The organism is Serratia sp. NA_13 (genome assembly GCF_052691735.1).
On the sequence record NZ_JBQZFV010000010.1, the window covers coordinates 113,215 to 170,885 of the forward strand.

At 55.2% G+C, this 57,671-nt stretch carries 46 protein-coding genes and 3 tRNA genes (2 of these 49 only partly in view); 34 read left to right on the top strand and 15 right to left on the bottom strand.

Annotation, left to right across the window (positions count from 1 at the left end):
- The 4 genes from recC to recD all read left to right on the top strand — a co-directional run.
- On the top strand, positions 1 to 2,301 hold the 3' portion of the coding sequence (gene recC, locus ACUTSU_RS15070; protein WP_445654347.1) for an exodeoxyribonuclease V subunit gamma. The gene continues 1,071 nt to the left of window position 1, outside the view; the window shows 2,301 of its 3,372 coding nt (coding positions 1,072-3,372); its start codon lies off the left edge, out of view; it ends in the stop codon at positions 2,299 to 2,301.
- Positions 2,302 to 2,677: 376 nt separating this feature from the next.
- Positions 2,678 to 5,566 carry a pitrilysin gene (ptrA, locus tag ACUTSU_RS15075; RefSeq protein WP_445654362.1) on the top strand — a complete coding sequence of 963 codons (2,889 nt, stop codon included), beginning with the start codon at positions 2,678 to 2,680 and terminating at the stop codon, positions 5,564 to 5,566.
- Positions 5,563 to 9,114, top strand: a complete 3,552-nt coding sequence (recB, locus tag ACUTSU_RS15080; protein ID WP_445654348.1) for an exodeoxyribonuclease V subunit beta — start codon at positions 5,563 to 5,565, stop codon at positions 9,112 to 9,114. The genes ptrA and recB overlap by 4 nt, the downstream gene beginning before the upstream one ends.
- The gene (gene recD, locus ACUTSU_RS15085) at positions 9,111 to 10,976 is read left to right on the top strand and encodes an exodeoxyribonuclease V subunit alpha (RefSeq protein WP_445654349.1); all 1,866 of its coding nucleotides are present in this window, start codon (positions 9,111 to 9,113) and stop codon (positions 10,974 to 10,976) included. Before recB ends, recD begins: the two co-directional genes overlap by 4 nt.
- A gap of 42 nt (positions 10,977 to 11,018) precedes the next feature.
- Here the strand turns inward: recD and argA are convergent, their stop codons facing one another.
- The gene (gene argA / locus ACUTSU_RS15090; RefSeq protein WP_261094123.1) at positions 11,019 to 12,344 is read right to left on the bottom strand and encodes an amino-acid N-acetyltransferase; all 1,326 of its coding nucleotides are present in this window, start codon (positions 12,342 to 12,344) and stop codon (positions 11,019 to 11,021) included.
- Between the two features lie 239 nt (positions 12,345 to 12,583).
- On the opposite strand from argA, the gene amiC reads away from it, so the two are divergent.
- Positions 12,584 to 13,837 (top strand): N-acetylmuramoyl-L-alanine amidase AmiC, encoded by a 1,254-nt coding sequence (gene amiC, locus ACUTSU_RS15095; RefSeq protein WP_445651916.1) that lies wholly within the window; start codon positions 12,584 to 12,586, stop codon positions 13,835 to 13,837.
- Positions 13,838 to 13,937: 100 nt separating this feature from the next.
- On the opposite strand, the gene ACUTSU_RS15100 is transcribed toward amiC, so the two are convergent.
- The 3 genes from ACUTSU_RS15100 to ACUTSU_RS15110 all read right to left on the bottom strand — a co-directional run bounded on the left by ACUTSU_RS15100 (position 13,938) and on the right by ACUTSU_RS15110 (position 14,298).
- Positions 13,938 to 14,014, bottom strand: a tRNA-Met gene (locus ACUTSU_RS15100).
- Between the two features lie 64 nt (positions 14,015 to 14,078).
- Positions 14,079 to 14,155, bottom strand: a tRNA-Met gene (locus tag ACUTSU_RS15105).
- Between the two features lie 66 nt (positions 14,156 to 14,221).
- Positions 14,222 to 14,298: transfer RNA gene (locus tag ACUTSU_RS15110), tRNA-Met, on the bottom strand.
- A gap of 213 nt (positions 14,299 to 14,511) precedes the next feature.
- Between ACUTSU_RS15110 and mltA the strand changes: the two genes are divergently transcribed.
- Together mltA and tcdA are read left to right on the top strand one after the other, a co-directional pair.
- A complete protein-coding gene (gene mltA / locus ACUTSU_RS15115; RefSeq protein ID WP_445651915.1) occupies positions 14,512 to 15,654 on the top strand; it encodes a murein transglycosylase A in 1,143 nt (380 codons plus the stop codon).
- 87 nt (positions 15,655 to 15,741) lie between these two features.
- Complete coding sequence (gene tcdA / locus ACUTSU_RS15120; protein ID WP_261094121.1) at positions 15,742 to 16,548, top strand: tRNA cyclic N6-threonylcarbamoyladenosine(37) synthase TcdA; 807 nt, start codon at positions 15,742 to 15,744, stop codon at positions 16,546 to 16,548.
- Here the strand turns inward: tcdA and csdE are convergent.
- Both csdE and csdA read right to left on the bottom strand, forming a co-directional pair.
- Positions 16,539 to 16,973 (bottom strand): cysteine desulfurase sulfur acceptor subunit CsdE, encoded by a 435-nt coding sequence (gene csdE / locus ACUTSU_RS15125; RefSeq protein ID WP_261094120.1) that lies wholly within the window; start codon positions 16,971 to 16,973, stop codon positions 16,539 to 16,541. The genes tcdA and csdE overlap by 10 nt on opposite strands.
- 18 nt (positions 16,974 to 16,991) lie before the next feature.
- A complete protein-coding gene (gene csdA, locus ACUTSU_RS15130) occupies positions 16,992 to 18,197 on the bottom strand; it encodes a cysteine desulfurase CsdA (protein WP_445652024.1) in 1,206 nt (401 codons plus the stop codon).
- A gap of 194 nt (positions 18,198 to 18,391) precedes the next feature.
- Here csdA and ACUTSU_RS15135 point away from each other — a divergent pair, with 194 nt between their 5' ends.
- From ACUTSU_RS15135 to rlmM, 4 genes are all read left to right on the top strand, one after another.
- Entirely contained in the window at positions 18,392 to 18,616 is a 225-nt protein-coding gene (locus tag ACUTSU_RS15135) for a YgdI/YgdR family lipoprotein (protein WP_261110381.1), read from the top strand.
- 381 nt (positions 18,617 to 18,997) lie between these two features.
- Positions 18,998 to 19,915, top strand: a complete 918-nt coding sequence (locus tag ACUTSU_RS15140) for a transcriptional regulator GcvA (protein WP_445651914.1) — start codon at positions 18,998 to 19,000, stop codon at positions 19,913 to 19,915.
- A 52-nt stretch (positions 19,916 to 19,967) separates the two neighbouring features.
- Positions 19,968 to 20,363, top strand: coding sequence for a DUF423 domain-containing protein (locus ACUTSU_RS15145; RefSeq protein WP_445651913.1), 396 nt, complete (start codon positions 19,968 to 19,970; stop codon positions 20,361 to 20,363).
- Positions 20,356 to 21,459, top strand: coding sequence for a 23S rRNA (cytidine(2498)-2'-O)-methyltransferase RlmM (rlmM, locus tag ACUTSU_RS15150; protein ID WP_445651912.1), 1,104 nt, complete (start codon positions 20,356 to 20,358; stop codon positions 21,457 to 21,459). The genes ACUTSU_RS15145 and rlmM overlap by 8 nt, the downstream gene beginning before the upstream one ends.
- Positions 21,460 to 21,489: 30 nt before the next feature.
- Here the strand turns inward: rlmM and xni are convergent, their stop codons facing one another.
- The 3 genes from xni to queF form a co-directional block, all read right to left on the bottom strand.
- Positions 21,490 to 22,245 (bottom strand): flap endonuclease Xni, encoded by a 756-nt coding sequence (xni, locus tag ACUTSU_RS15155; protein WP_445651911.1) that lies wholly within the window; start codon positions 22,243 to 22,245, stop codon positions 21,490 to 21,492.
- Between the two features lie 156 nt (positions 22,246 to 22,401).
- Entirely contained in the window at positions 22,402 to 23,766 is a 1,365-nt protein-coding gene (gene ppnN / locus ACUTSU_RS15160) for a nucleotide 5'-monophosphate nucleosidase PpnN (protein ID WP_012146504.1), read from the bottom strand.
- A 375-nt stretch (positions 23,767 to 24,141) separates the two neighbouring features.
- Positions 24,142 to 24,936, bottom strand: a complete 795-nt coding sequence (gene queF / locus ACUTSU_RS15165; protein ID WP_445654350.1) for an NADPH-dependent 7-cyano-7-deazaguanine reductase QueF — start codon at positions 24,934 to 24,936, stop codon at positions 24,142 to 24,144.
- A 63-nt stretch (positions 24,937 to 24,999) separates the two neighbouring features.
- Here queF and syd point away from each other — a divergent pair, with 63 nt between their 5' ends.
- Positions 25,000 to 25,551, top strand: a complete 552-nt coding sequence (gene syd / locus ACUTSU_RS15170) for a SecY-interacting protein (RefSeq protein WP_445651910.1) — start codon at positions 25,000 to 25,002, stop codon at positions 25,549 to 25,551.
- A 619-nt stretch (positions 25,552 to 26,170) separates the two neighbouring features.
- On the opposite strand, the gene ACUTSU_RS15175 is transcribed toward syd, so the two are convergent.
- A complete protein-coding gene (locus tag ACUTSU_RS15175) occupies positions 26,171 to 27,409 on the bottom strand; it encodes an MFS transporter (RefSeq protein WP_445651909.1) in 1,239 nt (412 codons plus the stop codon).
- Between the two features lie 183 nt (positions 27,410 to 27,592).
- Here ACUTSU_RS15175 and ACUTSU_RS15180 point away from each other — a divergent pair, with 183 nt between their 5' ends.
- Genes ACUTSU_RS15180 through ACUTSU_RS15190 form a run of 3 tightly spaced genes read left to right on the top strand, consistent with a single transcriptional unit; the run spans position 27,593 to position 29,176 of the window.
- The gene (locus ACUTSU_RS15180; RefSeq protein ID WP_445651908.1) at positions 27,593 to 27,922 is read left to right on the top strand and encodes a YqcC family protein; all 330 of its coding nucleotides are present in this window, start codon (positions 27,593 to 27,595) and stop codon (positions 27,920 to 27,922) included.
- On the top strand, positions 27,922 to 28,692 hold the full coding sequence (truC, locus tag ACUTSU_RS15185; RefSeq protein ID WP_445651907.1) for a tRNA pseudouridine(65) synthase TruC: 771 nt from the start codon (positions 27,922 to 27,924) through the stop codon (positions 28,690 to 28,692). The genes ACUTSU_RS15180 and truC overlap by 1 nt, the downstream gene beginning before the upstream one ends.
- A gap of 34 nt (positions 28,693 to 28,726) precedes the next feature.
- A complete protein-coding gene (locus ACUTSU_RS15190; RefSeq protein WP_445651906.1) occupies positions 28,727 to 29,176 on the top strand; it encodes a flavodoxin in 450 nt (149 codons plus the stop codon).
- Between the two features lie 99 nt (positions 29,177 to 29,275).
- Here ACUTSU_RS15190 and ACUTSU_RS15195 read toward each other — a convergent pair whose 3' ends face one another.
- From ACUTSU_RS15195 to map, 4 genes are all read right to left on the bottom strand, one after another.
- A complete protein-coding gene (locus ACUTSU_RS15195) occupies positions 29,276 to 29,665 on the bottom strand; it encodes a DUF3461 family protein (RefSeq protein WP_006318690.1) in 390 nt (129 codons plus the stop codon).
- A 254-nt stretch (positions 29,666 to 29,919) separates the two neighbouring features.
- Positions 29,920 to 30,744, bottom strand: coding sequence for a 2,3,4,5-tetrahydropyridine-2,6-dicarboxylate N-succinyltransferase (gene dapD / locus ACUTSU_RS15200; protein ID WP_261110357.1), 825 nt, complete (start codon positions 30,742 to 30,744; stop codon positions 29,920 to 29,922).
- Between the two features lie 43 nt (positions 30,745 to 30,787).
- Entirely contained in the window at positions 30,788 to 33,466 is a 2,679-nt protein-coding gene (glnD, locus tag ACUTSU_RS15205; protein ID WP_445654351.1) for a bifunctional uridylyltransferase/uridylyl-removing protein GlnD, read from the bottom strand.
- Positions 33,467 to 33,540: 74 nt separating this feature from the next.
- Positions 33,541 to 34,335, bottom strand: a complete 795-nt coding sequence (gene map, locus ACUTSU_RS15210; RefSeq protein ID WP_012146495.1) for a type I methionyl aminopeptidase — start codon at positions 34,333 to 34,335, stop codon at positions 33,541 to 33,543.
- 357 nt (positions 34,336 to 34,692) lie between these two features.
- Between map and rpsB the strand changes: the two genes are divergently transcribed.
- From rpsB to ACUTSU_RS15300, 18 genes are all read left to right on the top strand, one after another.
- Positions 34,693 to 35,418 carry a 30S ribosomal protein S2 gene (gene rpsB, locus ACUTSU_RS15215; RefSeq protein WP_020828365.1) on the top strand — a complete coding sequence of 242 codons (726 nt, stop codon included), beginning with the start codon at positions 34,693 to 34,695 and terminating at the stop codon, positions 35,416 to 35,418.
- Between the two features lie 128 nt (positions 35,419 to 35,546).
- Positions 35,547 to 36,398, top strand: a complete 852-nt coding sequence (tsf, locus tag ACUTSU_RS15220; protein ID WP_012146493.1) for a translation elongation factor Ts — start codon at positions 35,547 to 35,549, stop codon at positions 36,396 to 36,398.
- Between the two features lie 148 nt (positions 36,399 to 36,546).
- Positions 36,547 to 37,272, top strand: coding sequence for a UMP kinase (gene pyrH, locus ACUTSU_RS15225; protein WP_004952223.1), 726 nt, complete (start codon positions 36,547 to 36,549; stop codon positions 37,270 to 37,272).
- Between the two features lie 123 nt (positions 37,273 to 37,395).
- The gene (gene frr, locus ACUTSU_RS15230) at positions 37,396 to 37,953 is read left to right on the top strand and encodes a ribosome recycling factor (protein WP_445651903.1); all 558 of its coding nucleotides are present in this window, start codon (positions 37,396 to 37,398) and stop codon (positions 37,951 to 37,953) included.
- 156 nt (positions 37,954 to 38,109) lie between these two features.
- Positions 38,110 to 39,306, top strand: a complete 1,197-nt coding sequence (ispC, locus tag ACUTSU_RS15235; protein WP_445654352.1) for a 1-deoxy-D-xylulose-5-phosphate reductoisomerase — start codon at positions 38,110 to 38,112, stop codon at positions 39,304 to 39,306.
- A gap of 278 nt (positions 39,307 to 39,584) precedes the next feature.
- Entirely contained in the window at positions 39,585 to 40,343 is a 759-nt protein-coding gene (gene ispU / locus ACUTSU_RS15240) for a (2E,6E)-farnesyl-diphosphate-specific ditrans,polycis-undecaprenyl-diphosphate synthase (RefSeq protein WP_445654353.1), read from the top strand.
- A gap of 9 nt (positions 40,344 to 40,352) precedes the next feature.
- Positions 40,353 to 41,201, top strand: a complete 849-nt coding sequence (gene cdsA / locus ACUTSU_RS15245; protein ID WP_445654354.1) for a phosphatidate cytidylyltransferase — start codon at positions 40,353 to 40,355, stop codon at positions 41,199 to 41,201.
- A 28-nt stretch (positions 41,202 to 41,229) separates the two neighbouring features.
- Positions 41,230 to 42,585, top strand: a complete 1,356-nt coding sequence (gene rseP, locus ACUTSU_RS15250) for a sigma E protease regulator RseP (protein ID WP_445654355.1) — start codon at positions 41,230 to 41,232, stop codon at positions 42,583 to 42,585.
- A 35-nt stretch (positions 42,586 to 42,620) separates the two neighbouring features.
- Positions 42,621 to 45,044, top strand: a complete 2,424-nt coding sequence (bamA, locus tag ACUTSU_RS15255) for an outer membrane protein assembly factor BamA (protein WP_445654356.1) — start codon at positions 42,621 to 42,623, stop codon at positions 45,042 to 45,044.
- A gap of 159 nt (positions 45,045 to 45,203) precedes the next feature.
- The gene (gene skp, locus ACUTSU_RS15260; protein WP_020828357.1) at positions 45,204 to 45,701 is read left to right on the top strand and encodes a molecular chaperone Skp; all 498 of its coding nucleotides are present in this window, start codon (positions 45,204 to 45,206) and stop codon (positions 45,699 to 45,701) included.
- 4 nt (positions 45,702 to 45,705) lie between these two features.
- Positions 45,706 to 46,728 carry a UDP-3-O-(3-hydroxymyristoyl)glucosamine N-acyltransferase gene (gene lpxD / locus ACUTSU_RS15265; protein WP_445651897.1) on the top strand — a complete coding sequence of 341 codons (1,023 nt, stop codon included), beginning with the start codon at positions 45,706 to 45,708 and terminating at the stop codon, positions 46,726 to 46,728.
- Between the two features lie 161 nt (positions 46,729 to 46,889).
- Complete coding sequence (gene fabZ, locus ACUTSU_RS15270; protein WP_006327526.1) at positions 46,890 to 47,345, top strand: 3-hydroxyacyl-ACP dehydratase FabZ; 456 nt, start codon at positions 46,890 to 46,892, stop codon at positions 47,343 to 47,345.
- Between the two features lie 3 nt (positions 47,346 to 47,348).
- Positions 47,349 to 48,137, top strand: coding sequence for an acyl-ACP--UDP-N-acetylglucosamine O-acyltransferase (lpxA, locus tag ACUTSU_RS15275; protein WP_445651896.1), 789 nt, complete (start codon positions 47,349 to 47,351; stop codon positions 48,135 to 48,137).
- Positions 48,138 to 48,140: 3 nt separating this feature from the next.
- Positions 48,141 to 49,289, top strand: coding sequence for a lipid-A-disaccharide synthase (lpxB, locus tag ACUTSU_RS15280; RefSeq protein WP_445651895.1), 1,149 nt, complete (start codon positions 48,141 to 48,143; stop codon positions 49,287 to 49,289).
- A complete protein-coding gene (rnhB, locus tag ACUTSU_RS15285; protein ID WP_012146481.1) occupies positions 49,286 to 49,879 on the top strand; it encodes a ribonuclease HII in 594 nt (197 codons plus the stop codon). The genes lpxB and rnhB overlap by 4 nt, the downstream gene beginning before the upstream one ends.
- A gap of 83 nt (positions 49,880 to 49,962) precedes the next feature.
- Positions 49,963 to 53,451 carry a DNA polymerase III subunit alpha gene (gene dnaE, locus ACUTSU_RS15290; RefSeq protein ID WP_445651894.1) on the top strand — a complete coding sequence of 1,163 codons (3,489 nt, stop codon included), beginning with the start codon at positions 49,963 to 49,965 and terminating at the stop codon, positions 53,449 to 53,451.
- Between the two features lie 12 nt (positions 53,452 to 53,463).
- A complete protein-coding gene (gene accA / locus ACUTSU_RS15295) occupies positions 53,464 to 54,423 on the top strand; it encodes an acetyl-CoA carboxylase carboxyl transferase subunit alpha (RefSeq protein WP_445651893.1) in 960 nt (319 codons plus the stop codon).
- 257 nt (positions 54,424 to 54,680) lie between these two features.
- Complete coding sequence (locus ACUTSU_RS15300) at positions 54,681 to 56,825, top strand: lysine decarboxylase LdcC (protein WP_445654357.1); 2,145 nt, start codon at positions 54,681 to 54,683, stop codon at positions 56,823 to 56,825.
- Here the strand turns inward: ACUTSU_RS15300 and ACUTSU_RS15305 are convergent.
- A complete protein-coding gene (locus ACUTSU_RS15305) occupies positions 56,822 to 57,367 on the bottom strand; it encodes a MarR family winged helix-turn-helix transcriptional regulator (RefSeq protein WP_445651891.1) in 546 nt (181 codons plus the stop codon). The two genes, ACUTSU_RS15300 and ACUTSU_RS15305, sit on opposite strands and share 4 nt — an antisense overlap.
- 150 nt (positions 57,368 to 57,517) lie before the next feature.
- On the opposite strand from ACUTSU_RS15305, the gene ACUTSU_RS15310 reads away from it, so the two are divergent.
- Positions 57,518 to 57,671, top strand: partial view of a glutaredoxin family protein gene (locus ACUTSU_RS15310; RefSeq protein WP_445651890.1) — the 5' portion only. Its footprint extends 71 nt past the window's final position; only the first 154 of its 225 coding nucleotides appear in the window; it begins with the start codon at positions 57,518 to 57,520; the stop codon falls past the right edge of the window.

Genomic DNA, 57,671 nt, shown 5'->3' on the forward strand with positions numbered 1-57,671 from the left:
CTGGAGAGGAGCGACACCAAACGTCGACTGGATCCGGCCGACAGGTCTATCAGCCTGCACGCCTGCCACAGCCCGCAGCGTGAGGTGGAAGTGCTGCATGACCAACTGTTGAGCATGCTGGCGGACGATCCTGAGCTGACGCCGCGTGACATCATCGTGATGGTGGCGGATATCGACAGCTACACCCCTTATATTCAGGCGGTATTCGGTAACGCCTCACCCGAACGCTATCTGCCGTTTGCCATTTCTGACCGAAAAGCCAGCCAGGCGCACCCGGTGCTACAGGCGTTTATTTCGTTATTGGATCTGCCGCAGAGCCGCTTTACCTCAGAACAGGTACTGGCTTTGCTGGAGGTGCCGGCACTGGCGGCGCGTTTCTCCATTCGGGAGGAAGGATTGCGCCTGTTGCGCCATTGGGTTGGTGAGTCTGGTGTGCGCTGGGGGCTGGATGACGACAACGTGCGTGAATTGGATCTGCCGGCGACCGGCCAGCATACCTGGCAATTTGGCATTACACGCATGCTGCTGGGTTACGCGATGGACAGCAATGCCGGTGATTGGCAGGGCGTTTTACCCTATGACGAGTCGAGCGGACTGGTGGCAGAACTGGCCGGGCAACTGGCGGAGCTGCTGGCGGCGCTGAGTCGTTGGCGGCAACGGCTGGGGCAGGCGCGTTCTTTGCCAGAGTGGCAGCCACTGTGTCGCCAACTGCTTGAGACCTTCTTTGAGCAGGACGGCGAAACGGAAGTGGTGTTGGCACTGATAGAGCGGGAGTGGAACAAGCTGTTTGAGTTCGGGCTGGCGGCGCGCTATCCCGATGAGGTCCCGCTGTCTATCCTGCGGGACGAGTTGGCGGCACGCCTCGATCAGGAACGCATCAGCCAGCGTTTCCTGGCCGGGCAAATTAACTTCTGTACGCTGATGCCTATGCGTTCTATCCCATTCAAAGTGGTTTGCCTGCTGGGCATGAACGACGGGGTTTATCCGCGCACTCTGCCGCCGTTAGGCTTTGATCTGATGGCGCAACAGGTCAAACGCGGTGACCGCAGCCGCCGAGATGATGACCGTTACCTGTTCCTGGAAGCGATTTTGTCGGCGCAGCAACGGCTGTACATCAGCTTTATTGGCCGCTCCATTCAGGATAACAGCGAGCGTTATCCCTCGGTGCTGGTGACTGAACTACTGGAGTATCTGGAGCAAAGTTATTGCCTGCCGGGCGATGAACATCTGGACGCTGATGGTAGCGCACGTCGGGTGGGTAAACACTTGCTTAACTGGCATTCACGCATGCCGTTCGCTGCCGAGAATTTTCTGCCCGACACCGAAGATCAAAGCTACGCGGCAGAATGGCTGCCTGCCGCCGATCGGCGCGGTGCGGCACATCCGCCGTTTAATCAGCCCTTGCTGCCGGATGAGAAAACTCAGATCTCGCTGGACGATTTATTGCGCTTCTACCGCCACCCGATCCGCGCTTTCTTCCAACTGCGGTTAGGGGTCAGTTTCATCTTGGAAGAAACCGAACTGCCGGATGAAGAACCCTTCACCCTGGATAACCTCAGCCGCTATCAGTTCAACAGCCAACTACTGAACACCCTGATTGACGGCGAGGATGCCAGCCGCCTGTTTCAACGGGTGCGCGCCGCCGGCGGGTTGCCTTTTGGTCCCTTCGGCGAAATTTACTGGCAGAAACAGCAGGAAGAGATGAGCGAGCTGGCCGAACAGGTCCGCGCTGAACGTAGCGAAGGGCACAGCCTGGAACTGGATATCGACATTGCCGGTGTACGCATCAGCGGCTGGTTACACCAGGTACAAGGCGATGGGCTGCTGCGCTGGCGACCATCAACTTTATCGGCAGTCGACGGCATATTACTGTGGCTGGAACATCTGGTGTACTGCTGCGTCGGGGGCAGCGGTGAAAGTCGCATTTACGGGCGTAAAGGGGCTGTCTGGCGCTTTGCCGCATTAAGCACGGAAGAGGCCCGCGAGCAATTGGCCGAACTGGTGGCGGGTTATCAGCGCGGCCTGTGTCAGCCGTTACTTTTGTTGAACAAAAGCGGCTGGGCATGGTTGAGCCAGTGCTACCAGCCACAAACGCAGCAGATTGACTGGGATGAAGAGGTACAAATCAAGGCCAGGGGCAAGCTGCTACAAACCTGGCAGGGCGATCAACGCATTCCGGGCGAAGGTGAAGACCCTTATGTACAGCGGGTATTCCGTCAGTTAGATAATATTTATTTAGCGCAAATTCTGGCCGAAACAGAGCGTTATCTGTTACCGGTGGCACGGCATAACCTAGGCTGATCCTGTGGCATTACATAGAGTTATTTACCCTATGAATTTCTAGTTGCAGCTAGGCACCCAGCTCGTTCATCCCCAGGCGCTTACTCTGGTAAGTAACTGGGGTGAACGAGTGCAGGTAACAACGTTGCGACTTGAAAGGCAACGGGTAAAATCCCCCGGTGGTACTGATTGCCCGGAGGTGGTAAAAATAATCAGGGTTATATTCAACTATCGGGGTTAGCTCCGGTCTTACATAACGTACAGGCATATAGACCCGTCGCCTTTCAAGCTGCAGCTTGAAATTCATAGGGTATAGATTTTGATGTGTTGTTTTGATGTACGCCGTCAACGTCAGGGATGTGGCGCGACGGCGTCTGAATAGGGGTTCATTTTGGATATGCGCAGACAGTTGGCCCGCATCACCGGGTTAGTATTAGTGGTTATGTTTTGGGCACCGTTGAGCTGGGCCGCACAGGGATGGCAACCGCTGGCGGAGAAGATCAACAAAAGCGATCACGATCCGCGCCAGTACCAGGCGATCAAGCTGACGAACGGTATGACCGTGCTGTTGGTTTCCGATGCTCAGGCGCCGAAATCACTGGCGGCGCTGGCGCTGCCGGTAGGCTCGCTGGAAGATCCGAACACTCAGCTTGGGTTAGCGCACTACCTGGAGCACATGGTGCTGATGGGGTCAAAGCGCTATCCGCAACCGGAAAACCTGTCGGAGTTCCTGAAGAAGCACGGCGGCAGCCATAACGCCAGCACCGCGTCTTATCGCACTGCGTTTTATCTGGAAGTGGAAAACGACGCGCTGGCCCCGGCGGTAGATCGCATGGCGGACGCCATCGCCGAGCCGCTGCTGGATCCGGACAATGCCGATCGTGAACGTAATGCGGTCAACGCTGAACTGACGATGGCACGCTCACGTGACGGTATGCGCATGGCGCAGGTTGGGGCAGAAACGCTGAACCCGGCTCACCCGAGCGCGCGTTTCTCTGGCGGTAACCTTGATACCCTAAAAGACAAGCCGGGCAGCAAGCTGCACGATGAGCTGACGGCATTCTATCAGCGTTATTATTCTGCCAATCTGATGATGGGGGTGCTGTACAGCAACCAGCCATTGCCGGAACTGGCTGAACTGACGGCCAAAACCTTTGGCAAGGTTCCTAATCGAGACGCCAGCGTACCGCCGATCAAAGTCCCGGCGGTCACCCCTGAACAGCAGGGCATCATTATTCATTATGTGCCGGCCCAGCCGCGCAAACAGTTGAAAGTAGAATTCCGCATCGACAATAACAGCGCCGAATTCCGCAGCAAGACCGATACCTACATCAGTTACCTGATTGGCAACCGCAGCCAAAATACCCTGTCTGACTGGCTGCAAAAGCAGGGGTTGGCGGATGCCATCAATGCCGGGGCCGATCCTATGGTCGATCGCAACGGCGGCGTATTCTCGATCAGCGTCTCGCTGACCGATAAAGGCCTGGCCAAGCGTGACGAAGTGGTTGCGGCCATCTTCAACTATCTGAAAATGTTGCGCAGCGAAGGTATTAAGCAAAGCTATTTTGATGAGATTTCCCACGTCCTGAATCTGGATTTCCGCTATCCGTCGATCACCCGTGATATGGACTACATCGAATGGCTGGTGGATACCATGCTGCGCGTGCCGGTCGAACATACGCTGGATTCGCCTTATCTGGCCGACCGCTATGACGTCAAAGCCATTGCCGAACGTCTGGACGCCATGACGCCACAAAATGCGCGTATCTGGTTCGTCAGCCCGAATGAGCCGCATAACAAGATGGCCTACTTCGTCAATGCGCCGTATCAGGTCGATAAAATCACTCAGCAGCGCTTTGAGCAGTGGCAGCAACTGGGTAAAGGGATCAGCCTGTCGTTACCTACGCTGAACCCGTATATTCCAGATGATTTCAGCCTGACCAAACCTTCGCACGAGTTTAAAAAACCGGAGATGGTGGTCGACCAACCGGGTCTGCGTGTGTTGTATATGCCGAGCCGTTACTTTGCCGACGAGCCGAAGGCTGACGTCACAGTGGTATTCCGCAATGCAAAAACCATGGATTCTGCACGCAACCAGGTGTTGTTCTCTTTGACTGACTATCTGGCCGGGATATCACTGGACCAACTGAGCTATCAGGCTTCGGTTGGCGGGCTGAGTTTCTCAACCTCGCCGAACAACGGTCTGGAGTTCAACGCCAATGGTTTTACCCAGCGTCTGCCGCAATTGCTGACCTCGCTGATCGAGGGCTACTCCAGTTTCACACCGACCGAAGATCAACTGACGCAGGCCAAATCCTGGTATCTGGAACAGCTGGATTCGGCCGAGAAAGGCAAAGCGTTTGAACTGGCTATCCAACCGGTGCAGATGGTTTCTCGCGTGCCTTACTCAGAACGCAGTGAGCGCCGTGAGGTGCTGAAAACCCTGACGCTGAGAGATGTGCTGACCTACCGTGACAGCCTGCTGGCTGAGGCAACACCGGAGTTGTTGGTGGTGGGCAATATGAGCAAGCAGCAGGTGGATACCCTGGCCTCCACGCTGAAACACCGTCTGGGTTGTACCGGCATTGAATGGTGGCACGGCGAAGACGTTGAAGTGACTAAAAACCAGTTGGCCAATCTGCAGCGGGCAGGTAGCAGCACCGACTCGGCGCTGGCGGCAGTGTATGTGCCGACCGGCTACGACGAAGTGACCGGTATGGCTTACAGCTCGTTGCTGGGCCAAATTATCCAGCCATGGTTCTACAGCCAGCTGCGTACTCAGGAACAACTTGGCTACGCGGTGTTTGCTTTCCCGATGTCCGTCGGCCGTCAGTGGGGCATTGGTTTCCTGCTGCAAAGTAACAGCAAGCAACCGGCGTACCTGTATCAGCGCTATCAGGATTTCTACCCGAAAACCGAGAAACGCCTGCGCGAGATGAAAGAAGCGGACTTCGAGCAGTATAAGCAAGCGATGATCAACGAGCTGAAGCAGCGTCCGCAGACCCTGAGCGAAGAAGCCGGCCGCTTCTCCAATGACTTTGACCGTGGCAACTTCGCATTTGATACCCGTCATAAGCTGATTGAGCAGATCAAGCAGTTGACGCCGACCAAACTGGCGGATTATTTCCACCAGGCGGTGATTAAGCCGCAGGGGCTGGCGGTGTTGTCGCAGGTGAGCGGCAGTGGGCAAGAGAAGGCGGATTACGCCGTACAGCCGAACTGGGTAACGTATCCAAACGCCTCTGCGCTGCAGAAAACCTTGCCGCGTAAGGTGGCGATGCCATGACAGGGACCACTCCGCAGCGACTTGACCCGCTAACGTTGCCGCTGTTTGGCGAGCGGTTGATAGAAGCGTCGGCGGGGACCGGTAAAACCTTTACCATTGGTGCGTTATATCTGCGTCTGCTGCTTGGCTTGGGCCAGGCGGCAGCCTTTCCCCGGCCGCTGACGGTAGAGGAGATCCTGGTGGTGACCTTTACCGAGGCCGCCACTGAGGAGCTGCGTGGACGTATCCGCAGCAATATCCATGGCTTACGCATTGCCTGCGTGCGTGGCAGCAGTAAAGACCCATTATTTAATGCATTAATGGCGGAAATTGACGATCTGCCGGATGCTGCCGCGCAACTGCTGGCCGCCGAACGGCAGATGGACGAAGCGGCAATCTATACCATCCACGGTTTTTGCCAGCGTATGCTGACCCACAACGCCTTCGAGTCCGGCATTCTGTTTGAGCAAACGCTGGTGCAGGATGAACTGCCGCTGCGCCGTCAGGCCTGTGCGGACTTTTGGCGTCGCCATTGTTATCCGTTGCCGATCGGAGTGGCCCGGGCGGTGAGCCAGGAGTGGAGCGGCCCGGAAGCGCTGCTGGCCGATCTTTCCGGTTATCTGCATGGCGAAGCGCCCATGCTGCGTCGGCCGCCGAAGGATGAAGAAACGGTGCTGATGCGCCATGAGCAAATCGTGGCGCGTATTGACGCCATTAAAGTGCAGTGGCTGGCGGCAGCGGGCGAGCTGGAAGCGTTGATCAGCCAGTCCGGCGTTGATAAGCGCAGTTACAGCAGCAAAAACCTGCCTAACTGGTTGCACAAAGTCGGTGAATGGGTGGTGCTGGAAACCCAAGACTATCAGTTGCCGAAAGAGCTGGATAAATTCCGTCAGTCGGTACTGCTGGAGAAAACTAAAAAAGGCGAACCGCCGCGCCATGCATTGTTTGTGGCGATCGACGAACTGTTCGATGAACCTCTGACGCTGCGTGATTTGATCATGGCGCGGGCGCTGAGCGAGATACGTTTGTCCATTCAGCAGGAGAAACGTCAGCGGGCTGAGCTGGGTTTTGACGACCTGTTAAGTCGGCTGGACAGTGCATTGCAGAGTGACGGGGGTGAACGTTTGGCACAGGCGATCCGCCAGCGTTACTCGGTGGCGATGATCGATGAGTTCCAGGATACCGATCCACAGCAATACCGCATCTTCCAAAAACTCTATGTCGGCAGGCCGGAATGCGGCCTGCTGCTGATCGGCGATCCCAAGCAGGCAATTTACGCTTTCCGTGGTGCCGATATCTTTACTTATATGCGCGCCCGTTCAGAGGTAAGCGCCCACTATACGCTCGAAACCAACTGGCGCTCCTCACCGGCGATGGTGGAAAGCGTTAATCATCTGTTTGCGCAGGTGGAAAAACCTTTCCTGTTTGGCCAAATTCCCTTTGTTGAGGTGGTCGCCGCCGAGAAAAATCGGGGGCTGGCGTTTGAGCTGCACAACCAGCCGCAGCCTGCGATGCAATTCTGGCTGCAACAGGGGGAAGGTGTCGGCGTTAGTGAGTACCAACAATTAATGGCACGTCTGTGCGCCACGCAAATCCGCGACTGGCTCAGCGCCGGGCAAAACCAGCAGGCCTGGCTGGTCGAAGGCGAAAAACGGCGGGCGGTAGAGGCGTCAGACATTACCGTGCTGGTGCGCAGCCGCAATGAGGCGGCATTAGTGCGCGACGCCCTGAGTGCACTGGCGATCCCTTCGGTTTATCTGTCCAACCGCGACAGCGTGTTCGATACGCCAGAAGCCAAGGATTTGCTGTGGCTGCTTCAGGCAGTGTTGGCACCGGAGCAGGAACGTACGCTGCGCAGTGCCATGGCGACAGGGCTGATGGGGCTGGACGCGCAGGCGCTGGACGGCTTGAACCAGGATGAGCGTGCCTGGGATGCCTTAGTCAATGAGTTCGATAAATATCGCACGCTGTGGCTGCGTCGCGGCGTGTTGCCGATGCTGCGTGAGGTGATGAACCAGCGCCATCTGGCAGAAAACCTGTTGGCCAGCCTCGGCGGTGAGCGCCGGTTGACCGATGTGATGCATCTGGGCGAGCTATTGCAGGAAGCCTCCGCACAGCTCGACAGCGAACATGCACTGGTGCGTTGGCTGGCGCAGCAGATTGCTCAGCCGAATCGGCAGTCCGACAACCAGCAGCTACGGCTGGAAAGCGACCGCCATTTGGTGCAGGTGATCACCATCCATAAATCCAAAGGGCTGGAGTTCGACCTGGTTTGGCTGCCGTTTGTCGGCAATTTCCGCCAGCAGCAGCAGGTGCTGTACCACGATCGTCACAGCTTTCAGGCCCTGCTTGACCTCAACGCCGATGAGCAAAGTATCGAATGGGCGGAGGAGGAGCGGCTGGCGGAAGATCTGCGCCTGTTGTATGTCGCGCTGACCCGTTCGGTATACCACTGCAGTATCGGCATTGCGCCGTTGATACAGGGGACCCGCAAAAAGCAGGGTGATAGCGATTTACACCGCAGCGCGCTGGGCTATCTGGTGCAGGCCGGTCAGGCCGGCGATGCGGCTTATCTGCAGCAATGTCTGCAACAATTGGCCGTCGATGGTGTTGCGCTATCGCGGGTCGAAACTCTGGACGAGTACCCTTGGCAGCCGCAAACGCCAGACTTGACCGAGCTGGCGGCGAAACATTTCTCACGCCAGGTGCAGGATTTCTGGCGGGTGACCAGCTATACCGGTCTGCAACAGCACGGCACGAGCCTGATGCAGGATTTGTTGCCAAGGTTGGATGTTGATGCCGCCGGCGAGCAGGCGCAGGACAGTGAGCCAGCGCTCACACCGCATACCTTTCCACGTGGCGCCGGGCCGGGAACCTTCCTGCACAGCCTGTTTGAAACGATCGACTTTACCCAACCGCTCGATGAGGCGTGGATGTTGGAGCAGTTGCAAAAACAAGGATTTGGCGAACACTGGCAACCGATACTGCTGGCGTGGATGCAGGTGCTGTTAAACACCCCGCTTAATGATACCGGCGTCGCTTTGTCAGCGCTGGCCCCGCAGTATAAGCAGGCTGAGCTGCAGTTTTATCTGCCGATCGAGCAGCTGTTGCAGGCGCGTGAGCTGGATAATCTGGTGAAAAGTTACGATCCACTTTCTGCCCGTTGCCCTGAGTTGGATTTCCAACAGGTGCAGGGGATGCTGAAAGGATTTATCGACCTGGTGTTCTGCTGGCAGGGGAAATATTACCTGCTGGATTACAAATCCAACTGGTTGGGCGAAGACAGCAGCGCCTATACCCAACCGGCGATGGAACAGGCGATGGCGGAACATCGTTACGACTTGCAGTACCAGCTATACACGCTGGCACTGCACCGCTATCTGCGCCATCGATTGCCGGATTATGATTATCAGCGGCACTTCGGCGGGGTGATTTATCTGTTCCTGCGCGGTGTAGATGCACAGCATCCGGGCAGCGGCATTTTTACCTGCCGCCCTCAGGAGCCATTGGTGGAAGGCATGGATTTGTTATTCAGTGGTAAAACCGTTGCGGTGGGGGATGCATCATGATCGCTCTACTGGAACAGGCACAGGCGCTTGGCGTGTTACGCCCACTGGATTTGCAGTTCGCCCGCGTAGTCGCTGGAGCGGATGAGCCTGAGATGCTGCTGGCTGCTGCCTGCCTCAGCGCGGAGGCTGGCGCGGGTCACGTTTGCCTGATGCTAGAGCAACTGCTGCCGGAAAACCTTTTTGACGGACGTCATCCGGAGCTGGCGCAGGCTGCGTGGGTGGCGGCAGGGCAGTTGGATGTGGCCGGTTGGCAACGGCGGCTGTCGGCCAGTGCGGCGGTGGGTGATGGCAGTACCGCGATGCCGATGGTGTTGCAACAGCAGCGCTTGTATCTGCAGCGCATGTGGCAGAACGAGGGTGAGGTTGCCGCCTTTATTAGAGGCGACAGTATCAGTAGCGACAGTCTACCTCAGGCGGTCGAAGAGACCGAGCTGCGTGCTATTCTCGACCAATTATTTGGTGAGGCGACCGATGAACCCGACTGGCAGAAAATTGCTGCCGCGGTGGCCGCCACGCGACGTATTGCGGTGATTTCGGGTGGACCGGGCACCGGTAAGACCACCACGGTCGCTAAATTACTGGCGGCGCTGGTGCAGTTCGACGAAGGGAGGCGTTTGCGCATCCAGCTGGCGGCTCCTACCGGCAAAGCGGCGGCGCGTTTAACCGAATCCCTGGGCAGTGCCAGCAAGCAGCTGACGCTAACCCTGGAGCAGCGTGCGCTGTTCCCTACCGAAGCTTCCACGTTGCATCGTCTGCTGGGCGCTCAGCCCAACAGTCAGCGTATGCGTTATCACAGTGGCAACCGGCTGCATCTGGACGTACTGGTCGTCGATGAGGCCTCCATGGTCGACCTGCCTATGATGGCGCGTTTGATTGCCGCCTTGCCCACTCAGGCACGGGTGATTTTCCTGGGCGATCGCGATCAACTGGCTTCGGTAGAGGCCGGGGCGGTACTGGGAGATATTTGCCGCTTTGCCGAGCAAGGTTACAGCGTGACGCGTGCGCAGCAACTTACGCGGCTGACCGGCTGCCTGCTGCAGGGGCAAACTGCCCAGGCGGAAGCTGCGGTACGCGATAGTCTGTGCCTGTTGCGCAAAAGCTACCGGTTTGATGCCAATTCGGGCATTGGTCAATTGGCCTTTGCCGTGAACGCCGGTGATGGCAAACGGGCAATGGCGGCGATCAGCGGCAGTTTCGCTGACGTTAGCGGTTATCCACTGGCTGAAACTCAAGACTATCAGGCATTGTTGGATGCCTGTGTGGCGGGTTACCGTGATTATCTGCGGCTGGTGGGTGAAGGGGCGGACGCTGTGGCGGTGTTGGCGGCGTTCGGTCATTTCCAGGTGCTGTGCGCGCTGCGAGAGGGGCCTTTCGGCATCGCCGGCTTAAATGAACGCATTGAGACGGGGCTGCAACGTGCCGGCCTGATCCAGCGTAAGCCGGGAGCCGCTGGGCGTTGGTATTCCGGCCGTCCGGTGATGATTGGTCGCAATGACAGCGCTCTGGGGCTGTTTAATGGCGATATTGGCATTGCCTTGCGGGATGAGAGCGGCGAACTCCGCGTTCATTTTCAACTGCCGGACGGCAGCATCAAGTCGGTGCAGCCGAGCCGTTTACCGGCGCATGAAACCGCTTATGCGATGACGGTGCACAAGTCACAGGGCTCGGAGTTTGACCATACGGTACTGGTGCTGCCCAATCATTTCCTGCCGGTGCTGACCCGCGAACTGGTGTATACCGCAATCACCCGCGCTCGCAGGCAGCTTTCGCTGTATGCCATCGATGCGGTTTTGATGCGGGCGATCCGTACCCCGACCCAGCGCCGTAGCGGGTTGGCGGAGCGGTTGCAGATCAAGGCTTAAGCGAGAATGGACAAGGGCGCAGCACACTGCGCCCGCCAACAATTACAGATCCGCCAGCAAAATCTTGGAACGGCGTTGGTAGTTGTACAGCGCCTGTTTTTCAACCGGTAGCACGTCGACTTCCGCCGGTGTGAAGCCACGCTCCTGGAACCAATGGATGCTGCGCGTAGTCAGCACAAACAGTTTATTCAGGCCCATCTGGCGTGCCTGACTTTCCACCCGTTGGAGCAGCATTTCTCCCCGTGACGAACTGCGGTAGTCAGGATGAACCGCAACGCAGGCCATCTCGCCAATCTTCTCTTCCGGGAACGGGTACAGCGCTGCGCAAGCGATGGTCAGGTTATCGCGCTCAATAATGGTGAACTTGTCGATCTCCATCTCCAGTTGCTCACGTGAGCGACGCACCAAAATACCCTGCTGTTCAAGCGGACGGATCAGCTCGAGGATGCCGCCGATATCGTTAATCGTCGCCCGGCGTACCTGTTCAGCACTCTCCATCACTATCTGGGTGCCGATACCATCGCGTGAAAACAGCTCTTGCACCAGCGCACCGTCTTCCTGATAGCTGATCAGGTGGCTGCGGCGCACGCCGCTGCGGCAGGCCTTCACCGCGCCGCGCAGGAAGCGCACGGTGCCGGAATGATAGTCGCCATGCTCTTCCAGTTCTTCGATGCGTTTTTGCGCGTCGTTAGGGAACAGTTCGGAAATGATAGTGCCTTCCTGATTGGTGACCCCCTGTGACGAACAGAAGCCGATCATTTTCTCGGCCTTCAGCTTGACTGCCAACTGGGTTGCCACCTCTTCCGAGGTCAGATTGAAGCTTTCGCCGGTGACGGAAACGGCCACCGGGCCAATCAGCACGATGGCGTTGCTGTCGAGCTGACGGTGAATGGCTTCTTCATCAATACGGCGGATGCGGCCGCTGTGGCAGTAGTCCACTCCGTCATCAATACCCAGCGGCTGGGCGATGATAAAGTTACCGCTGACCACGTTGATATGCGCGCCCTGCAATGGTGTGTTGTTGAGGCTCATTGACAGCCGGGCGGTGATATCCAGTTGCAGCAGACCCGCCGCCTGTTTAACCAGCTCCAGCGTATGGGCGTCGGTGACGCGGGTATGCTTGTGGTAAATCGGTTCGAGATTATGCTGCGCCAGATTGACGTCGATCTGCGGCCGCGCGCCATAAACCACCACCAAACGAATACCCAGACTATGCAGCAACCCGATGTCGTTAACGATGTTGGCAAAGTTCTCATGTTCTATGGCTTCGCCACCCAGCATAACGACAAACGTCTTGCCACGGTGGGCGTTGATATAGGGAACTGAGTGACGGAATCCTTGGACCAGCTCTGTACTACGTTCCTTCACGGCCAAACCTCATTTGCATATTTATACGACATTTTTGTATTTTTATTCTTTTCTTGCCCTAATGGCAAGTGAGAAATTATCTCTATTTCTTTGCCGGGGGCGCTGAATCGTTAATAAATTGAAAAACCATAAAAAGATTTTCTGATGACAGCACCGGAATGATTGGTTAAAGTTTTCGGCATTCCTGTTAACTGGTGTTTTTTTCATCTGTTTTAATCTGTTACCACTGCTGGAGCCGCATGCCAAACTCAAATCACAATCTGGGCCGCCGTCGTTTATTACAGGGGGTTGCCGCAAGCTGGTTGCTGAGTGTGAGTCGCACTGGTTTCGCTGCCTCATCGCACGTCATTGCCGTACGCGTTTGGCCTTCCTCCACCTATACCCGGGTGACGCTCGAATCTAACGTTGAACTGAAATATAAGCAGTTTGCGCTGACCAATCCCGATCGCGTGGTAGTGGATATCGAAGGCATACAGCTCAACAGCGTGCTGAAGGGCATCGTCGGCCAGGTACGTGACGACGATCCCTACCTGAAACAGGCGCGCGTTGGTCAGTTTGATCAAAATACCGTCCGGTTGGTGCTGGAGCTTAAGCGCAGCGTCAGCCCGCACATGTTCACTCTGGCGCCGGTGCCGGAATACCGCAATCGTCTGGTGATGGACTTGTACCCGAGCAAGGGCGGCAGCGGCGAAGACTATGATCCGCTGCTGGCGTTACTGGAAGATTACAACAAGGGCGATCTTGAGCGTACGTTGCCAGCTGAAGCGCCACAAGCCGGTAAGGCGGGGCGTGACCGACCGATTGTTATCATGCTGGATCCCGGTCACGGTGGCGAAGATCCAGGAGCGATTGGTAAATTCAAAACACGTGAAAAAGACATCGTATTGCAGATTGCACGCCGGCTAAGCACGTTAATCAAGCGTGAGCCGAATATGAAGGTGTTTATGACGCGCAATGAAGACGTCTTCATTCCGCTGAAGGTGAGGGTGGCGAAGGCGCGTAAGCAGCGTGCTGACCTGTTTGTGTCCATCCACGCCGATGCCTTTACCAGCCGGGCCGCACGTGGATCATCGGTATTTGCGCTGTCGACCAAAGGTGCCACCAGTTCGGCGGCGAAGTTCCTGGCGCAGACCCAAAATGAATCCGACCAAATCGGCGGCGTAAGCAAAAGCGGTGACCGCTACCTGGATCACACCATGTTTGATCTGATACAAACCGCGACCATCAATGACAGCCTGAAATTTGGTAAGGAAGTGCTGAACCGAATGGGTAAAATAAACCGTTTGCATAAGAACCGTGTCGATCAGGCCGGTTTTGCGGTATTGAAAGCGCCAGACATCCCTTCTATTCTGGTTGAGACGGCGTTTATCAGCAACATCGAAGAAGAACGCAAGCTGCGTACCACGCATTTCCAGCAGCAGGTGGCGGAATCTATTCTGGCGGGTATCAAGGCGTACTTTGCCAACGGTGGTGCGGTAGCGCGCAGAGGGTAAGGCTAATGCGGAAACGGCTGGGCGGCTGCCCGGTCGATTCTTGGCGGATTTCAGATACAAAAAAACACCCGTTAAGGTGCTTATTTGTAGTCATTAAAATTGGTTGCGGAGGCCGGATTTGAACCGACGACCTTCGGGTTATGAGCCCGACGAGCTACCAGGCTGCTCCACCCCGCGTCCGTCTTAATGCTTGTATTATCGAAACCAACATTTCATGTGATACCGCTGGTACAGTATCTGTTGGTTGCGGGGGCCGGATTTGAACCGACGACCTTCGGGTTATGAGCCCGACGAGCTACCAGGCTGCTCCACCCCGCGTCCGTATAATACTTTCTTTTTCATCGAATCCAACACTTTATTGATACTGCCTCTGGCAATATCGGTTGGTTGCGGAGGCCGGATTTGAACCGACGACCTTCGGGTTATGAGCCCGACGAGCTACCAGGCTGCTCCACCCCGCGTCCGATGGAAGCGCACTATACTCTCCGTGCATTTTGTTGCAACCCTTTTTGCATTTAATTGAACTAAAACAGTCTTTCTGCTGGATTAGTCCGCAATCTGCGCTCTTTTTCATCGTTATTGCCCCTGAGGCTTTTTTTATTGGCGGCGATTCCTTTATCTATGGGCGTTTGTTATCGTTCGCCGGTAGATCATATATGTAGAGAGTGTGCGCGATGAAAGGACGTTGGGGCAAATACCTGCTGAGCGGGTTAATGGTAGCGGTACTGGCGGGCTGTTCTTCCAAGCCGACCGACCGGGGACAACAATATAAGGATGGTCACCTGGATCAGTCGCTGGAGTTGGTGAACCAACCCAACGCCAGGGGCGTACCGGTTAATGCCAAGGATTACTCGGATCAGCTGATGGAGATTAAATATGCCTCTCCTTCACTTTTTAATCGCAACAACACTACCTTCCAGGCGGTACAAAGCTGGATGGCATCCGGGGCCGACACTCGCACTCTGAACCAATACGGCCTCAGCGCTTACCAAATGGAAGGCGTGGACAGCTATGGCAACGTGCAGTTTACCGGTTACTACACGCCGGTGCTGCAGGCTCGTTATACCCAGCAGGGCGAGTTCCGCTACCCGCTGTACCGCATGCCACCAAAAGGTAAAGGCCGTCTGCCCGATCGCGCGGGCATTTACTCGGGTGCGCTGGATGACCGCTATATTGTGGCGTACACCAACTCGCTGATGGACAACTTTATGATGGAAGTCCAGGGCAGTGGTTATGTGGATTATGGCAACGGTCAGCCGTTGGTGTTCTTCGGCTACGGCGGTAAGAACGGCCATGCGTATCGCAGCATTGGTAAGGTGCTGATCGATCGCGGTGAAGTGGCCAAGGCGGATATGTCGATGCAGGCGATCCGCCAGTGGGCAGACACCCACAGCGCCGCCGAAGTGCGCGAGTTGCTGGAGCAAAACCCTTCCTTTGTCTTCTTCCGTCCTGAAGCCTTTGCGCCGGTACGGGGCGCCAGCGCCGTGCCGCTGGTTGCCAAGGCGTCGGTGGCTTCCGATCGCTCACTGATCCCGGCGGGGACCACGCTGCTGGCAGAGGTGCCGCTACTGGACAACAAGGGTAAATTCACGGGAAAATATGAGATGCGCCTGATGGTGGCTCTGGACGTGGGTGGGGCGATCAAAGGCCAGCACTTCGATATGTACCAGGGCATCGGGCCGGATGCCGGTCACTCGGCCGGTTTTTACAACCACTACGGCCGCGTTTGGGTGTTGAAAGGCGCTAACGTTAACGCGCCGTTGTTCACCAGCCAGAACGGTTCCGCTTCCGGTGGTTCGCTGTTGGTTACCCGCTAACAGCACTAAGTTTTACAACGATCGATTGACCCGCAAGGGCCGGATTTCCGGCCCTCATCATTTGTAATGTTAAGGTATTAAAGCGTTATGAGCACAGCCTATTCTGAAGCCTACCTGCAGCGTTTTGGCGGCACGGCACGTTTGTACGGTCAGCAGGCCCTGGCGCTGTTTGCCCAGGCGCACATTTGCGTGATTGGCATCGGCGGCGTGGGCTCCTGGGCGGCAGAGGCGTTGGCGCGCACCGGTATTGGCGCTATTACGCTGATTGACATGGATGATGTCTGCGTCACTAACACCAACCGCCAAATTCATGCGCTGCGTCAGCATGTGGGCCAGTCAAAAACACAAGTGATGGCGGAGCGCATTCTGGCGATCAACCCGGAATGCCGGGTGACCTGCATTGACGACTTTATTACTGCGGACAACGTTGCCGAGCTGCTGAATAACAATTTTAGCTATGTTATTGATGCGATTGACAGCGTAAGGCCTAAGGCCGCGCTGCTGGCCTATTGTCGCCGTTACAAGATCCCGGTGGTCACTACCGGCGGTGCAGGTGGTCAGATAGATCCGACCCAGATTGCGGTGGTCGATCTGGCCAAAACCATACAGGACCCGCTGGCGGCCAAGCTGCGTGAGCGATTGAAAAATGATTTCAACGTGGTGAAGAACAGCAAGGGCAAACTGGGTATCGACTGCGTATTTTCCAGCGAACCGCTGGTTTACCCACAGCCAGATGGCAGCGTTTGCGCATCGCGCAGTACTGCGGAAGGGCCAAAACGAATGGATTGTAGTGCGGGATTTGGCGCGGCAACCATGGTTACCGCTACCTTTGGTTTTGTCGCCGTTTCCCATGCGCTGAAGAAGATGGTGGCGAAAGCCGCGCGTCAGGCGTAGCGAGCGGCCATTTCCTTCACGGCAGCAGCCAGTGCTGCCAGCCCGCTGGCTCGGGTGGCGCTGAGTTGAGCACGTAACGCCAGTTGATCAAACAGTGCCAGGGGATCCATCGCCGCTATCTGCTGCGGCGTTTTTCCTTCTACCGCCGTTAGCAGTACCGCCAACAGGCCGCGCACGATGCGGCCTTCGCTGTCGCCATAAAAGTGCAGCGTACCGTCCGCCAGTAACTGATGCCCCAGCCAGACCCGATTTTCACAGCCGCTCAACTCCATTTCCGCTGCGCGCAATGCCTCTGGCAGCGGCGGCAATTGTTTCGTCAGCATGATCAGTTGGCGATAACGATCTTCCCACTGTTTCAGTGCGGTAAATTTCTCGATCAGCGCTTCGGCGGTGATTTCGCGGCCAAAGGGATGGGGGGCAAGCATAGCGTCTCCGGGGTTCATTTAATCGGCCAGCAGGTCGATGGCGCTCTGCAGTGCTGCCACCAGAGCATCGACGTCTTCCTGCGTGTTGTAGGGCGCAAAGGAAGCGCGTAGCGTCCCACTGACACCCAGCGCTGCCATCAGTGGCTGAGCGCAGTGCTGACCGGCACGCAGCGCGATACCCTGTTCTGCCAGCAGGGTGACGATATCGCTGTGATGGATACCGGCAATATCAAACGCCAGTAAGCTGGAGCCGGAACAACGGAAGCTGCGGAACCCCGGCAGCTGCGTCAATCGTTTCTCGGCGAGATCGGCCAGCTCGCGGCTGTATTGCTCGGCTGCCGCCAGATCCTGCGTACCAATCCATTCCAATGCGGCGGCCAATCCCAACACACCGGCGATATTCGGCGTGCCGGCTTCAAAACAGTGCGGAGGTTTTTGCGGTGTGAAGCCGTCAAATGACGCACGAGTCAGCATTTTTCCGCCGCCTTGCCAGGGGGCCATCTGCGCCAGCAATTCGCTTTTACCGTATAGCGCACCGATGCCGGTCGGACCATAAAGTTTATGCCCGGAGAAGGCGTAGAAATCGATGTTTAGCCGCTGAACGTCAGCCGGGCAGTGGACGATGCCCTGCGCGCCGTCGATCATCACCAGAGCACCGGCACTGTGGGCAAGCCGGATGGCCAGAGCCAGGTCCGGGCAACCGCCGGTGACGTTGGACATTTGCCCCAGCGCCAGCAGGCGGGTTTTATCATTCAGCAGGCTGGGTAACTGGGTCAGATCCGGCAGGCGGTCTGCACCCAGCGGCAGTTTCACCACCCGAGCGCCAGTTTGTTCCGCCACCATCAACCAGGGGATCAGGTTGGCGTGGTGTTCGGCCTCGCTCACCAGGATTTCGTCGCCGGGCTGCAGGCGGGGGCGGGCGTAGCTCTGTGCCACCAAATTGATGGCTTCGGTGGTGCCGCGGGTCCAGATAATGTCGTCGGCTGAAGGAGCATTGACCAGCGTCGCGACCTGTTGGCGAGCCTGCTCGAACCGTGCGGTCAGATCCTGCGCCGCCCGATGCTGGCTGCGGTGCACGGTAGCCGCATCGTCACGGTAAAACTGCTGCGTGGCATTGATGACCGCCAGCGGTTTCAGCGCGGTGGCGGCGCTGTCGAGATAAATGCCCGCTTGCTGCAAGGCAGGAAACTGATTACGAAAAGCGATGGGATTAAAAGGTGTCATACCTTGATTGTCACTGGCTTGAGTCAATGGCCGATCCTGTCTTATTTTACCGCCAGAGACAAGCAATCCCGCATATTAGGATTCATCGGCTGGAAATTATAGGTAAGTTTGTTATGCTGTTAATTGCACACTAAGTCATGGCGTTAAATAACATAAAAGGTTTTTACAGCATTTAAAACTACAAGGAGTCCACAATGAAGAAAACAGCCGCAGTTATCTCTGCCCTGATGCTAACGTTTACCCTGGCCGCCTGCTCCAGCAACTACGTGATGCATACCAATGATGGACGCACCATTGTCGCTAAAGGAAAACCCGCGTTGGATAACGACACCGGGATGATCAGCTATAAAGACGCCAACGGCGTTGAGCAGCAGATCAACCGTGCAGACGTGAAGGAAATGGTTGAAAACGACCAATAACGTCGGGCAAAAAAAAGCACCGCAAAGATTGCGGTGCTGCATAAAATCACTATGGACAGACAGGGTAAATGTACAGGAAGTGAAAAACAGTAGCTTAGCTACCACGTCTGGATTGCCAGACAATTTGCAAACACAACATCACAACCACAAGCCAAAAGTTCATCGGCGTCCTCGACACCCACTCCCTTTTCGTTCCGGCCCGGGAAGTGCCGCCACTATAGGTATTTACTGGCGCATGCTCAACGGACAATTTATAATGGCTCGGATTAAAAAAACTAATGGTAGCGCTTTGCTGTCTGGTGCCTATCGCACGGCAGATAACGCCGCCTGATTTTTTATGCCGAATCACTCGGATTATTGTTACACAAAAGTAGCTAATAAATGTCTAAACGCTTACCACCTCTTAATGCACTGCGGGTCTTTGACGCGGCTGCCCGTCACCTGAGTTTTACCAAAGCGGCAGAAGAACTGTTTGTCACCCAGGCCGCGGTGAGCCACCAGATCAAGTCGCTGGAGGACTTCCTCGGCCTGAAGCTGTTTCGGCGCCGCAATCGCTCGCTGTTGCTGACGGAAGAAGGGCAAAGTTATTACCTGGATATCAAAGAAATTTTCACCTCAATCAATGAGGCCACCCGCAAGCTGCAAGCACGTAGCGCCAAGGGGGCATTAACCGTCAGTTTGCCGCCGAGTTTTGCTATTCAGTGGCTGGTGCCGCGCCTGTCCGGCTTTAACTCAGCTTATCCGGGAATCGACGTGCGTATCCAGGCCGTGGACCGCGAAGAAGACAAGCTGGCGGATGATGTCGACGTGGCGATTTTCTATGGCCGCGGCAACTGGCCCGGATTGCGAGCCGAACGTTTATACGCGGAATATCTGTTGCCGGTGTGCTCACCCAGCCTGCTGACCGGGGAACATGCGTTAAAAATGACGAGCGATCTGGCTTATCATACGCTACTGCATGATACTTCACGCCGCGATTGGCTGGCCTATACCCGTCAGTTGGGGTTGCAGCACATTAATGTGCAGCAGGGGCCTATTTTTAGCCATAGTGCGATGGTGGTTCAGGCGGCGGTGCATGGGCAGGGGATTGCGTTGGTGAATAACGTAATGGCGCAGACCGAGATAGAAGCCGGGCGTTTGGTTTGTCCGTTTAACGAGGTTTTGGTCAGTAAAAATGCTTTTTATCTGGTATGTCATGACAGTCAGGCAGAACTGGGTAAAATAGCTGCCTTTCGTCAGTGGATCCTGGCTCGGGCAGCCAGTGAACAAGAAAAGTTCCGCTTTCGCTACGAACAATGAGGCCGTTCGCCACTTTGCCGCAGCCGGTTTTCTTCAATAAAGGTAAATAACGATGAGCAGTCGTTCAATGCTGATTTTTGCCGCTATCAGTGGCTTTGTATTTGTTGCTCTGGGCGCGTTTGGCGCACACGTATTAAGTGGCACCCTGGGTGCCAACGAGATGGTTTGGATCCGTACAGGACTGGACTATCAGGGGTTCCATACTCTGGCGATCCTGGTGCTGGCGGTGGCAATGCAACGCCGCGTCAGCCTGTGGTTTTACTGGAGCGGAGCGTTGTTGGCGCTCGGCACCGTACTGTTCAGCGGCAGTCTGTACTGTCTGGCGCTGTCGCACCTGAAGTTCTGGGTTTATATCACGCCGATTGGCGGCGTATGTTTCCTGCTCGGTTGGGTATTGATGTTGGTTGGCGCTTTGCGTCTGAGGAAAAAGGCCGAGCGCCATGAATAGACTTGCGTTGTATTGCCGCCAAGGCTTTGAAAAAGAGTGTGCGGCAGAAATTACCACCAAGGCTGCCGAACTGGAAGTGTTCGGTTTCGCCAGAGTAAAGGATAACAGCGGCTACGTGCTGTTTGAGTGCTACCAACCGGATGACGCCGATCGCCTGGCGAAGGAAATTCCGTTCCGGGAGCTGATTTTTGCCCGCCAGATATTGGTGGTTGGCGAGTTGCTGCGCGATTTACCACCGGAAGATCGGGTTTCTCCAATTGTCGGCATGCTGATTGGCGTAGTCGATCGTGGCGGTGAGCTGCGTGTGGAAGTGCCGGATACCAACGAAAGCAAAGAACTGTTGAAGTTCTGCCGCAAACTGACGGTGCCGTTGCGTACTGCGATGCGTGAGCAGAAAGTGCTGATGGCGCGTGAGAACAAGACCCGTCCAGTGGTGCATGTGTTCTTTATCGCACCGGGTTGTTGCTATGTGGGTTACTCTTTCAGCAATAACAACTCACCGTTCTATATGGGCATTCCGCGTCTCAAGTTCCCATCCGATGCGCCGAGCCGTTCTACCCTGAAGCTGGAAGAGGCGTTCCACGTGTTCATCCCTGCCGATGAGTGGGAAGAGCGTTTGGCCAGCGGTATGCACGCGGTCGATTTGGGCGCTTGTCCGGGTGGTTGGACCTATCAACTGGTGCAACGCAGCATGATGGTGCACGCGGTGGATAATGGCACCATGGCACAGAGCCTGATGGATACCGGCCAGGTGACGCATCACCGCGCCGACGGTTTTAAATATGAACCCTCCAGCAGCAAGATTTACTGGCTGGTGTGTGACATGGTTGAGAAACCGGCGAAGGTGACTAGCCTGATGATCCAGTGGTTGGTGAAAGGTTGGTGCCGTGAGGCGATCTTCAACCTGAAACTGCCGATGAAAAAACGTTACGAAGAGGTTTCGCAGAATCTGCTGGCCATCAAGGAAGCGTTGGATTCGGCGGGCATCAGTTCAGAAATTCATGCCAAACAGCTGTATCACGATCGTGAAGAAGTTACCGTGCACGTCCGCCGTATGTGGTCGGCCGTGGCAGGCCGTCGCGACGAACGCGATTAAATGTCAGGGCGCTGTTTTCAGTGCCCGTGATTAAACCGGTAACCGCAGTTGCTGTAGGTTGCCGGTTAACGTCAGATCGGTGCGCAAGCTAGCGACTCTTTTGCTGACATAGGCCATCTCGCGATGCTGTTCCAGCTTGCCGCGCCATTTCTCCGGCACCTGTTCCATAGCCTGATATAACCCATCCAGCGAGCCCGCCTGCTGTAACAGCAATACCGCCGTCTTCGGCCCAATACCCGCTACGCCGGGGATTTTGCTGCTGCTTATTCCCGCCAGCCCCCAGTAATCCGCCAATTGTTGTGGTGATACGCCGAACTCTTGTTGCACAAACGGCATATCCAGCCAACGTTTTTGGAAATAATCGCGGATCTGCACGCTGGGTGCCAACAGCTGGCAATAGCCTTTGTCGGTGGACACAATGGTCACCTGATGGCCGCCGCCTGCAACTTTGGCGGTCAGCGTTGCCGCCAGATCGTCTGCTTCATTTCCCGGAGAGTGCCAACATGCAACGCCAAGCGCTTCAAAAGCCTGCCGTAACTGCGGCATTTCCTGCTGCAAATTGTCCGGCATCGGCGAACGTCCAGCCTTGTAGTCGGGCAGGATTTGGTGGCGCCAGCTTTCGCTGCGGTCGTCCTCATCGAACACCGCCACGGCGTGCGTTGGCCGACTGTGCTGGATCAACTGTTGCAGTGCGTGCTGGCAAGCATTCACACAAGGGGAACCCTGCACGGCGTGTATGCGGCGGATCAGGTTCAGGGCATCGACAATCAGTAGGTGTATAGACACTTTATCCTTCAATTTGCCTCTTTGTTGGCTGCCTTCACTCACCCCGCTCACATAGTTATCTATGCTCCCGGGGATTCATTCTGTAGCCGCCTCGACGCAACTTGAATGATTTCGTGTATCGGCAGGGTTTGCAGTTAAAAATGAGGCCTGGTTGAACTAGGCGACGATTTCATAGCAGGGCACATAAGCGGTACCCGGCAGTTTCATTCGGTGCTGGGCGACAAAGCCCTGCAGCAGACTGTCCATTTGCTTCATCATCTGCGGCTCTCCGTGCAGCTTGTACGGCCCAAACTGTTCGATGGCATGAATGCCATTTTCCTTCACGTTGCCGGCGACGATGCCGGAAAACGCGCGGCGCAGCGCAGCAGCCAGCTGTTCGGCCGGCTGGTCGGGATACAGGTTGAGATTGGCCATATTTTCATGGCTTGGCTCAAACGGCAGTTGCAGATCCGGCGCAATGCGGATCGACCAGTTAAAGCTGTAGGCATCGCCGGTATTACGGCGGTTCTCTTTCACCAGCGGCATGGCTTTTTTCATCTGACGCGCCACTTCGGCCGGATCGTCGATGATGATGGTGTAGTGACGGCGCGCTTCGTCTCCCAGCGTGTTCATGATGAACTCATCCAACACCTGGAAGTAGTTGGCGCTCTCTTTCGGCCCGGTAAGGATCAGCGGTAACACCTGTTCGCTGTTCTCCGGATTCATCAGGATCCCCAGCAGATAAAGCAGTTCTTCTGCCGTACCGACACCGCCCGGGAAGATGATGATGCCGTGGGCAATGCGGACGAAGGCCTCAAGGCGCTTTTCAATGTCAGGCATGATCACCAGCTCATTGACCAACGGGTTTGGTGGTTCTGCGGCGATGATCGACGGCTCGGTCATACCGATAAAGCGGCTATTGTGGTAGCGCTGTTGCGCATGTCCTACGGCCGCGCCTTTCATCGGCGCCTCCATGGCACCCGGCCCGCAGCCGGTACAGATATTCAGCTCGCGCAGGCCCAACTGGCTACCGACCTTACGGGCGTACAGGTATTCGTTTTCGTTGATCGAGTGACCACCCCAGCACACCACCAGATTCGGATCTTCATCAAGGTGCAGCGCGCGGGCGTTGCGCAGGATTGAGAACACCAGGTTGGTAATGTGGGCCGAGTTTTCCAAATTCAGATGCTGGAAACGGCCGGCGCTGTCGATCTGCCCGTGAACGAACAGGATATCGCGCAGCACGGCAAACAGGTTGGCCTGCAGCGAACGGATGATTCGCCCGTCGACAAAGGCGTCTTCCGGTGGATTCACCAGTTCAAGTTTGACCCCACGCTCACGGCGCAGGACGTTAATATCAAAGGTTTCGTAGCGTGACAGCAGCTGTTTACTGTTGTCGGTCTGGCTGCCGGAGTTCAGGACGGCCAGCGAACAGTTGCGGAACAAACGGTATAGATCGCTGCTGGCGGTACGCTTCAGCATGTCTACTTCCAGCTGCGACAGCAAATCCATAGAGCCAAGCGGGCTGATGTGTGTAATCAAGGTAACTCCTTTGCACCCGGAAAGGGGCAGTAGTAATCCATACGCAGCAGAACAGCATCTCGTTATATACCCGTCATCTTTCAAGCTGCAGCGTTGTTACCTGCACTCGCTCACCCCAGTTACTTACTCAAGTAAGCGCCTGGGGATGAGCGAGTTGGCCGCCTAGCTGCAACTTGAAAGCTATAGGGCATAGTTAGCGCACGGTGGTAACATCATCGTTTGCCAGCCGGAATGCCCAGCGCTCCTGTTTTAACCTTACCGCCGTCCCCTGTCTTTTACCAATACAAACCGCTCGTTAGCTCAGTTGTTGAGCACTGTTTCGCACTATTGGCGTGCCAGGCGGCCATGTGACGGGACAAAGGCGGTGTTGCTGCGCTATGGATTGATGTCCAACCCGCCGCGACGGGTGTAGCGCGCATACACCGTCAGGCTTTGCGGCTGACAGTAACGCATCAAGTCATTAAAGATACGTTCGACACATTGCTCGTGGAATTCATTGTGATGACGGAAGGACACCAGATAACGCAGCAGCGCCTCGCGATCGATCTGCGCACCACGGTAATCAATTTGCACCGAGCCCCAGTCCGGCTGGTTGGTGATCAGGCAATTGGACTTCAACAGGTGACTGACCAACTGCTCTTCCACCTGCAGGGGGCCGGTGGCATTTTGCAGATAATCGGCATTGAACTCGTAGTTATCGATACAGATGTCCTGGTTATCGATGCATTCGCCGTCTAACCGGGCAATCGGGCTGCCTTCCAGTTGATCTACGCGGAACAATGAGACGCTGACCTCGCCCTGAGCGCAGGCAGAAAGATCACGTTGCAAGGTATTACGCACCGTCTCCCAGTCGCTGAAAGGCGTTTGGTTAAAGCTGTTGAGGTAAAGTTTGAAGCTCTTGGACTCAATCAGGTTGATGCTGTCGGCAGTCAGGCTGATCTCTCCGACGGCCACCTGCGGCAAACCGTTGTCGTTCAGCCAGGAAAGTTCGTACAGCGTCCAGATATCGGCCCCGTGGAATGGCAGGCTGTCCGGATACAATCCCAGCGGCTCACGGTTCATACTGCGCGGTACCGCCTGCAATAGCGTGGCGTCGTAATGGTCGCGGTACGCGGTGACTTTGCCCAGCGTCAGTGCCGACAGGGCGTGATGGTCTTGGTAGGAGGACATCTGCTGTCACCTTGGTAATAGATAGGTACAATGGTTGCCAGTTTATCGTATGCGAGAAAAAATATGGACCACGATGTACCGCACGCCCTGCGTGAATTTACCCAGCGCTATGTTGATCTTTGGCAGCAACAGCGCGGTCATGCCCCAGCCAGCCAGGATCTGTACGGTGTGCCGTCGCCTTGCCTGGTAGAAAATCGTGATGACGAAGTGCTGTGGTTGCCCCAGCCGTTTACCCCAGCGGCGACGCTGGAAAAGGTAGAGACCGCGCTCGAGCTGCGCTTGCAGCCGGATATCAACCTGTTTTATACCCAGCAGTATGCTGGCGACATGAGCGCCCAGTTTGGTGAGCATCATGTGACTCTGTTGCAGGTGTGGAGCGAGGACGACTTTATTCGCCTGCAGGAAAACCTGATCGGTCATCTGGTGACGCAAAAACGCCTGAAACTGTCGCCAACGCTATTCCTGGCAACCACCGAATCGGAAATGACCATGGTCTCGTTGTGTAACGTCAGCGGCAATGTGGTTTTGGAGCAGTTTGGCAGTGATAAACGTACTTTGCTGGCGGCTTCGTTGGGCAATTTCCTCGATGCATTGCGCCCGACGTTGGGGATTTGAGCCTTTTTGTCCCGAAGTCCGTGTGCGAGATCTCTCACATGGACTGTGAGAGATCGCTTTTAATTTTTCCCTCGCAGTAGCTTAGGTAGGATTTATTGTTATCCAGATCAATTGGTTAGATTTTATTTAGGATAACTCTTAGCATTAATTTCCTGTCAGCAAGCCAGTAAGCTCTTGTGAACCCGGGATAATTAAGCGATCTTATGTTCAACCGGAAGGGATACGGTGGAGCAGGAAGCATCAGGATGATGCAGCTTCAGGACGAAGAAGTGGATGCGCTCAGTGAAGAGCGGAGGACGGCGTCAAGAGATGCCAGGATGTTTCAGGATTGAAACCAGGGACACCTCCAGGATGGAGATTGAGAGCCGGCACAGGATGGTTGGCGGGTCATGAAGACTGAGGAACCGCGTCAGGATGATGCTACAGGATAGAGTCAGGATGGTTTTGGTCAGGATGGCCGCAGGAAAAGTTTTCAAGGATTGAGCAGGGAGCACACTGTGTAGCGGGACAGCTATAAAACGAACCGAGGGCACTGTTAGCGCAGTGCCCTCAACTTTTTATAGGGGTTCATGCTTTAAGTATCAAGAATACTTCACCCTACTTACAATCATCTCAGTTATTAACCAATCGCACCCAGCGTATCGCCATCGCCCTGTTTTTTCGGTAACAGGAACAGCGTGGCGTAGATATCCAGCAAATAAATAGCCGCCAGCAGGCTGATCGCCGCAGTGAAGGATACCTGTGTCACCAACGCGCCGATGACCAATGGCCCCAGCCCGCCGACGCCTCGCCCCAGGTTAAACAGAATATTTTGTGCCGTGGCACGCGCCTGAACCGGGTAGGTATCGGAGATCAATGCGCCGTAGCCTCCAATCATGCCATTAACGAATAATCCCATCAGCGCTCCGGCAAACAGCATCAGCGTGGGGTCACTAAGCTGTGCGTAGACCACTACCATCACCACCGCGCCAATCTGATAGCAGATAAAAATCTTCCAGCGGCTGAAACGATCGGCCAACATGCCAAATAGCCAGATGCCAAAGGTCATGCCGATCACCGTGACGGCGGTCCACAGGCCGGATTTAGTCAGTGAGAAACCGAAGTTTTTTGCCAGGTAGGTTGGCATCCAAATCATCAACCCGTAATATCCGAAGTTCTGCACCGAGCACAAAATGAAAATGCCGATACTGGCCTTGCTGGTAGTACGATCCTTGAACAGCAGCTTTATGCGTTGGGCGAATGACAGTGGCTGGCCGGTATTTTGCTGACGGACGAACTCTTCTGGCTCACCTAGAGTGCGGCGGATCAGGAACGACACCAGCGCCGGTAACAGCCCAACCAGGAACATGCCGCGCCAGCCGATATGGGGCAGCAGCAGTGGGGTGAGGAACGCCGCCGCCAAGACGCCTAGCTGCCAGCCCATACCCACATAGGCCGAGGCGCGATTACGTTTTTCTGCCGGCCAGGCTTCGGCGATCAGCGCCATGCCGATACCGAACTCACCGCCGAGTCCGATGCCCGCCAGCGTTCGGTAGGCGAGCAAATCCCAGTAGCCTTGCGCCAGCGCGCACAGACCGGTAAACAGTGAGAACATCAAAATTGTAATGGTCAGCACCCGGATGCGGCCAAAGCGATCGCTGAGGTGGCCGAAGATCACGCCGCCCAGTACCGCGCCGATCAGCGTCCAGGTAACCAGTGAACCGGCGGCGGAGGAGCTTAACCCCATTTCGATACTGATGGCCGGTAGCATAAAGCCGAGGATCAGCAGGTCAAAGCCGTCCATGGCGTAGCCGGTGACCGAAGCCACCATGGCTTTGCCGGGCGTGGCGTGATTTTTTGTCGGAGTGATTGCAGGCATCTGTCTAATCTGTGTGGTTTATTTGGTGAACACATTGTGCCGTGTGATCGTGCCGGCCACCAGTTCAAATCTATCTTGGCCATCAACTCAGCTGGATTTGGGCTATAAAAAGTAAAATGCTATGCTTTGCCGCCTTTCAGCCGCGCCGCTGAATATCATGGTTTAAACAGATCGGGAATGCAGATGAGTATACATAATCAGGTTCGCCTTAGTTTGCAGGCGATTGAACAGTCAATGCGAGAGCTGGCGCTGTGGCAAGCTACGCCGCCCGAGCCTGAAGCCTTCGCCAGCCCCGAGCCATTTTGCATTGACAGCATGTCGGCTGAAGCCTGGCTGCAATGGGTCTTTCTGCCACGCATGTACGCCTTGCTGGATGCGGGAGCGCCGCTGCCGACACGTTTTGCCATCACGCCTTATTTCGAAGAGGCGTTGAAAGATAACGATCCCAACTGCATGCCGCTATTGGTTTTGTTGCAGCGCCTGGATAATATGCTGAATAAAGAGCTGCAATAATGCTTGAGATTCTATATCAGGATGAGCATTTGGTGGCGGTGAACAAGCCTTCCGGGTGGTTGGTACACCGCAGTTGGCTGGATCGCCATGAAACCCGGTTTGTGATGCAAACCGTACGCGATCAGATTGGCCAGCACGTGTTTACCGTGCATCGCCTCGATCGGCCTACCTCCGGGGTGCTGTTGATGGCGCTGTCCAGTGAGGTAGCGCGGTTGCTGTCGCAGCAGTTTGAACAGCATCAGATGCAGAAAACCTACCACGCGGTGGTGCGTGGTTACGTGCTGGAAGGCGCGACCATTGACTATCCGCTGACGGAAGAGCTGGACAAGATCGCCGACAAGTTTGCCTCGAAAGACAAAGGCCCACAGCCGGCGGTCACTCATTACCGGCCGCTGGCGCAGGTAGAAATGCCGGTGGCGATTGGCCGTTATGAAACTGCGCGCTACAGCCTGGTTGAACTGAAACCGGAAAATGGCCGCAAGCACCAGTTGCGCCGCCATATGGTGCATATCCGCCATCCGATTATTGGTGACAGCAAGCACGGCGATCTGAACCAGAACCGGGGTATGGCTCAGCATTTTGGCTGCCCACGTCTGATGCTGCACGCCAGTCATCTGCAACTGAATCATCCGGTGACCGGTGAGCCGCTGCATATTTCCGCGCGTTGGGATGAACCCTGGCAGGGCGTCATGTCACAGTTTGGCTGGACAGAGAGCCTCCCTAAGCTTGCCAGGGTTGAGTTTCCCTCGGCTAGCGGTCAGGATAGCTGATCATTTTCAAAGTAATTTAAGGGGAGTAGGGGCAATGGCTCAGGTTGGAATCTTCGTGGGAACGGTCTACGGCAACTCGTTATTGGTGGCGGAAGAGGCTGAAACTATCCTCAGCGAGCAGGGCCATGAGGTCAAACTGTTTGAAGAAGGCACGCTTGAGGCCTGGCAGTTTTACCGCCAGCACTACGCGCTGGTGATTACTTCAACGACCGGCCAGGGTGATTTGCCGGACAGCATTACACCGCTGTTTCACGCTATCCGTGACCAGGTCGGCTACCAGCCGGAGCTGCGTTATGGGTTAATCGCACTGGGTGACAGCAGCTACGACAATTTCTGCGGCGCCGGGCGTGCGTTTGATGCGTTGCTGCAGGAACAAGGGGCCACCCGCGTGGGTGAGGTGCTGGAAATCGATGCGATGGAACAGCCTGAACCTGAGGTGCTTTCTTGCCCGTGGGTTGAGAAATGGGGCACGTTGCTGAAATAGAATTCCCCGTCGCCTGTAGGGGGCGAATATATTCGCCCCGATTAATACGGGCGCAGTATGCTGCGCCCGTACAATCTGTAGTATCAGTCCGTTGAATTCTTACTTACCGCGAGTCAGTTTTTCCAGATCGGATTCGATCTCGGCAATTTTGTGGGAGACCACGCCTTCCAGATGACGCAGGTCATCAAGAATTTTGCGCTTCAGATCGACTTCCACCTGATCGCGCTGGCATAGCTGATCCAGTTCATCAATGACGTAGCGAAGATTCGGGTTAATTTCGTGGATTTCTTTGTAACCCTGGCCGGCATTGTCCGCGACTACCGTTTTGCGCTGGCGCGGGTATTTGAATTTCACGCTCTTGGCAAAGAATTCGCCTTTATCCTTGCGGAAATAAATCTTAAGAATGTCGTTATTGGCCTCCTGACGCAGGCTATAGCGATCGACATCTTCCGGTTGATTGATTCCTAAGCTTTTCAGGTTGTCATACATAATAGCGCCACCTTATAAATAGACTATATTCCACGGTCTGGGATTATGGCGAAAAACAGTGCCAGAGACTGTGACTGCTCGCGTACTGAAGACAAAAAAATAGCGGGTTATACCCGTTATACTTGAAGCTGCCTCTGTGTTGGCTGCTTTCACTTACCCGAATCACTTACTGGTGTAAGCTCATCGGGATAAGCTCTCTTGCCGCCTTGATGCAGCCTCAATTATTTAGGGCATAGTGACCCGCTATATTCAGCTTAGTCGATGGTGCGTAATAACTCATTAATGCCGACTTTACCGCGCGTCTTGGCATCGACTTTCTTGACGATCACCGCGCAATACAGGCTGTAAGAGCCATCTTTGGACGGCAGGTTACCGGAAACCACCACCGAACCGGCCGGGACGCGGCCGTAGTGCACTTCGCCGGTTTCACGGTCGTAAATGCGGGTGCTCTGGCCCAGGTAGACGCCCATGGAGATCACTGAACCTTCTTCTACGATCACACCTTCAACCACTTCTGAACGTGCGCCGATAAAGCAGTTGTCTTCAATGATGGTTGGGTTGGCCTGCAGTGGCTCCAGTACGCCACCGATGCCGACACCGCCTGACAGGTGAACGTTTTTGCCGATCTGCGCGCAAGAGCCGACGGTTGCCCAGGTATCCACCATGCTGCCTTCGTCAACGTAGGCACCGATGTTCACGTAGGATGGCATTAGTACGGTATTGCGGGCGATGAACGCTCCCTGGCGAACGGTGGCTGGCGGCACCACGCGGAAGCCTTCTTTCTGGAAGCGTGCTTCGTCATAATCGGCGAATTTCATTGGCACTTTGTCGTAATAACGGGTTTCGGCACCGTCCATCACTTTGTTTTCATTGATGCGGAAAGAAAGCAGCACGGCCTTTTTCAGCCACTGATGCGTTACCCACTGACCGTCAATCTTCTCGGCAACGCGCAGGGCGCCGCTGTCCAGCAGGGCGATCACCTGGTTTACCGCTTCGCGCGTTACGGTGTCTGCGTTCGCCGGGGTGATTTCCGCACGGCGTTCGAAGGCGTTTTCAATAACGTTTTGTAATTGCTGCATGCTGTTCTCTGTCCTGATGTTGTCTACGAAAAAGTTACTTGTATCACATTTTATCGTTTGGATTGAGGGCCTCTGTCAACCGTTGTTCCAACTTTCTGCGCGTTTCCGAGTTAAGGGCGCGTCGATCGCTGTTGGCCAGAATAAATAAATCCTCAACCCGCTCGCCGATAGTGGAGATGCGAGCGCCGTGCAGCGACAGACCGAGATCGGCGAACACTTCGCCCACCCGAGCCAACAGACCTGGCTGGTCGAGTGCGGTCAGTTCCAGATAGCTGCGGCGGTCGGTATGGGTCGGCAGGAAGCTGACTTCGGTCGGCACGCTAAAATGGCGTAGCTTGGAAGATGGCCGGCGCACGCGCGGTGGCTGATACTCCCGCTGGGTAATGGCCTGCAACAGTGCGTGGCGGATCGCCGTGTGGCGGTCCTGGGCCAGCGGGCTGCCGTCCGGCTCCAGTACGATAAAGGTATCCATTGCCATGCCGTCGCGGTTAGTGAAGATCTGTGCGTCATGTACGCTCAGGTTGCGACGATCCATCTCACCGGCCACGGCGGCAAACAGGTAAGGGCGATCCGGGCTCCAGATGAAAATTTCGGTGCCGCCCCGCGTTGCCTGTCGACTGACCAGCACCAGTGGCTTGGTGGAATCATGGGCCAGCAAATGGCGGGCATGCCAGGCCAACTGGTTGGGTGAATGACGCAGGAAGTAATCGGCGCGGCAGCGGCTCCAGATGCGGTGCAGCGCCTCCTCGTCGATATTGTCCATGCGCAGCAACGCCAAAGCCTGCAGGCGATGATGACGTACGCGCTCGCGAAGATCCGGGCTGTTTTGCATACCGCGGCGCAGCTGCTTTTCGGTGGCAAAATACAGCTCACGCAGCAGGCTCTGTTTCCAACTGTTCCATAGGGTTTCATTGGTGGCGCAGATATCCGCCACCGTCAGGCAGACCAGATAACGCAGGCGGGTTTCGCTCTGCACTTCGGCGCTGAACTGCTGAATAACGGTCGGATCCTGAATGTCGCGGCGTTGGGCAGTCACCGACATCAGCAGATGACAACGCACCAGCCAGGCGACCAGTTGGGCCTCGCGGGAATTCAGCCCATGGACTTCGGCGAATTCCAGTACGTCCTGCGCACCGAGGATCGAATGGTCGCCGCCGCGCCCCTTGGCGATATCGTGGAACAGTGCGGCCAGCAGTAGCAGTTCGGGATTCGGCAGGCGCGGATATAGCTCGACACATAACGGATGACGCGGCCGCGTTTCGGCATCGGCAAAACTCTCCAGCTTTTGCAGGACGCGAATGGTGTGTTCGTCGACGGTGTAGGCGTGGAACAGATCGAACTGCATTTGCCCGACGATTTTGCCCCACTGCGGCATATAGGCCCACAGAACGCTGTGGCGGTGCATTGGCACCAACGCCCGGGAGACCGCTCCTGGGTGGCGCAGTATCGCCATAAACAGTTCGCGTGCCTCTGGAATGGTGCACAGCGGCTGTTTCAAATGGCGGCGCGCATGACGCAGCTGGCGCACGGTAGTGGAATAAATGCCTTTGATCTCGCGGTTGCGTACCATCAGGTAAAACATCCGCATGATGGATTCCGGCTGGCGGATAAACAGTGTTTCATCACGCAGGTCGATCAGATCGCCGCGCAGTTGGAAATCGTCGTTCAGCGGGCGCGGTTTTTCCGTCGCGTCCAGCGCCAGAATCGCCTCGTCGAACAGCTGCAGCAGCATATGATTCAGCTCGCCGACGCGGCGCGTCATGCGATAAAAATCCTTCATCATACGTTCAACCGGTTCGTTGCCTTCTCCCTCATAACGCAGCAACTGTGCCACGTTGAGCTGGCGATCGAACAGCAAACGGTTGTCGTAGCGCGGCAGCACCAGGTGCAGTGCAAAGCGGATACGCCACAGGAAGCTCTGGCATTCGTTCAGCTCGTTGCGCTCGGCCTGAGTGAGAAAGCCGAAACCGACCATTTCGTCCAGTGAGGTGGCGCCAAAGTGACGACGCGCCACCCACAGCAAGGTGTGAATATCGCGCAGGCCGCCGGGGCTGCTCTTGATATCCGGTTCCAGGTTGTAGCTGGTGCCGTGGTATCGCTGATGGCGTTCCTGCTGCTCAACCACCTTGGCGTGGAAAAATTGCGGAGAGGGCCAGAAGCCATCGCTGAAGATATGCTTTTGCATTTGCAGAAACAGCGCGACATCGCCGCAGATCATCCGTGATTCAATCAGGTTGGTGGCGACGGTCAGGTCCGCCAACCCTTCCAGCAGGCATTCTTCCAGCGTTCGCACACTGTGGCCGACTTCCAGCTTCAAATCCCACAGCAGGGTGATAAATTCCCCCACGCGTTGGGATTGCTGTTCATTGAGGTGGCGCTGGCTGAGTACCAGCACGTCAATGTCCGAGAGCGGGTGCAGCTCGCCACGGCCATAGCCGCCAACGGCAACCAGTGCGGTTTCCGGAATATCCTCGAACCCGTAGAAGGCCCACAGACGGCGCAGCAGGCGGTCGATAAAGTCGCTGCGGGCCGCCACCAGACTTTCGGCGCTGGAACCGGCGTTGAACGCTGCCGCCAGCCATAATTGGAACTGCTCCAGGCGTTGTTTCAGCGCGATGCAGTTGATCTCCTCATCGGCATAGGCGTTGGGATATTCAGGCTGCACCGGTATGGCCTGAGGCGAAATAACCGAGGTGTCTTTCTGGCGAAAGTTTTCAGACATAATACGCAGCCCATAAAAAAGGCCGGCAAAAGCCGGCCTGTGACATCATGCAGCGCGGCAAAATGCCGCGGCGCTTACATCTCGTGCGTAATGATGTTGGGGATGGTGTCATCCTTGCGCAACGTCATTATCTCGCAGCCGTTATCCGTGACCACAATAGTATGCTCATACTGCGCCGACAAGCTGCGATCTTTGGTTTTTACCGTCCAGCCGTCTTTCATGGTGCGAATGCGGTAATCACCGGCGTTGACCATTGGCTCGATGGTGAAGGCCATACCCGCCTGCAACACCACGCCACCGTCGTCAGCGTCATAGTGCAGCACCTGCGGTTCCTCGTGAAACACTTCGCCAATGCCGTGGCCGCAGTACTCGCGTACCACCGAGAAATTCTCGGCCTCGACGAATTTCTGGATCTCTTTGCCCAGCGTGCGCAGGCGGATACCCGGCTTCACCATTTTCAGTGACAGATACAGGCTTTCCTGAGTGATGCGGCACAGGCGCTCGCCCAGAATGGTCGGTTTGCCGGCGATGAACATTTTAGAAGTGTCACCGTGGAAACCGTCTTTGATGACGGTAACGTCGATATTAACGATGTCGCCGTCTTTCAGAACTTTGTCATCGCTCGGGATGCCGTGGCAGACCACTTCATTCACAGAGATACACACGGATTTCGGGAAGCCATGGTAGCCCAGACAGGCAGAGATCGCCTGCTGCTGGTTGGTGATGTGATCGTGACAGATACGATCGAGTTCGCCGGTGGTCACGCCAGGTTTGACGTGCGGCTCAATGATTTCCAGCACTTCGGCAGCCAGTCGGCCGGCCACGCGCATTTTTTGGATGTCATCAGGTGTTTTAATTGAGATTGCCATGAAATTCGTCCGCAGGTGTCGTGCTCGCCGACAACAGAAAGAAATAAGAAGCAGTCTCTTATGGTATCAGCCCGGCCTGAGGCTGCCAAATTTGATTTCTCGCCGGCCTTTTCCCCGGCAACAAAAGTTGGTGTCTGGGGCGGGTTTATGGTATAAAGCGCGCCGGCAGATCCGCACATCTTCCTTGTGATAATGGCGGAATAGGCCGAAAATACTTTAACTGCACTCACTTTGTGTAAATAACACACACGTATCGGCACATCCGCCGGGGTGCCCTGAGGTGATTTATCACCGTCAGGGTCGGCGTTATGGGATACGTGGAGGCATAACCCCAACTAACTCTATAGAGGTTTAATCATGGCAACTGTTTCCATGCGCGACATGCTCCAGGCCGGTGTACACTTTGGTCACCAGACCCGTTACTGGAACCCGAAAATGAAGCCTTTCATCTTCGGCGCACGTAACAAGGTTCACATCATCAACCTGGAAAAAACCGTACCAATGGCCAACGCAGCACTGGCTGAACTGACCAAGATCTCTTCCCGTAAAGGTAAGATCCTGTTCGTTGGTACCAAGCGCGCAGCAAGCGAAGCGGTAAAAGAATATGCTAACACCTGCGACCAGTTCTTCGTGAACCATCGCTGGTTGGGCGGCATGCTGACTAACTGGAAAACCGTTCGTCAGTCAATCAAGCGTTTGAAAGATCTGGAAATCCAGTCTCAAGATGGCACCTTTGACAAGCTGACCAAGAAAGAGGCGCTGATGCGTACTCGCGAACTGGCCAAGCTGGAAAACTCCCTGGGTGGTATCAAGGACATGGGTGGTCTGCCTGACGCTCTGTTCGTAATCGATGCTGATCACGAACACATCGCGATCAAAGAAGCCAACAACCTGGGTATCCCGGTATTCTCTATCGTTGATACCAACTCCGATCCAGACGGCGTTGACTTCATCATCCCTGGTAACGACGATGCAATCCGTGCAATCAAATTGTACCTGACTGCCGTTGCTGCCGCCGTCCGTGAAGGTCGTTCTCAAGATCTGGCCGTTCAAGCGGAAGAAAGCTTCGTAGAAGCTGAATAATAAGGCAAGCTCGTCACTGAGCCCTTATTAACCAGGTATTGAATATGTTGGTTAGGGGGGCCTTTATAGGCCCCCTTTGCTTATCTGAATGAGAACTGTCTCCACGTGAGATAACCGAGGAAAAAGAAATGGCTGATATTACCGCTGCTCTGGTAAAAGAACTGCGCGAGCGTACTGGCGCTGGCATGATGGATTGTAAAAAAGCGCTGGTTGAGTCTAACGGCGACATCGAGCTGGCAATCGAAAACATGCGTAAATCTGGTGCGATCAAAGCGGCTAAAAAAGCAGGCAACGTAGCTGCTGACGGCGTGATCAAAACCAAGATTGAAGGCAACTACGGTCTGATCCTGGAAGTTAACTGCCAGACTGACTTCGTAGCTAAAGATGCTGGCTTCCAGGCATTTGCTGACAAAGTGCTGGATGCTGCTTTTGCCGGCAAAATCACTGACGTTGAAGTGTTGAAAGCACAGTTCGAAGAAGAACGTGTAGCGCTGGTTGCAAAAATCGGTGAGAACATCAACATCCGTCGCGTTGCTTCCCTGGAAGGCGAAGTGCTGGGTAGCTACCTGCACGGTGCGCGTATCGGCGTTCTGATCGCGGCTACCGGTGCTGACGAAGAGCTGGTTAAGCAAATTGCCATGCACGTTGCGGCAAGCAAGCCTGAATTCGTTAAGCCTGAAGACGTGTCTGCTGAAGTGGTAGAAAAAGAGTACCAGGTTCAGCTGGACATCGCCATGCAGTCTGGCAAGCCGAAAGAAATCGCTGAGAAAATGGTTGAAGGCCGCATGAAGAAATTCACCGGCGAAGTTTCCCTGACCGGTCAGCCTTTCGTTATCGAACCAAGCAAAACCGTTGGCCAGGTGCTGAAAGAGCACAACGCTGACGTGGTTAACTTCATCCGCTTCGAAGTGGGCGAAGGCATCGCTAAAGTTGAAAATGACTTTGCTGCTGAAGTTGCAGCAATGAGCAAGCAGTCTTAATGACTGTTAATGGGGCCGCCGTCTGGCGGTTCCATTTTATCCAGCCAGAATTACACCGGTGGCAAGCCCTGTGGCATGATACAAAGCACAGGCGCGTTTCATCGGCTGAAATCCCCAATACTAATACTGCTTCTTAGGACAGATCACCATGGCAACCAATGCAAAACCCGTATATCAGCGTATTCTGCTTAAACTGAGTGGCGAAGCCCTGCAAGGTGCAGAAGGTTTTGGTATCGACGCTAGCGTTTTGGATCGCATGGCTCAGGAAGTGAAAGAGCTGGTCGAACTGGGAATTCAGGTCGGTGTAGTTATTGGCGGCGGTAACCTGTTCCGCGGCGCGGGCCTGGCACAGGCCGGCATGAACCGCGTAGTGGGCGACCACATGGGAATGCTGGCTACCGTGATGAACGGCCTGGCTATGCGTGATGCACTGCACCGTGCCTATGTGAACGCTCGCCTGATGTCGGCCATTCCGTTGAACGGCGTGTGCGACAACTACAGCTGGGCCGAGGCGATCAGCCTGCTGCGTAATAATCGCGTGGTGATCTTCTCCGCCGGTACCGGCAACCCGTTCTTCACTACCGATTCTGCGGCGTGCCTGCGCGGGATTGAGATTGAAGCGGATGTGGTATTGAAAGCGACTAAAGTGGATGGTGTATACTCCGCTGACCCGGTTAAAAATCCGGATGCCACACTGTACGAACATATAACCTATCAGGACGTGCTGGAACGTGAGCTGAAAGTGATGGATCTGGCGGCATTTACGCTGGCTCGCGATCACGGTCTGCCAATCCGCGTATTCAACATGAACAAGCCGGGTGCGCTGCGCCGGGTAGTGATGGGTGAAAACGAAGGCACGCTGATCAGCAAATAAGGCTGGTCTGACAAATTTAGCGGGAGCGGGTAACGCCAGGCGGAGCGCGCTTCCCTTGAGTAAAATTCACGGGCTATACTGTGGTATGGCCTGCCAAGTATCCAGCTTTCAAGGGTTCGCAACGTGATTAATGAAATCAGAAAAGATGCTGATTCACGCATGGAAAAAAGCGTAGAAGCATTCAAAAACCAAATCAGTAAAATCCGTACCGGCCGTGCTTCTCCAAGCATCCTGGACGGCATCATGGTGGAATACTATGGTTCGGCCACGCCGCTGCGTCAGTTGGCTAGCGTGACCGTTGAAGACTCCCGTACTCTGGCCATCAACCTGTTTGATCGCTCCCTGGGTTCAGCGGTAGAAAAAGCCATTATGGCCTCAGATCTCGGCCTGAACCCAAGCTCGGCTGGCAGCGTGATCCGCGTTCCCCTGCCTCCGCTGACGGAAGAGCGTCGTAAAGACCTGATCAAGGTAGTGCGTAACGAAGCAGAGCAGGGCCGTGTGGCGGTTCGTAACGTGCGCCGTGATGCAAACGACAAAGTTAAAGCGCTGCTGAAAGACAAAGAAATCAGCGAAGATGAAGATCGTCGTTCACAGGACGATGTTCAGAAAATGACCGATGCCTATATCAAACTTCTGGATGCCGCTCTGGCGGAAAAAGAAAAAGAGCTGATGGATTTCTAATCAGCACCGCGCATAACAAAGCGTCGCCTGGGCGGCGCTTTGTTTTTTGTGGCGCAGATCCCGTTTCATCGTACTGATTGATCATGGACAAGTGGTGGCCAAGGTTACACACTGGAGCACCTCCGATCTCATCAGACAGTTATTCAGAGTGAGCTCATGAAGCAACTGACTATTCTTGGTTCCACCGGCTCAGTGGGGACCAGTACCCTGGCCGTGGTCAGGGAAAATCCCGACCGTTTTGCGATTAAAGCGCTGGTGGCCGGCCGCAATGTAGCGGTCATGGCGCAACAGTGCATCGAGTTTCGCCCGGCCTACGCCGCGATGGCGGACGAAGGCGCTGCGCGTGAACTGCGTACTCTGCTGGCTGAAAACGGTGTTGCCACCGAGGTGATGACGGGCGAGCAGGCGGCCTGTGAACTGGCGGCATTGGACGACGTCGACCAGGTCACGGCAGCCATTGTGGGCGCTGCCGGACTGCTGCCAACGCTGGCGGCGATTCGTGCCGGCAAGCAGGTGCTGCTGGCGAACAAAGAGTCGCTGGTCACCTGCGGGCGTCTTTTTATGGACGCGGTGCAACAGAGCAAGACGCAGTTACTGCCGCTCGACAGCGAACATAACGCCATTTTTCAGAGTTTGCCTGAGAGCATTCAGCGTCAGTTGGGATACTCTTCATTAGAGAGTCATGGTGTATCGCGCATTGTGCTTACCGGTTCCGGCGGCCCGTTCCGTACTACGCCGTTGGAGCAGTTCGCCACGATGACGCCGGATCAGGCTTGTGCCCATCCCAATTGGTCAATGGGGCGCAAGATCTCGGTGGACTCCGCCACCATGATGAACAAAGGACTGGAATATATTGAGGCCCGCTGGCTGTTTAACGCCTCGGCTGAACAAATGGAAGTGATTCTGCATCCGCAGTCGGTGATCCACTCGATGGTTCGTTACACCGATGGCAGCGTACTGGCCCAGTTGGGCACGCCGGATATGCGCACGCCAATCGCCCATGCGATGGCTTATCCACAGCGGGTTAATTCCGGTGTGGAAGCGCTGGATTTCTGCCGCATCGGCTCGCTGACCTTTGCCGAACCTGAACGGGAGCGCTATCCCTGCCTGTATCTGGCTATTGAGGCCTTTGATGCCGGTCAGGCGGCGACTACCGCACTGAATGCGGCAAACGAAGTGGCCGTGGCGGCTTTCCTGCAGGAGCAGATTCGCTTTACCGATATTGCGGCAGTGAACCAAAAAGTACTCGAACGGCTGTCACTGCAGGAACCGTCCTGCATTGATGCGGTCTTAGAAATAGATCGCCAGGCGCGCGAGGTTGCGGTTGGATTGGTTAAATCACTGCATAACTGATACCGGCAATTATCCTATTTTGTTCGCAAATTACGCGTGCTGCAGTGGGGCCGTTTGTTCAGGCCTTGCTGAGGTGGTATAGTCTGCGCCACCTTTCAGCGGTTATACCGTTGAATTATGGCCTGATTGACATCTCGAATGCCGATAGCGCAGCGCAGATTACCGGCTGTCGCAAGGCAGACTGAAAAGCCGTGTCGGGCACACGGCTTTTTTTGCGCGTAAGGGCCTGATGTTCCGGAAGGGCAGTTGTATTTCTATTGAGGAAATAAGTACGAGTTATGTCGTCCGCAAATCAACAAGAGGCTAATCTGTCCACTCTGGGGCCACGACATGTCGCCATTATTATGGACGGCAACGGGCGCTGGGCTAAACGTCAGGGTAAGTTACGTGTCTTCGGTCATAAAGCAGGGGTGAAATCGGTGCGTCGTGCGGTCAGTTTTGCCGCCAACAACCATTTAGATGCGCTCACGCTTTATGCCTTCAGCAGCGAGAACTGGAATCGTCCGGTGCAGGAAGTCTCCGCTTTGATGGAGCTTTTCGTCCGCGCCTTGGACAGTGAAGTAAAAAGCCTGCATAAACATAACGTCAGACTGCGAGTGATCGGCGACATCAGCCGTTTCAGCGCGCGTTTGCAGGAGCGGATCCGTCGCTCCGAGCAACTGACAGAAAATAACGATGGCCTGACGCTCAACATTGCTGCCAACTACGGCGGCCGTTGGGATATTATTCAGGGAGTAAGGGAACTGGCTGAGCTGGTGAAGGGCGGTTCGCTGCGTCCGGAGCAAATTAGCGAGGAGTTACTGGGTGAGCGGATCTGCATGAGCGATCTGTCGCCGGTGGATTTGGTGATCCGTACCGGTGGCGAACATCGCATCAGTAACTTCTTGCTGTGGCAAATTGCTTATGCCGAACTTTACTTTACTGATGTACTCTGGCCTGATTTTGATGAACTTGTCTTTGAAGGTGCGCTGAATGCATTTGCACAACGCGAGCGTCGCTTCGGGGGAACAACACCTATCGGCGCCAATGCGTCCTAGGGGGAACTTTTGCTGAAGTATCGCCTCATAACTGCTCTGTTATTAATTCCGATTGTTATCGCGGCGCTGTTTTTGCTGCCGCCAGTGGGCTTTGCCCTGGTAACACTCGTGGTGTGCATGTTAGCGGCCTGGGAGTGGGGCCAACTGGCCGGATTTACCTCCCGCTCGCAGCGTATCTGGTTGGCGATATTGTGCGGCTTCCTGCTGGCGTTGATGATGCTAAGTATTCCGGCCTATCATCAGTCGGTCCATTTGCTTCAGGTAGGCGGGTCGCTGTGGCTGTCAATGGCCTGGTGGCTGGTGGCGCTGTTACTGGTATTGTCCTATCCCGGCTCGGCTGCACTGTGGCGTAACTCACGCCCGATACGTCTGGTTTTCGGTCTGCTGACCATAGTGCCGTTCTTCTGGGGTATGCTATCGCTGCGTCAGTTCGGCTATGAACAAAACCACTTCACCGGCGCCTGGTGGCTGCTGTATGTGATGTTACTGGTTTGGGGCGCGGATTCCGGTGCCTACATGTTCGGCAAACTGTTCGGCAAGCATAAGCTGGCACCCAAAGTTTCTCCGGGGAAAACCTGGGAAGGGCTGGTCGGTGGCCTGATTACTTCGGCCCTGATATCCTGGCTGTTTGGTCGTTATGCCCCGCTCAATGTGGTGCCGACAACCTTACTGATTTGTTCGGTGATTGCCGTGCTGGCTTCCGTGCTGGGCGATCTTACCGAGAGCATGTTCAAACGCGAAGCGGGTATCAAAGACAGCGGTCATTTGATACCGGGTCATGGCGGTATACTGGATCGTATCGATAGCCTGACCGCAGCAGTGCCTGTATTTGCCTGCCTGATGCTGTTAGTGTTTTAATCCGTCAATGGCGGGGAGTGAAGGGATTATGGTTAGCGTGCTCTGGAACTTAGTCGCATTTCTTGTTGCGCTCGGTGTATTGATCACCGTGCACGAGTTCGGACACTTTTGGGTCGCCCGTCGCTGCGGCGTCCGTGTGGAACGCTTCTCCATCGGTTTTGGCCGTGCCTTATGGCGTCGTACCGACCGTCAGGGGACGGAGTATGTTATTGCCCTGATCCCGCTTGGCGGCTACGTGAAGATGCTCGATGAGCGGGTTGATTCGGTCGCGCCGGAACTCCGTCATCAGGCGTTTAACAACAAAACCGTTTGGCAGCGTGCCGCTATCATCAGTGCCGGTCCTATCGCCAATTTCCTGTTTGCTATCCTTGCTTACTGGCTGGTATTCATTATCGGCGTGCCCAGTTTCCGCCCGGTAATCGGTGAAATCGCTCCTCAATCGATTGCAGCCCACGCTGAAATTTCGCCTGGAATGGAACTTAAGTCCGTAGATGGCATCGAAACGCCTGATTGGGAATCAGTTCGTTTGGCGCTGGTGGCGAAGATTGGCGACGCAGAAACCGAGGTGGGTATCGCGCCGTTTGGTTCTTCCAGTGTGGTGACCAAAACCCTGGATTTGCGCCAGTGGAATTTTGAGCCGGACAAACAGGATCCCGTGGTGGCGTTGGGTATCATTCCACGTGGCCCACAGATAGAATCTGTCCTTGCCGAAGTGCAGCCGGGGTCGGCAGCGCAAAAGGCGGGTTTACAAGCGGGGGACAGGATCGTTAAAGTCGATGGTCAGCTATTGGGTCGTTGGCAAACGTTGGTGAAACGGATACACAACGGTCCAGGGCAACCGCTGGCTTTAGAGATCGAAAGAAACGGCGCCCCCTTGTCTTTGACGCTGATACCGGATACAAAGCCGGTGGGAAAAGACAAGTCGGTGGGTTTTGCCGGCATCATTCCGAAAGTGTTGCCGCTGCCGGATGAGTATAAGACGATTCGCCAGTATGGACCTTTCCCGGCGCTGTATCAGGCCGGGGACAAGACCTGGCAGCTTATGAGCCTTACGGTCAAAATGCTGGGTAAATTAATAACCGGTGATGTAAAGCTGGACAACCTGAGTGGCCCGATTTCGATTGCACAGGGAGCAGGAGCGTCAGCTGGGGTCGGGTTTGTGTATTATCTGATGTTCCTGGCGTTGATCAGTGTCAACCTGGGTATCATCAACCTGTTCCCATTACCGGTGTTAGATGGTGGGCATCTCCTCTTCCTGGCGATAGAAAAGCTGAAGGGTGGGCCGGTTTCCGAGCGAGTACAGGACTACAGTTACCGCATAGGTTCGATCGTGTTGGTGCTTTTAATGGGTCTTGCACTTTTCAATGATTTTTCTCGTCTTTAGGGGCGGGGATAGGTTAGGAAGAACGCATAACAACGATGGCGATGAAAAAGTTGCTCATAGCGTCGCTGCTGTTTGGCAGCGCCACCGTATACGGTGCAGACGGGTTCGTAGTGAAGGATATTCATTTCGAAGGCCTGCAGCGAGTCGCCGTCGGTGCGGCGTTACTCAACATGCCGGTTCGCGTAGGCGATACCGTCACTGACGATGATATCAGTAATACCATCCGTGCCTTGTTTGCCACTGGCAACTTCGAGGACGTTCGCGTGCTGCGCGATGGTAATACGCTGATTGTTCAGGTTAAGGAACGCCCTACCATTGCCAGCATCACTTTCTCCGGCAACAAGTCGGTGAAAGATGACATGCTCAAGCAAAACCTGGAAGCCTCTGGCGTCCGGGTTGGCGAAGCGCTTGACCGCACCACGATATCCAGCATTGAAAAAGGGCTGGAAGACTTCTACTACAGCGTCGGTAAATACAGTGCCTCGGTGAAAGCCGTGGTCACGCCATTGCCGCGTAACCGTGTTGACCTGAAGCTGGTGTTCACGGAAGGGGTTTCTGCCAAGATTCAACAAATCAACATTGTCGGCAATCATGCCTTCACCAATGATGAACTGATTTCACGCTTCCAACTGCGTGATGAAGTGCCGTGGTGGAACGTGGTTGGCGATCGCAAATATCAGAAGCAAAAGCTGGCGGGTGACCTTGAAACCCTGCGCAGTTTCTATCTGGACCGCGGCTACGCACGCTTTAATATTGATTCGACTCAGGTCAGCCTGACGCCGGATAAAAAAGGCATCTACATCACCATCAATATCACTGAAGGCGAGCAATACAAGCTCACCGACGTGGTGGTGAACGGTAATCTGGCCGGCCACTCGGCGGAAGTTGCCCAGTTGACCAAGATTGAGCCAGGTGAGCTTTATAACGGCAGTAAAGTGACCAAAATGGAAGACAACATCAAAACGATGTTGGGCCGTTATGGTTACGCTTACCCGCGTGTTGCTACGCAACCTGAAATCAACGACGCGGATAAAACCGTGAAGCTGCACGTGAATATTGATGCGGGCAACCGTTTCTATGTGCGTCGCATCAAGTTTGAAGGTAACGACACCAGCAAAGATTCCGTACTGCGCCGTGAAATGCGTCAGATGGAAGGTGCGTGGCTGGGCAATGCTCAGGTAGAGCAGGGCAAAGAACGTCTGAATCGTTTGGGCTATTTTGAAACGGTAGATGTGGAAACCCAGCGTGTGCCAGGCACTGCGGATCAGGTTGATGTTACCTACAAGGTGAAAGAGCGTAACACCGGTACCTTCAACTTCGGCGTCGGCTACGGCACCGAGAGCGGTGTGAGCTTCCAGGCAGGCGTTCAGCAGGACAACTGGCTGGGGACCGGCTATTCCGTCGGTATCAGCGGTACCAAGAACGATTACCAGACTTACACCGAGCTGTCGGTAACCAACCCGTACTTCACCGTTGACGGTGTGAGTTTGGGGGGGCGCATCTTCTACAACGACTTTAAAGCCGATGACGCGGACCTGTCCGACTATACCAACAAGAGTTACGGTATCGATGGCACCCTGGGCTTCCCGATCAACGAAAACAACTCGTTGCGTACCGGTCTGGGTTACGTGCATAACGGCTTGTCCAACATGCAGCCGCAGGTTGCCATGTGGCGTTATCTGGACTCGATGGGTCTGGATCCGAACAAGACCGATCGGGCCAGCTATTCTGCCGATGACTTCACGCTGAACCTGGGTTGGACCTACAACAACCTTGACCGGGGTTATTTCCCAACCTCGGGTAACCGCACTACGCTCAATGGTAAAGTCACCATTCCGGGTTCGGATAACGAATACTACAAGCTGACGCTGGACAGCGTGCAATACGTTCCGATCAACGACGATCGCACCTGGGTGTTGTTGGGGCGTGGCCGTCTGGGTTATGCAGATGGTCTGGGCGGCAAAGAAATGCCGTTCTACGAGAACTTCTACGCCGGTGGTTCCAGCACCGTGCGTGGTTTCGGTTCCAATACCATTGGTCCAAAAGCCGCGTACTACAACTCCAATTCGTATTCTTGTCAGAATAAGCCGGGTACAAATACTCCTCAGGAAGTTTGTAGTTCGGACGATGCGGTGGGCGGTAACGCCATGGCCGTCGCCAGTATGGAGCTGATCACGCCAACGCCATTTATCAGCGAGAAATACGCCAATTCAGTGCGTACTTCCTTGTTTATGGATGCGGGTACGGTATGGGATACCAACTGGCAGAATACTGCGCAGACCAGCAGGTACGATATTCCGGACTACAGTAAGGCGAGCAACATCCGCGTTTCTGCCGGTATCGCCTTGCAGTGGATGTCACCTTTGGGTCCGTTGGTGTTCTCCTATGCCAACCCGATCAAGAAATATGAAGGCGACAAGTCCGAGCAGTTCCAGTTTAACATTGGCAAGACCTGGTAACGGGTCCGGCTTCTGGGCATAGCAGTTATTAAGAATCGCAAATGCCAGGCGCCCGTCAGAGCACAGAGAGATGATTCTCATTGTTTTACGGGATAAGTCTGGCAGATTGTGTACTTCAAGTGTCATATGACACAAATGGGTGATGGTAAGGAGTTTATAGTGAAAAAGTGGTTGTGTGCCGCAGGCCTCGGTTTAGCAATGGCTGCTTCAGCTGGCGTTCAGGCAGCAGATAAGATCGCTGTAGTTAACGTCTCCAGCATTTTCCAACAGTTGCCGGCTCGTGAAACTGTAGCTAAACAGCTGGAAAACGAGTTCAAAGGCCGTGCGGGTGAGCTTCAGAACATGGAGCGTAGCCTTCAGACCAAAATGCAACGTCTGCAGCGTGATGGCGCTACCATGAAAGCCAGCGATCGCAGCAAGCTTGAAAAAGACGTGATGGCACAGCGCGAGCAGTTCTCTCAGAAAGCCCAGGCTTTTGAGCAGGACAACCGTCGTCGCCAGATGGAAGAGCGTAACAAAATCCTGAGCCGTATTCAGGACGCTGTGAAATCTGTTGCCAGCAAAGAAGGCTATGACGTAGTGATCGATGCTAACGCCGTTGCCTACGCAGGTTCTTCTAAAGACATTACTGCTGACGTGCTGAAACAGGTTAAATAACAACATGCCTTCTATTCGACTGGCTGATTTAGCGCAGCAGTTGGATGCACAATTGCACGGTGATGGCGATCTCGTCATCACCGGCATTGCTTCTATGCATTCGGCACAGGCTGGCCAAATCACGTTTTTGTCAAACAGCCGCTATCAAGAGCAGCTGGCTTCCTGCCAGGCAAGCGCAGTGGTGCTTACCGAGGCGGATTTACCACACTGCCGTTCTGCGGCGCTGGTGGTTAAAAACCCTTACCTGACTTACGCGCGCATGGCGCAACTGATGGATACCACGCCGTCCCCTGCCCAGGATATCGCTCCAAGCGCGGTTATCTCACCTGAAGCCTCTCTGGGTCAGCATGTTGCCATTGGTGCCAATGCGGTGATCGAGTCGGGCGCAGTGCTTGGCGATAACGTGGTTATCGGCCCTGGCTGCTTTATCGGCAAACGTGCGCGCATTGGCGCGGGTACACGTCTATGGGCGAACGTCACGATTTATCATGAAGTCGAGATCGGTCAACGCTGCCTGATCCAATCAGGTACTGTTATTGGTGCTGATGGTTTCGGCTATGCCAACGAACGCGGCGAGTGGATTAAAATCCCTCAACTGGGCACGGTAATTATCGGCGATCGCGTCGAGATTGGCGCTTGCACCACCATTGACCGCGGCGCGCTGGATAACACCCTGATCGGGAATGGTGTTATCATCGACAACCAATGCCAGATTGCACATAACGTGGTGATTGGCGACAATACTGCCGTTGCTGGCGGTGTTATCATGGCGGGCAGCCTGAAAATCGGCCGCTATTGCCAGATCGGCGGAGCCAGCGTGATCAACGGTCACATGGAGATCGCCGACAAGGTTGTTGTCACCGGAATGGGAATGGTTATGCGACCAATCACCGAACCTGGGGTATACTCTTCGGGCATTCCGTTACAACCCAACAAAGTTTGGCGTAAAACCGCTGCGTTGGTGATGAATATCGATGAGATTAGCAAGCGCTTAAAAGCTGTCGAACGAAAAGTCGGAAAAGACTAATCACTACCGCCCGCCTCGCTGGGTACAAAACGAAACGCGTTGGTCATGAGACCAAAAGCGCAAAGAGTTGTTAATTTGCGGCCTGCATGACTTCCTCCTTATTGGGGGCAGCGCAGGCCGTGTTGTTGATGCCATCAGTTTTTAGAGACAGGAAGAGTATTTTGACTACTGACACTCATACTCTGGATATTGCAGAAATTTTAGAGTTGCTTCCTCACCGTTACCCGTTCTTGCTGGTCGATCGCGTCCTCGAGTTTGAGGAGCACAAATTCCTGCGTGCGGTGAAGAACGTATCTGTAAATGAGCCGTTTTTCCAGGGGCACTTCCCTGGTAAGCCGATTTTCCCAGGCGTATTGATTCTGGAAGCCATGGCGCAGGCCACCGGTATTCTGGCGTTTAAAAGCGTCGGCAAACTGGAGCCGGGCGAGTTGTATTACTTTGCCGGTATTGATGAAGCTCGCTTCAAACGCCCGGTAGTGCCTGGTGATCAAATGATCATGGAAGTCACCTTTGAGAAAACTCGTCGTGGTTTGACGCGCTTTAAAGGCGTGGCTACCGTCGACGGCAAAATTGTCTGCGAAGCAACCATGATGTGTGCGCGCAGCCGGGAGTCTTAATCCGTGATCGACAAAACCGCCTTTATCCATCCTAGCGCGATTATTGAAGAAGGCGCCGTTATCGGCGCTGGTGTGCACATCGGTCCCTTCTGCTACGTCGGCTCCCAGGTGGAAATCGGCGAAGGCACGGTACTGAAGTCCCATATTGTGGTGAATGGCTTGACCAAAATCGGCCGCGATAACCAGATCTATCAGTTCGCTTCTATTGGCGAAGTGAATCAGGATCTGAAATACGCGGGCGAACCGACGCGTGTCGAGATTGGCGATCGCAATCGTATCCGCGAAAGCGTCACCATTCATCGTGGTACAGCGCAGGGCACTGGTTTGACCAAAGTAGGTAATGACAACCTGCTGATGGTTAACGTGCATGTCGCGCACGACTGTGTAGTGGGTAACTCCTGTATCCTGGCAAACAACGCCACGCTGGCCGGTCATGTGGAAATTGACGATCATGCCATTATCGGTGGTATGACGGCTATTCATCAGTTCTGCATTATCGGGACTCACGTGATGGTTGGCGGTTGTTCCGGCGTTGCCCAGGACGTGCCTCCTTTTGTCATTGCGCAGGGTAACCACGCCACGCCATTTGGTGTTAACGCCGTTGGCCTGAAGCGTCGTGGTTTTGATAAAGATGAAATGCAGGCTATCCGTAACGCCTACAAAATTCTTTATCGCAGTGAGAAAACGCTGGATGAAGCGAAAACAGAAATCGAAACCCTGGCGAAAGAGCAGCCTGTGGTGCAGCAGTTCCTTGATTTCTTTGTTCGTTCTACCCGCGGAATTATTCGCTGACCTATGCAAAATCGCCCATTGACCATCGGATTGGTCGCCGGAGAGACTTCCGGTGACATTCTTGGCGCCGGTTTAATTCGCGCGCTCAAGGCGCAGATCCCAGACGCGCGTTTTGTTGGCGTCGCCGGCCCGCTGATGCAGGCTGAAGGCTGCGAAACCTGGTACGAAATGGAAGAACTGGCGGTAATGGGCGTGGTCGAGGTGCTTGAGCGCCTGCCACGCCTGTTAAAGATCCGTAAGGACCTTACCCGCCGGTTCAGCGAACTCGCGCCTGACGTGTTTGTGGGTATCGACGCGCCGGACTTCAATATCACCCTGGAAGGTCGCCTGAAACAGCGCGGCATCCGCACTATTCACTATGTCAGCCCGTCCGTTTGGGCCTGGCGTCAAAAGCGTGTTTTCAAAATAGGCAAAGCCACCGATCTGGTGTTGGCGTTTCTCCCTTTCGAAAAAGCGTTTTACGATCGTTTCAACGTTCCCTGTCGGTTTATCGGCCACACCATGGCCGACGCCATGCCGCTGCAACCGGACAAACTGGCTGCGCGCGCTAAACTGGGCATTGCCCCTGATGCGCGTTGTCTGGCCCTGTTGCCGGGCAGCCGCGGTGCTGAAGTCGAGATGCTTAGCGCTGACTTCCTGAAGACGGCCCAGTTGCTGCGCACCCGTTATCCGGAGCTGGAACTGGTGGTGCCGTTGGTTAACGCCAAGCGACGTGAGCAGTTCGAGCGCATCAAGGCGGAAGTGGCACCTGAGTTAAGGGTCCATTTGCTCAATGGCCAGGGCCGTGAGGCGATGATCGCCAGCGACGCAGCTTTACTGGCCTCTGGGACTGCGGCACTGGAGTGCATGCTGGCTAAATGCCCGATGGTGGTGGGTTACCGCATGAAGCCGTTTACCTTCTGGATAGCGCAGCGATTGGTGAAGACCCCCTATGTCTCGCTGCCCAACCTGTTGGCCGGTCGTGAGATCGTCACCGAACTGTTGCAGCACGACTGCGTACCGGACAAGCTGGCGGCATCGGTCATGCCGTTGCTGGAAGGCAGCCCGCAAACCAACGAACTGAAACAGACTTTCCTAACCTTGCACCAAAGCATCCGTTGTGGTGCCGATGAACAGGCCGCTCAGGCTGTGTTGGAGCAGGCATTAGCATGATTGAACCCTTCATTTATCCTGTTGCCACGCTGATTGCCGGCGTGGACGAAGTCGGCCGTGGCCCTTTGGTCGGGGCGGTAGTGACCGCCGCAGTGATCCTCGATCCTGCGCGACCGATAGTTGGGCTGGCGGACTCGAAAAAACTCAGTGAAAAGCGTCGCCTGGCGCTGTATGACGAAATCGTCGAGAAGGCACTCTCCTGGAGTCTGGGACGTGCTGAGCCGGACGAGATTGACCAACTGAACATTCTGCATGCAACCATGCTGGCGATGCAGCGAGCGGTTGCCGGATTGCATATCGCGCCGGACATGGTATTGATTGACGGTAACCGTTGTCCGAAACTACCGATGCGTTCGCAGGCGGTGGTGAAGGGCGATAGCCGCGTGGCAGAAATCAGCGCCGCGTCCATTCTGGCGAAGGTCACGCGTGACCGCGAAATGACCGAGTTGGATCGGGAATTCCCGGACTACGGCTTTGCGCAGCATAAAGGCTACCCAACCGCTTTCCATCTGGAGCGGCTGGCCGCGTTGGGTGCGACTGAACATCATCGCCGCAGCTTTGCCCCGGTCAGAAGGGTGCTGGCGCTGTAATCTGCCGGCCTTATCCAGGCCAGGCACGCGATAGAGTTAACCCGGGTTCAGTTCGCTGAGCCCCTAGATTCAGGTATCTGGATATGGCCGAACCTCGTTTTATTCACCTGCGCGTTCATAGCGACTACTCCATGATAGATGGATTGGCCAAGATTGGGCCGTTGGTGAAGAGAGCCGCCGCGTTAGCCATGCCTGCTTTGGCAATTACCGACTTTACCAACCTGTGTGGTCTGGTGAAGTTTTATGGCAGCGCGCACGGCGCCGGGATCAAACCGATCATCGGCGCGGATTTTCATGTGCAAAGCGAAGTGCTGGGCGATGAGCTGGCGCAGCTCACCGTGCTGGCCGCCAATAATGAAGGTTACCAAAACCTGACGTTGCTGATTTCCCGCGCTTATCAGCGTGGTTACGGTGCCGCCGGTCCGACTATTGATCGGGACTGGTTGATTGAGCACCGTGAAGGGCTGATCTTGCTCTCTGGCGCGCGCCAGGGCGACGTCGGCAAGTTTCTGCTGCGCGGCAACCAGCCGCAGGTGGAGCAGTGCCTGGAGTTCTATCAGCAATACTTCCCTGACAGCTATTACCTCGAACTGATCCGTACCGGTCGGCCGGACGAAGAAAACTATCTGCACGCCGCAGTGGCGCTGGCCACTGAACGCGGATTGCCGGTGGTGGCCACTAACGACGTGCGCTTTCTGGTCGAGGATGACTTTGACGCCCACGAAATCCGCGTCGCCATTCATGACGGCTTCACGCTGGACGATCCCAAGCGCCCACGTAACTATACGGCGCAGCAATACATGCGTAACGAAGACGAGATGTGCGAGCTGTTTGCCGACATCCCGGAAGCGTTGCTCAACAGCGTAGAGATCGCCAAACGTTGTAACGTGACTATTCGCCTCGGCGAGTACTTCCTGCCGCAGTTCCCGACCGGTGATATGAGCACCGAGGACTTCCTGATCCTCAAGTCGAAGGAAGGGCTGGAAGATCGCCTGGAGTTCCTGTTCCCAGACCCAAAGGTGCGCGCTCAACGCCGCCCTGAATACGATGAACGTCTGGATATTGAACTGAACGTGATCAACCAGATGGGCTTCCCGGGCTACTTCCTGATCGTGATGGAGTTCATCCAGTGGTCGAAGGATAACAACGTGCCGGTTGGTCCGGGGCGTGGTTCCGGTGCCGGTTCTTTAGTAGCCTATGCACTGAAAATCACCGATCTTGACCCGTTGGAATTTGACCTGCTGTTCGAACGCTTCCTTAACCCGGAACGTGTTTCGATGCCCGACTTCGACGTCGATTTCTGCATGGAAAAACGCGATCTGGTGATTGAGCACGTGGCGGATATGTACGGCCGTGAGGCGGTATCGCAAATCATCACCTTCGGTACCATGGCGGCGAAAGCGGTTATCCGCGACGTGGGCCGCGTGCTGGGCCACCCCTATGGCTTCGTCGACCGCATCTCTAAACTGGTGCCGCCCGATCCGGGCATGACGCTGGAAAAAGCCTTTGCCGCCGAACCCCAACTGCCGGAAATTTACGAGGCGGATGAGGAAGTCAAAGCGCTGATCGACATGGCGCGCAAGCTGGAAGGGGTCACACGTAACGCCGGTAAGCACGCCGGGGGCGTGGTGATCGCGCCGACCAAAATCACCGACTTCGCGCCGTTGTATTGTGACGCTGAGGGGCAGCATCCTGTTACCCAGTTCGACAAGAACGACGTGGAGTACGCCGGGCTGGTGAAGTTCGACTTCCTCGGCTTGCGTACCCTGACCATCATCGACTGGGCGTTGGAGATGATTAACGCCCGGCGCGCCAAAACCGGGCTGGAGCCGATTGATATCGCCGCCATCCCGCTCGAAGACAAAAAAAGCTTCGACATGCTGCAGCGTTCGGAGACCACCGCGGTCTTCCAGCTTGAATCGCGCGGCATGAAGGATTTGATCAAACGTCTGAAGCCCGACTGTTTCGAAGACATGATCGCACTGGTGGCGCTGTTCCGCCCTGGTCCTCTGCAGTCAGGCATGGTAGACAACTTTATCGACCGTAAGCACGGCCGCGAAGAAATTTCCTACCCGGATATCCAGTGGCAACATGAGTCGCTCAAGCCGGTGCTGGAGCCGACCTACGGCATTATCCTGTATCAAGAACAGGTTATGCAGATTGCCCAGGTACTGGCCGGGTATTCGCTGGGCGGCGCGGATATGCTGCGCCGTGCGATGGGTAAAAAGAACCCGGTTGAAATGGCCAAGCAGCGTGGCGGTTTCGAGGATGGGGCAAAAGCACGCGGCATCGACGGCGAACTGTCTGTAAAAATCTTCGATCTGGTGGAGAAATTCGCCGGTTATGGCTTCAACAAGTCGCACTCCGCCGCCTATGCGTTGGTGTCCTACCAGACGCTGTGGCTGAAGGCACACTACCCGGCCGAGTTTATGGCGGCGGTGATGACCGCCGATATGGACAATACCGATAAGGTGGTGGGGCTGGTGGATGAGTGCTGGCGCATGGGGCTGAAAATCCTGCCGCCGGATATCAACAGCGGCCAGTACCATTTCCACGTTAACGATGAAGGCGAAATCGTTTACGGTATCGGCGCCATCAAAGGCGTCGGGGAAGGGCCGATTGAAGCCATTCTGGAGGCGCGTAACAGCGGTGAACAGGGCTACTTTAAGGACCTGTTCGATTTGTGCGCGCGCTCCGACATCAAAAAAATTAACCGCCGCATTCTGGAAAAGCTGATCATGTCCGGGGCGTTCGACCGCCTTGGGCCACACCGTGCCGCATTGATGAACTCTTTGCCCGATGCGTTAAAAGCGGCAGATCAGCATGCCAAAGCCGAAGCGATCGGCCAGGTGGACATGTTTGGCGTACTGGCGGAAGCGCCGGAGCAAGTGGAGCAATCCTACGCCAACGTGCCCCGCTGGCAGGAGCAGGTGGTGCTGGACGGTGAACGGGAAACGTTGGGGTTGTACCTCACCGGCCACCCAATCACCCAGTACCTTAAGGAGATCGAACGCTACGCCGGTGGCCAGCGTTTGAAAGATATGCACCCGACGGATCGGGGCAAAATGACCACCGCCGTTGGGCTGGTGATCGCCTCGCGGGTTATGGTCACCAAGCGCGGTAACCGCATCGGGATCTGTACTCTGGATGACCGCTCTGGCCGTCTGGAGGTGATGTTATTCACCGATGCGTTAGAAAAATACCAGCATTTATTGGAAAAAGACCGTATCCTGATCGCCAGTGGACAGGTCAGCTTTGATGACTTTAGCGGTGGGCTTAAAATGACCGCCCGCGAGCTAATGGATATCAGTGAAGCCCGTGAAAAATACGCTCGCGGACTTGCTATCTCGCTGACGGACAGGCAAATTGATGACCAGCTTTTGAACCGTCTCCGTCAGTCTTTGGAACCCCATCGCTCGGGGACGATTCCAGTGCATCTTTACTATCAACGGGAAGATGCGCGGGCCAAGCTGCGTTTTGGCGCAACCTGGCGCGTGACGCCCACCGACCGCTTATTGATAGATTTGCGGACTTTGGTAGGTAATGAGCAGGTGGAACTGGAATTTGACTAAAATAGGAATGCTATGAGTCTGAATTTTCTTGATTTTGAACAGCCGATTGCAGAGCTGGAAGCGAAAATTGACTCGCTGACTGCAGTCAGCCGTCAAGACGAAAAATTAGATATTAATCTGGACGAAGAGGTTCAGCGCCTTCGTGAAAAGAGCGTTGAGCTGACGCGCAAGATTTTTTCCGATCTTGGGGCTTGGCAAGTTGCTCAATTGGCACGCCACCCACGCCGTCCTTATACCCTGGATTATATCAAACACATCTTCACCGACTTCGAAGAACTGGCTGGCGATCGCGCCTATGCCGATGACAAAGCGATTGTCGGTGGTATTGCGCGTCTGGATGGCCGCCCGGTGATGATCATCGGTCACCAGAAAGGCCGCGAAACCAAAGAGAAAATCCGCCGTAACTTCGGCATGCCGGCACCGGAAGGCTATCGCAAAGCGTTGCGCCTGATGGAAATGGCTTCTCGTTTCAAGATGCCGTTGATCACTTTCATCGACACTCCAGGGGCATACCCGGGTGTGGGCGCGGAAGAACGCGGCCAGTCAGAAGCGATTGCCCATAACCTGCGTGAAATGTCTCGCCTGAACATCCCGGTGATCTGCACCGTGATTGGCGAAGGCGGCTCTGGCGGTGCATTGGCCATCGGCGTGGGCGACAAAGTGAATATGCTGCAGTACAGCACCTATTCGGTTATTTCGCCGGAAGGCTGTGCATCCATTCTGTGGAAGAGCGCTGATAAGGCACCTCTGGCTGCAGAAGCGATGGGCATTACCGCTCCCCGTCTGAAAGAGCTTAAACTGATCGATTCGGTGATCCCGGAGCCTTTGGGTTCTGCTCACCGCGACGTGCCGGCAATGGCTGCGACGCTGAAAGCACAGTTGCTGGCTGACCTGAAAGAGCTCGATGGCCTGAACAACGAAGAGTTGCTCAACCGCCGTTACCAGCGCCTGATGAACTACGGCTACTGCTGAGTTTTGTTATGCGTTGCAAGAAACCGCCTTCGGGCGGTTTTTTTTGGCTGCTGAAAAGGGGCCTATGGGGTACACAGCACGGTTTTTTCATGTTGTTATATACCTGTCATCTTTCAAGTTGCAGCGTTGTTATCTGCACTCACTCACCCCAGTTACTTACCTGAGTAAGTGCCTGGGGATGAGCGAGTTGGCCGCCTAGCTGCAACTTGAAAGCTATAGGGTATAGACGATGGGTGGTTAACTGACAGGAGCAGCCGTTGAATATCATCGCGATCATGAGCCCAGCGGGCGTTTATTACAAAGACGAGCCGATCCGTGAGCTTCACACCGCACTGACTGCAATGGATTTCCAACTGGTGTATCCGAAAAACAGCGGTGATTTGTTAAAACTGGTCGAGTCCAACGCGCGTATTTGTGGGGTGATTTTTGACTGGGACGACTACAGCCTGGAGCTGTGCAGCGACATCAATGAGCTGAATGAATATCTGCCGTTGTATGCTTTCATCAATACCCACTCCACCTTCGACGTCAGCCTGCATGAAATGCGCATGGCGCTGTATTTCTTTGAGTACGCTCTGAATGCGGCGGATGATATTGCACAGCGTATTCAGCAGTACACCGCCGAATACATAGATACCATTACGCCCCCGTTGACCAAGGCGCTGTTCAACTATGTGCGCGAAGGGAAATACACTTTCTGTACTCCAGGCCACATGGCTGGCACCGCCTTTCAGAAAAGCCCGGTCGGCTGCCTGTTTTACGACTTTTTCGGTGCCAACACGTTAAAAGCAGATGTCTCAATCTCTGTGACGGAACTGGGATCGCTGCTGGATCACACCGGCCCACATCTGGAAGCCGAAGAGTATATTGCCCGTACTTTTAACGCCGAGCAGAGTTATCTGGTGACCAACGGCACCTCCACCGCCAACAAGATTGTCGGCATGTATTCGGCGCCGACCGGTAGCACGGTATTGATTGACCGCAACTGCCATAAATCCTTATGCCATTTGCTGATGATGAGCGATATCGTGCCTATCTATCTGCGTCCGCTGCGCAATGCCTATGGCATTCTCGGTGGCATCCCGCAGCATGAATTTACTCGCGAGAGTATTGCCGCCCGGGTCGCGGCAACGGCTAATGCCAGTTGGCCGGTACATGCGGTGATCACCAATTCCACGTATGACGGTTTGTTGTACAACACCGACTACATCAAACAGACGCTGGACGTACCCTCAATTCACTTTGACTCGGCCTGGGTGCCCTATACCAACTTCCATCCCATCTACGACGGCAAGAGCGGTATGAGCGGCGAGCGCATACCCGGCAAGGTTATCTACGAAACCCAGTCTACGCACAAGCTGCTGGCGGCATTTTCGCAGGCCTCAATGATTCACATTAAGGGTGACTACGACGAAAGCACCTTTAACGAAGCCTATATGATGCATACCACCACCTCGCCGAATTACGGCATCGTAGCGTCGATGGAGACTGCCGCAGCGATGCTGCGTGGCAATCCGGGGCGACGATTGATAAATCGCTCGGTGGAGCGCGCACTGCATTTCCGCCGTGAGGTGCAGCGGCTGCGGGAGGAGAGCGACAGCTGGTTCTTCGACATCTGGCAGCCGGAGGAGATCGACGAGGCACAGTGTTGGCCGCTGAACCCAGATGATAATTGGCACGGTTTTGGCGATACCGATCGCGATCACATGTACCTCGATCCGATCAAGGTCACTATCCTGACGCCGGGCATGAATGAGCTGGGCATGCTGGAAGAGAGCGGGATACCGGCGGCGCTGGTGGCGAAGTATCTGGACGAGCGCGGTATCGTAGTGGAAAAAACAGGGCCTTATAACCTGTTATTCCTATTCAGCATCGGCATCGATAAAACCAAGGCGATGAGCCTGCTGCGCGGTTTGACCGATTTCAAACGCGCTTACGATCTCAACCTGCGGGTGAAGAACATGCTGCCGGATCTGTTCGCGGAAGATCCGGACTTCTATCGCAATATGCGGATTCAGGATCTGGCTGCCGGGATCCACAGTTTAATCTGTCGGCACGATCTGCCGGGCCTGATGCAGCGGGCGTTTGACGTGCTGCCTGAAATGAAACTGACGCCGCACCAGATGTTCCAGCAACAGGTGCGCGGTAACGTAGAAACCTGCGAGTTGGATCAATTGGTCGGCAAGGTGGCGGCCAACATGATCCTGCCTTATCCGCCAGGGGTACCGTTGGTGATGCCGGGCGAAATGATTACCGAAGAGAGCCGTGCAGTGCTGGATTTCCTGCTGATGCTGTGCTCGATCGGCGAGCGTTATCCGGGCTTTGAAACCGATATCCACGGCGCGAAACTGAGCGAGGACGGGCGTTATCTGGTGAAGGTGCTGAAAATACCGCTGGCTTAAGCAAATTCCCGGCAAATCAGGTTCACGCTGCTTGCCGGCAAGGGTTCCTGCGTCAGGCCACAAAATGGTTGGCCATCCTGCCGTTGGTGGTAGCGGCAGCGATGGCATTCGCCGAATAACGCCACGTTATCATCCTGCTTTTGTAACTGGCGTAACAACTGCGTCAGCAACTCCACTAACTGCCCGCCATCCTGCTGCATGGCATCCTGCGCATCCTGTAAATAGGCCGGTGGGAACAGGGCATCCATCAATACGCGTGATTTGTCGGTCAGCTTTAGCCTGACGCTGCGTCGGTCCTTCTCGTCCGCAGTGCGGGCTATCATCCCGTTACTTTCCAGCTTTTTCAGCGATTGCGATACCGTGCCTTTGGTCAGGCCAAGATATTCCGCCACCGCCATTGGCGTGTTGGAGTAATGGTTGCAGCGCGCCAGGTAGTACAACGCACTCAATTGCACCGGGGGCAGGCTTTTCAGCTCTTCATGGCTACGCATCCAGCTGCGTTGCAGGCTATTTAGCCGCTCCAGTAAATCAAACAGTCTCAATATGTCATCCTCGCTAGCGTGGGAAAATAGTATCGATTGAAAACTATATTAACAAGTCGGGATGGAGGATTTATTGTGCATTTGGTTTTGAATCAAAACTAAATGTGCGAGTTAATTTCGCCCACATAGTCAGAATCAAGGAGAATTATCATGACCAAGGCCGTTTTCTACCATGCAGGTTATTCCGTTTGCGTCAGCGCAGAGCAGCAGTTGTTGAGCCAGGATGTGCAGGTGGATGTGGTGCATCTGGGTGAAAAACCGGCGCGTCTCGCCGAAGCAGAAAAAAACGGGGTACAGAGCGTAC

Coding starts and splice junctions, on each gene's coding strand:
- ptrA (WP_445654362.1), top strand. CDS start 2,678: ATGCGCAGACAGTTGGCCCGCATCACCGGGTTAGTATTAGTGGTTATG.
- recB (WP_445654348.1), top strand. CDS start 5,563: ATGACAGGGACCACTCCGCAGCGACTTGACCCGCTAACGTTGCCGCTG.
- recD (WP_445654349.1), top strand. CDS start 9,111: ATGATCGCTCTACTGGAACAGGCACAGGCGCTTGGCGTGTTACGCCCA.
- amiC (WP_445651916.1), top strand. CDS start 12,584: ATGCCAAACTCAAATCACAATCTGGGCCGCCGTCGTTTATTACAGGGG.
- mltA (WP_445651915.1), top strand. CDS start 14,512: ATGAAAGGACGTTGGGGCAAATACCTGCTGAGCGGGTTAATGGTAGCG.
- tcdA (WP_261094121.1), top strand. CDS start 15,742: ATGAGCACAGCCTATTCTGAAGCCTACCTGCAGCGTTTTGGCGGCACG.
- csdE (WP_261094120.1), bottom strand. CDS start 16,973: ATGCTTGCCCCCCATCCCTTTGGCCGCGAAATCACCGCCGAAGCGCTG.
- csdA (WP_445652024.1), bottom strand. CDS start 18,197: ATGACACCTTTTAATCCCATCGCTTTTCGTAATCAGTTTCCTGCCTTG.
- ACUTSU_RS15135 (WP_261110381.1), top strand. CDS start 18,392: ATGAAGAAAACAGCCGCAGTTATCTCTGCCCTGATGCTAACGTTTACC.
- ACUTSU_RS15140 (WP_445651914.1), top strand. CDS start 18,998: ATGTCTAAACGCTTACCACCTCTTAATGCACTGCGGGTCTTTGACGCG.
- ACUTSU_RS15145 (WP_445651913.1), top strand. CDS start 19,968: ATGAGCAGTCGTTCAATGCTGATTTTTGCCGCTATCAGTGGCTTTGTA.
- rlmM (WP_445651912.1), top strand. CDS start 20,356: ATGAATAGACTTGCGTTGTATTGCCGCCAAGGCTTTGAAAAAGAGTGT.
- queF (WP_445654350.1), bottom strand. CDS start 24,936: ATGTCCTCCTACCAAGACCATCACGCCCTGTCGGCACTGACGCTGGGC.
- syd (WP_445651910.1), top strand. CDS start 25,000: ATGGACCACGATGTACCGCACGCCCTGCGTGAATTTACCCAGCGCTAT.
- ACUTSU_RS15175 (WP_445651909.1), bottom strand. CDS start 27,409: ATGCCTGCAATCACTCCGACAAAAAATCACGCCACGCCCGGCAAAGCC.
- ACUTSU_RS15180 (WP_445651908.1), top strand. CDS start 27,593: ATGAGTATACATAATCAGGTTCGCCTTAGTTTGCAGGCGATTGAACAG.
- truC (WP_445651907.1), top strand. CDS start 27,922: ATGCTTGAGATTCTATATCAGGATGAGCATTTGGTGGCGGTGAACAAG.
- ACUTSU_RS15190 (WP_445651906.1), top strand. CDS start 28,727: ATGGCTCAGGTTGGAATCTTCGTGGGAACGGTCTACGGCAACTCGTTA.
- ACUTSU_RS15195 (WP_006318690.1), bottom strand. CDS start 29,665: ATGTATGACAACCTGAAAAGCTTAGGAATCAATCAACCGGAAGATGTC.
- dapD (WP_261110357.1), bottom strand. CDS start 30,744: ATGCAGCAATTACAAAACGTTATTGAAAACGCCTTCGAACGCCGTGCG.
- glnD (WP_445654351.1), bottom strand. CDS start 33,466: ATGTCTGAAAACTTTCGCCAGAAAGACACCTCGGTTATTTCGCCTCAG.
- map (WP_012146495.1), bottom strand. CDS start 34,335: ATGGCAATCTCAATTAAAACACCTGATGACATCCAAAAAATGCGCGTG.
- rpsB (WP_020828365.1), top strand. CDS start 34,693: ATGGCAACTGTTTCCATGCGCGACATGCTCCAGGCCGGTGTACACTTT.
- tsf (WP_012146493.1), top strand. CDS start 35,547: ATGGCTGATATTACCGCTGCTCTGGTAAAAGAACTGCGCGAGCGTACT.
- pyrH (WP_004952223.1), top strand. CDS start 36,547: ATGGCAACCAATGCAAAACCCGTATATCAGCGTATTCTGCTTAAACTG.
- ispC (WP_445654352.1), top strand. CDS start 38,110: ATGAAGCAACTGACTATTCTTGGTTCCACCGGCTCAGTGGGGACCAGT.
- ispU (WP_445654353.1), top strand. CDS start 39,585: ATGTCGTCCGCAAATCAACAAGAGGCTAATCTGTCCACTCTGGGGCCA.
- rseP (WP_445654355.1), top strand. CDS start 41,230: ATGGTTAGCGTGCTCTGGAACTTAGTCGCATTTCTTGTTGCGCTCGGT.
- bamA (WP_445654356.1), top strand. CDS start 42,621: ATGGCGATGAAAAAGTTGCTCATAGCGTCGCTGCTGTTTGGCAGCGCC.
- lpxD (WP_445651897.1), top strand. CDS start 45,706: ATGCCTTCTATTCGACTGGCTGATTTAGCGCAGCAGTTGGATGCACAA.
- lpxB (WP_445651895.1), top strand. CDS start 48,141: ATGCAAAATCGCCCATTGACCATCGGATTGGTCGCCGGAGAGACTTCC.
- rnhB (WP_012146481.1), top strand. CDS start 49,286: ATGATTGAACCCTTCATTTATCCTGTTGCCACGCTGATTGCCGGCGTG.
- dnaE (WP_445651894.1), top strand. CDS start 49,963: ATGGCCGAACCTCGTTTTATTCACCTGCGCGTTCATAGCGACTACTCC.
- accA (WP_445651893.1), top strand. CDS start 53,464: ATGAGTCTGAATTTTCTTGATTTTGAACAGCCGATTGCAGAGCTGGAA.